Below are 56,886 nucleotides of genomic sequence, written 5' to 3'. Positions count from 1 at the left end.
GACCCGGCTGGGTCGCGGCCCCGAGGGGGTGGGTGGCCGTCGCGGCCCGAGGGTCACTCGGTGGCGATGGCGTTCAGCACGTTCATCCGGCCGGCGCGGAAGGCCGGCAGCAGGGCGGCCAGCAGGCCGACCACCGCGGAGCCGATGAAGACACCGATGATGGTGCCCCACGGGATCTCGAACGACTCCATGCCCTCCATGGCCAGCAGCTGCTGGCCGGCCGCGCCCCAGGCGAGGCCGAGGCCCAGGCCGAGTAGCGCCCCGAAGAGGGCGATGACCACGGATTCCAGGCGAATCATCCGGCGCAGCTGGCGGCGGGAGAGACCGATGGCCCGCATCAGGCCGATCTCCCTGGTGCGTTCCACCACCGAGAGCGCCAGGGTGTTCACCACACCCAGCACGGCCACGATGATCGCCAGCGCCAGCAGGCCGTAGACCATGTTGAGCAGCATGCCGACCTGGCTCTCGATCAGGTCCTTGAACTCGGCCTGGTCGCGGACCTCCATCTGGGGGTACGGCTCGACGGCCGCGTCCAGGGCGGCGCGGGCGGCGTCCTGCTGGCCGTCGACGGCGCTGATGTAGAGGGTCACCGGGAGCGGGACCTGGTCGGCGTGGTCGAACAGCGTCTGCTCGCCGAAGTGCCAGCCGCCGAGCATGTCGCTGTCGGCGATGATCGCCGCCACCGTCAGCGTGGTCTCGCCGCCGCCGTCGAAGGCGACCAGCAGCTCGTCGCCGAAGGCGATGCCCTCATCCTCGGCGTGCGACTCGCTCACCGCGATGGCACCGGGGGCGAGGGCCGACGAGAGGTCGCCCTCCAGGGTCTCCATGGTCACATCGCGGTCATAGGTCTCGGAGACCGCGGCGACGGTGTCGAGCTCAAGGACGTCGCCGGACGGCAGCGTCACATCGAGGTCGACCATGCGGAACTCGCTGATGTGGTCGAGGCCGGGCACATCCTCGATGGCGGCCGTCACCTCGGGCACGATCTCGCTGAACATGCTGGTGGTGACGACGTAGTCGGAGCCGAGTGACGAGTCGATCTGGTCGCGAGCCGAGGCGACCATGGATGAGCCGATCACCGACAGGCCGGCGACCAGCGCGAGGCCGATCATCAGCGCGGAGGCGGTGGCGCCAGTGCGGCGCGGGTTGCGCAGCGCGTTGCGTTCGGCGAGCCGGCCGACCGAGCCGAAGCCGCGCAGCAGCACGGCGCTGATGCCCCGCACCACCAGGCCGACCAGGGACGGACCGACGATGACCAGGCCGATCAGGCTGAAGAGCACGCCCAGCGCCAGGAAGCCGGCGCCGGCGGATGCCTCGTTCGCCGTGGCGGTGAGCGCGAGGAAGCCGAGGCCGGCCACCGTCAGCACGCCGCCCAGCAGGGCCCGCACCCGGCCGGCGCGGGCGTCGCCCGGCAGGCCGGCGTCGCGGAGCGCGGCCATCGGGCTGATCCTGGACGCCCTGCGCGCCGGTATGTAGGCGGCGATCAGGGTGACCGCGATACCCAGGATCACACCGATGATCGGCACCGAGGCGTCGATGGTGAGATCGTCCGTGCTCAGCTTCATGCCGACCGCGCTCATGATCGACATCAGCCCGACGGCCAGCCCGATGCCGACGCCGAAGCCGATCAGCGAGGCGACCGTGCCGAGCAGCAGGGCTTCGATCAGCACGGATCGGTTGACCTGCCGGCGGCTGGTGCCGATGGCCCGCATCAGGCCGATCTCGCGGGTGCGCTGGGCGACCAGCATCGAGAAGGTGTTGACGATCAGGAAGATCCCGACGAGCAGCGCGATGCCGGCGAAGCCGAGCAGCACGTACTCGAAGATCGACAGCGCCTCGCCGATCGCGTCCTTGTTGTCCTCGACGTACTCCTCGGCGGTCTGGATCTTGTAGCCGTCCTCGCCGATCAGCGCGGCGACGCTCGCCTTCAGCTGCTCGTCGGTGACGGTGCCGTCGGAGTCGACGTAGATGTTGGTCAGATCCGCGTCGCCGTCGAGCAGGTACTCGCGGGCGCTCTCCGTGTCCAGGTAGAGCAGCGCGGCACCCGGGTTGGTGGTGTCGAACTTGGCGATGCCGCTGATGGTCAGCGGAAAGTCGCCGAAGGCGCTGAGCAGCCGCAGCGAGTCACCGACGGCGAGGTCCGCCGAGTCGGCGGTGTCGGCGTCGACCATGACCTGGCCGCCCTCGGGCGGCGCACCCTCGGTGACGGTCATCATCCGCTCGTCGATCACGCTCCAGTTGGACGTGATCGTCGGCGCGCCCGAGGTCGGGCTGATGCTCTCGTTGTCCTGGTCGATGGCCATGGCCGACAGCGAGACGATCGAGCCGTTGACGTGCTCCACGCCCGGCAGGTCGGCCAGCTGCTCCTGGAGCTCGCCGGGGATGGTGTCCGGCTTGCCGGTGCCCATGCCCGGGGCGGAGAACTCGTCGGCGTCCTCGTGGCTGACGGCCACGTTGGAGGCGCTGACGTCGAAGAGCTTGGTGAACGTGTTGTTCATGGTGGCCGTGAAGACCAGCGTTCCGCAGACGAAGGCCACGGAGAGGACGATGGCCATGGCCGAGAGGACCATGCGCCATTTGTGCGCGTAGAAGCTGCGGAGTGAGGTCTTGAGGACGGTCACGAGGTGCGTCCCTGTCCGTCGAAGTTGCGCATGCGGTCGAGGACGCGGTCGGCGGTGGGGTCGCGCATCTCGTCGACGACCTGGCCGTCGGCGAGGAAGATGATGCGGTTGGCGTAGGCGGCGGCGACGGGGTCGTGGGTGACCATGACGATGGTCTGACCGAGGTCGTCGACGGAGCGGCGCAGGAAGTCGAGGACTTCGGCGCCGGCGCGGGAGTCGAGGTTTCCGGTGGGCTCGTCGCCGAAGATGATGTCGGGTCGGGCCGCGAGGGCGCGGGCGACGGCCACGCGCTGCTGCTGTCCGCCGGAGAGCTGGTTGGGACGGTGCTTGAGACGCTCGCCCAGACCGACGGTGGCGACGACACGATCCAGCCACTCGCGATCGGGCTTGCGGCCCGCTATGTCCATCGGGAGCGTGATGTTCTCGATGGCGTTCAGGGTGGGCAGCAGGTTGAACGCCTGGAAGATGAACCCGATGTGGTCCCGCCGCAACTGGGTCAGCTTCTTGTCCTTCAGACCGGTGATCTCACTGTCCCCGACCCAGATCCGGCCGCTGGTCACCGTGTCCAACCCGGCCAGACAGTGCATCAACGTCGACTTACCGGACCCCGAAGGACCCATGATCGCCGTGAACACCCCCCGCTCCACATCCACACTCACCCCGTCCAACGCCGCCACCCGCGTCTCGCCCTCGCCATAGGCTTTGACAACGTTCTCAGCTCGCGCGGCTACGGCCGAGTGCCCCCCGCTGCCCCCGGTCGCCGGATTGACTACAGCCGTCGTCACGTGTTTCTCCTTGCTCTGCGCGGATATCTGTCTGATTCCCGTTCGACTCCCTAGAGACTAGAGTCTGCGGCGACTCCCCCTTATCAGCCCCCGGGATGAACTCTGGGTCAGTGAGAAGTGGCAGGGTTCCCCTAAGGGACCGTCCAAGGGGCGTAGGGGACACGGAGTGCACGGCGCCGGCGCGGCAGACGCCGGCCGCGCGTTCGGCCCGGCGGCGGGGGGTCGAGGGCCGTGCCCGTGGGGGAGAAACGGATCCGACGGTGGTCAGGGTCGCCCACGCTGCATAGGATCGGGCCGCGTAAGATCGACCGACCCAATGGCTCGTCCACGGGAGTGCCCCAGTGAAGCGCCGCACCTCCGCACTAGCGGTTTCCTCCGCAGCCCTGCTCCTCGCCGCCCCGCTGCTCGCCGGCTGCTCCACCGGGTCCCACCCGGGCGCCGCGGCCGTGGTGGGCGACGAACGCATCACCGTCTCCAGCGTGCAGGCCCGCGTCGAGACCGTGCGCGAGGCCCAGCGCGAGCAGCCCAACGGGGACCAACTGCTCGCCTCAAGTGCCGGGTTGACCCGGGACACGGTGGACTTCCTGGTGTACCAGGAGCTGCTGGAGCAGACCGCCGCGTCGCACGGCGTCGAGGTGACCACGGCCCAGGTCCAGCAGGAACGGAACCTGGTCGAGGCATCGTTGGGCAGCGCCGAGGAGTTGGAGCTGAGCGCGATCAACGGCACGGTCGGCCTGCCGCTGACCGGCGAGGAGCAGATCAACGAGGTGCTGCGTCGGCAGTTGCTCTTCCAGGGCCTCGCCACCCGGCTGGGCCTGCCGGCCGGCCCCGAGGGCAACCAGCTGTTGGCCCAGGCCCTGTCGGCGACCGCCGACGAGGTCGGGGTCGAGGTCAACCCGCGCTACGGCACCTGGGACACCGAACAGCTGGTGCTCGCCGACGCCGACACCCCGTGGCTCCGCCAGGACGCCCCGGCCGAGGAGGAAGGGCTGATCCCCCAGCCGCCGGCCTGACGGCCCGGTCCCCCAACGGCGCGGTTAGGGTCGACGGATGACCGTGCGAGACCTCAACGGCGCTTCTGGCCGGATCGTTCTGTTGACCACCAGCCACCGGGTGGCCCCCGGGCTGCTGTCCTGGCCGGCCTGGCAGGTGTTGCACGAGGCCGACTCGGTGGTGTGCGGGGACAGCTCGCACCCCCAGGGCCCCTATCTGCGGGAGGCCGGGGTCGCCGTGTCGGACGGTGTGCCGGGCGCGGCCGAGTTGGTCGCCGCGTGCGCCGGGGGCCGGACGGTGGTCGTGCTGGCCGGCGCCGAGGGCGAGCCCGACCTCACCAACGAGCTGGCCGGAATGGCCGGTTCCGGACGCTTCCGGACCCTGCCCGAGCTTGAGCTGCTGCCCGGCTCCTACGACCTCCCCGGCGCCAGGCTCCTCGATCTGGTGCGGGTGATGGACGAGATCAGGGCCAACTGCCCGTGGGCGGCCATCCAGAGCAACGCGGATCTCGCGCGCTACGGCCTGGAGGAGGTCCACGAGCTGATCGAGGCCGTGGAGACGGGCGATCCCGACGAGATCAGGGAGGAGTTGGGCGACGTCCTGCTCCAGGTGGTCTTCCACGCGAGGATCGCCGCCGACGCCCCCGAGGAGCCCTTCGACATCGACGATGTCGCCGGCACCATCGTCGACAAGCTGATCCGGCGCCATCCGCATGTCTTCGGCGAGGCGCACGCCACGACTCCGGAGGACGTCAAGGCACTGTGGCTGACCGCCAAGGCGACCGAGAAGCAGCGCACCTCGCTGACCGAGGGAATCCCGCTGGGCCAGCCGGGGCTGGCCCTGGCCGCCAAGCTGACCGGCCGGGTCAGGACGGCGGGGCTGGCGGTGCCGCTGCCCGGGGGCGACCCGAACGACGGCCCCGACGGCGCTGATCAGGGGTTCGGCTACCGGCTGTTGGCGCTGGCCGCCGAGGCCGAGGCCGCCGGGGTCGACCCGGAGACGGCGCTGCGCGCCGCCGCCCGCGCCTATCGCGACGCGATCATCGCGGCCGGCGGCTGAGGCAGGCCGGCGGCTGAGGCGCCCGGTCCCGCCCGCTCAGGACGGCGCCAGGCGGTGCGGCAGGGTCCCCGTGAGCAGGGTGGCCAGACCGCTGAGCACATCCCAGCCGAGAAACCAGTCACCGGTGTGGTCAATGCCATACAGCCGCGCCTCGCGGTCGATGGCCAACAGGGCGGTGCCGTTCACTTCCTCGCCCAGCGGGCAGAGCCGGGTGCCCAGTGCGTTCCCCAAGTCGCTCAGGGTGCGCACCCAGTGCACACCGGCGAGCGGGTTGATGGTCACCGCGTGGGGCGCCACGGCGACCCCGGGTCCGGTGGGGTGCAGGGTGATCTCCCCCAGTTCGGCCCACGCCTCGAAGGCGGCGGGGAAGAGCTGATGCGCGTGCCCCTGGGGCGAACGGTGGCCGCTGAGCACATCCGCCCAGCGTTCCGCGCGGGCCGCGTGGGAACGCCCCGGCGTCCAACCGGCGGCGGCCAACGCCTGGTCGACCGTGCCGATCGACCACGGCGCGCCGGCCGTCGGCCCGCCGCCCGGATCGGCGCCGCCGACAACGGCCGGATCCGGGCCCTGCGTCGGCACGTCCAACCGCGCCAGCAGCACGGCGCAGGAGCGGCAGTGCGGGGCGTGCGCGCCGTGCAACGGGTCGCCGTCCTCGCGGATGTGGCGTGTGGTGATGCCCGCGCCCGTCAGCGCCTCTCTGGCCTCGTCGACGTCGCGCGCGCCGACCTCGGTGAGCAGACGGGAGAGCAGGGCGGGCTCCGGGCAACGTCCGATGTGACGTTCCCGCTGGGCGGTGCCGAGTCCGGCGAGGATCTCGGCGACCACCGGGTGTGGCTCGGGCGGCGGCGTGCTGCGGCTGGCGGTGCCGGTCAGCGGCTGAGCCCGGTCCGGAAGGGAGAGCGCGGCGGCGGTGGTCGGCAGGATGCCGTCGCGGCCACGTGGCATCTCGGGAGGTGCCGGTCGAGGGTCGCGATCCTGCTGACCGCCCGACGGCTGGCCGTGGATTTCCGATATCACGAGGACGATCGTGCCACCGACTGGTGGAACCCATAGGCTGTGCCGCAACAGCGAGAGGCAACAGCAGGGGGCTTAACGCCATGACGACAGGTCGGCTCGGGCAACAGGCCGCGCCACCGAACAGGGCCTATGCCGGTCAGGTGGTGCAGTTTCCCGACCCGGTCCGCGCGGGCAGATATCCGCACGGTGTCCGGGTGGACGCACAGGGCTATCCCGACTTCTCGCGCTACGCCAGAGCGGCGGCCGAGATCGCCGAGCCGCCGGCCGGCTTCGGCGTGGACGAACTGCGGCTGACGGACTACGTGTCGGCCAACGCGGCGCTGCACGCCTCGGGTCATCCGCTCTGGGCCGAGCTGCCGGCCGTCGCCACCCCGCACGGCTGGACCTGGCACCACGTGGCCAACTCGCGGCGGCTCGAACTGGTCCCGGTCGAGGTCAAGGCGCTGCTGCGGCACCACGGCGGGCTCGCCACCACCGCGGTCGACCAGCACAAGCGCGGCACCCGGCCGTTGACCGATCCGCGCCCGGCGCACTTCAAGCTGCCGAGCGGGCTGGCCGTCCCGGAGGAGCGGCTGCGCGCCGCCGAGGAGAAGCTGGGCAACCAGCTGCCGCCCGCCTACCGGGCGTTCCTCAAGGCCGCCGGCGGCTGCGCCCCCGTGGGGGTCGCGCTGGACGCCGAGTTGGGCCTGCTGGTCGACCAGCCGTTCTTCACCCTGCGTGAGGAGGCGGCGGTCAACGACCTCGTCTACATCAACAAGTGCCTGCGCGACCATCTCACCAAGGACTACCTGGCGGTGGGGTTCGCGCAGGGCGGCATCGTGGCGGTGCGGGTGCGCGGCGAGGGCACGGGCTCCGTCTGGCTCTGCCCGGTGGACGACGCGCGGGACCGGGACGGCCTCGCCGTCACCGAACGTGTCGCCGAGCTGCTGCTGCCCTGCGGCGAGGACTTCGACGACTTCCTTCGCCGGCTGGCCGGCTCCCCGCCGGAGCTGGAGACCGTGGCGGATCTGATGGTGGACGGCGGCTTCGCCACCGTCGTCCCGGTTGAGGAGTGAGCGCGTTGGTCACGTTCGCGCAGGCACAGGAGCGCGCCGAGCGCTGGGTGAACGGCGCCGGCGCGCCGGCGCGCACGGCGCGGGTGCGGGAGTTCGCCCTGGGCTTCGTGGCCTGGGCCGAGGAGGCGTCCGGCGTCGAGGCCGGCGGCGGCCGGCTGGTCATCGCCAGGGACAGCGGTGAGGCCACCTACTGGCCGGCGCTGGAGGTGGCCGAGATCATCCGGCGGTACGAGGAGGAGTACGGCGGTTCGACGGATCCCGTGCCCGCTCCCGAGCCGCCGAGGTCCGTCGATCTGGAGGCCACCTCCTTCCTGCTGACCCCGCCCGAGTGGCTCCAGGCAGCGGCCGACAAGGCCGGTATCCCGGACAACAGGCCGGGCGCCGCCGCGCCGTCCCCGCCGCCGCCCGCCTCCGAGCCGTTCTCCATGGGGAAGCCTGCGGCCGAGCGGCCGGCGGCGCCCGATCCGTTCGCCCCGTTCAAGCCGCCGGCCCCGGCCGCCGCTTCCGCCGCTCCGACGCCGCCGGCCCCCGAGGCCCCCGCGCCGAGCGACAACCCGTGGGCCGCCGCCGATGTGACGCCGGGTGGCGACGACAAGTCCCCCAACAAGCCCGACAAGCCCGAGCAGCCGGCCCAGCGGGACGCGGCGCCGGCGAGCGCCTCCCCCTGGGCGGGCACGGACACCTCGGGCAGCGCCGAGGAGGCGGAGGCGATGGCCCCGCCCGCCACCGTGTTCTCCGCCCCGCTGACCAACGCGGACGGACAGCGGCTGGCCCCGGGGCCGACCACGTCCGAGGCCAGGACCACCGTGCTGCCGCAGGGCAGCGCGCTGCCCCAGACGGCGGTCCAGCCCCCGCCGGGCGATCTCCAGCCGCCCGGCCTCAGGAACGCGCCGCCCGGCGCACCCGTCGGCCCGCCGCCGGCGCCGCCGAACGTCCCGGGCACGCCCCCGCCGCCGGGGGCGGCGCGGATCGCCGCTGAGGACACCCACAAGACGCAGATCGGCGGGCCAGGCAGCCGCCCGGCCGGCGGCCCCGGGATGCCGGTGCCGCCCCCGCCGTCGGCGCCCGGCGCGCCGCGCGGCGCCCGCCCGCAGGCGGACGAGCAGACCGCGGGCGAGGAGGTCGCCTACGTCCCCACCCAGATGGTGGACCCGGACGTGGTGGCCTCGCTGCGCTCGCAGTCCCCCGGTGGCACGCCGCCGCCCCCGGGGCCCGCCGGCGCGCCCCAGGGCCCGCCACCGCCGCCTGGCCCCGCGGCCCAGCCGGGCCCGCCCGGCGGCCCGGGACTCGGCGCCTCGCTCGGCGGCCCGGGCCCGGGGCCAGGCCCCCAGGGCCCGGCGCCGCTGCCCGGGCAGGGGCCCCTGCCCGGCTCCACCCCGCCGCCGCCCTCCTACGGCTACCCGCAGGAGGCACAGCCGGCCGTCGGCTCCGGCTATATGGCGGTGCTGCGCTACCGCGGCCCCGACGGCTCCGAGCAGCAGCTCATCCGCCGCTCGGCGCCCGGCATGCCGCACCCCGAGTGGCAGATCCTGCACGAGCTGCTCGCCATGCAGGTACCGGCACAGCAGGTGATCGAACTGCACACCGAGTTGCAGTCCTGCGAGCTGCCGGGCGGCTACTGCGCCCGGATGATCCGGGAGACCTGGCCCCAGGTGCGGATCACCAACACCGCCGCCTACGGCACGGACTTCGCCTCCCGCCAGGCGGGCGTGCGTCATCTGGTGGAGCACCAGGACGAGTTGCAGCAGTTCGCCGACGGCCCCCCGCGTTCCGCCCCGGTGCGCGCCCCGCTGCCGCAGCAGCCGCCGGCGCCGGCCGTGGGCCTCGACGTGATCGGGCAGGAGCTGGCCGAGGCGTTCGGGCCGCATCTGGTGTTCCGTTACGAGCCGAGGTTCGCCTCCCGGCAGGGGGTGCCGGAGGTGGTGGCGCAGACCCTCGCCTGGAGCGGCGTCCCGATGGAGATCCCGCCGTTCTTCTGGGCCAGGGCCCAGCCGGGGATGCCGATCCCCACGCTGGCCGAGGTGGCGATGGAGCACGGTGTCCAGCCGGCGCCCGACGCCGGTTCCTATCTGGTGGTGGGCAGCGACTTCGGACGGCAGCTCTGTGTGCAGTACGGCACCGCGCATATCGTGGCCGTGCCGCTTGAGGCCGGTCCCGGCGGGCAGGGCGCGCCGCCGCAGTTCGTCAACGCCTCGCTGCCCCAGTTCGCGCGGTCCATGGCGCTGCTCGGCCGGATGTGGCGGCTGCGCTACGGCCTCACGTCCGAGCAGGCCGGCCGCTGGACGACGGACTTCCAGGCCCAGCTCGCCTCGCTCGACCCGATGGCCGTGTCCGATCCGGAGAGCTGGTGGTCGGTTCTGCTGGAACAGATGTGGGACGGTCTGCTGTAGTTCGGATGTCCCCGCCGCTGATGGGGGATCATCTTGGCTATGACGGGTTTCCGCACGGCACGGGGGCGGGGCTACTCGCCGCAGCAGGTGGACCGCGTTCTGGCGGCGTTGGGCCGGGAGCGCGACGAGGCGTGGCGCAGGTTGGCCGAGGTGGGGCTGCGCGCCGACCGGCTGGGTGAGCGGGCCGCCGCGCTGCGCGCCGAGGTCGCCGCGCTGCCCGAGCCGGACTTCTCCACGCTGGGTGAGCGCGCCGAACTGCTGCTGGCCGAGGTGGTCGCCGAGGCCACCGGCGTGCGCGAGTCGGCCGAGGCGGACGCGGAGGCGCTGCTGCGCGGCGCCGAGGAGTTCAGCCGCGCGCTGCGGGAGCGGGCGGCCCGCGAGGCCGCCCAGGTGCGGGTGACCGCGGAGGCCGAGGCCAGGCGGGCGCTGGACGAGGCGGACGCCGAGGGCCGGGGCCTGCTGGAGCGGGAGCGCGCCCGCGCGGCCCGGGTGCGCGCCACGGCGGACGCCGCGCTGGCCGATGTCGCCAGGCACGCGGAGGCACTGCTGGCCGAGCAGCGGTCCAAGGCGCGGGCCAGCGGCCGGCTGGCCGAGGAGCGGATGGCCGCCAGGAGCGCCTCCGTCGAGGCGCGGGTGCGGCAGCTGACGGAGCGGGCCGACGCGGTCTGGGAGCAGGCCAGGCGGGAGTTGGCCGAGGCCGAGGGCGCGGTCCGCGCGCGCAACGAGGCGGCGGAGGCGCGCCGCGCCGAGCTGCTGGCCGACGCCGAGGCGCGGCGGCTGCGGATCGAGCAGGACGCGGAGCGGATGCTGCGCCTCCAGGAGGAGCGGGCCGACCAGGTGCGGGCGTATATGACGCACCTGCGCACCACGCTGGCCGCGCTGACCGGGCGCGCCCCGCGCCGGCCGGCCGTGCGCCCGCTGGGCGAGCCCGCCGAGGAGGCCGGCGCAGGCTGGGAGGGCGCGGAAGGCGGGGAGCCCCGCCGGGGCTGACGCGAGGGCCGGGCGGCGGCACGTGGGTATCCTGCGGATCATCCCCCCGTACCGCAGACCTAAGGACGCGATCCTCGTGAGTTCCAACCGTCCGGCAGCCATCATCGTTCTCGCAGCGGGCGAGGGGACCCGCATGAAGTCGGCGACGCCCAAGGTGCTGCACGAGCTGTGCGGCCGTTCCATGGTCGGCCATGTGGTCACGGCGGCCGGGGAGTTGGCGCCCGAGCGGCTGGTGGTCGTGGTCGGCCACGGCCGGGAGCAGGTGACGGACCACCTGGCGCGGCTGGACGCCAAGGTGCAGACCGCCGTCCAGCACGAGCGGCGCGGCACGGCGCACGCGGTGCGCACCGCGCTGCACGCCCTGGCCGCCGAGGGCGGGGCGCCCACCGGAACGGTGCTGGTCACCTGCGGCGACACCCCGTTGCAGACGTCGGCGACGCTGGGCGCGCTGGCCGAGCGGCACACCACCGAGGGCAACGCGGTGACGGTGCTCACCATGGAGCTGCCGGACGCCACCGGCTACGGCCGGGTGGTGCGGGAGCCGGACGGCTCGGTGGCCGAGATCGTGGAGCACAAGGACGCGTCCACCGACACCCTGGCGATCCGCGAGGTCAGCTCCGGCGTCTTCGCCTTCGACGGGGAGTTGCTGGCCGAGGCCCTCACGAAGGTCGGCACCGACAACAGCCAGGGCGAGGAGTACCTGCCCGACGTGCTGCGCATCCTGCGCGCCGAGGGGCACCGCGTCGGCGCCGAGCTGGCGGCCGACCCCAGGGAGCTGGTCGGCATCAACAACCGGGTCCAACTGGCGCAGGCGCGCCGGCTGTTGAACGACCGCCTGGTCGAGCGCGCGATGCTGGCCGGGGCGACGGTCGTGGACCCGGCGAGCACCTGGATCGACGCGACCGTCACCTTCGAGCCGGACGCGCTGGTGCAGCCGGGCTGCCAACTGCTGGGCGCCACCCATGTGGCGGCCTTCGCCGAGGTGGGCCCGGGAACGCAGCTGAAGGACTGCACGGTGGGCGAGGGCGCGCTGGTGGTCCACACGGTCGCCGACACGGCGGTGATCGGCACGGGCGCCAAAGTCGGCCCCTACTCCTATCTGCGCCCCGGCACCCTGCTGGGCACCGACAGCAAGGTCGGTGGCTTTGTCGAGGTGAAGAACTCCACCCTCGGCACCGGCACCAAAGTCCCGCACCTCTCCTATGTCGGCGACGCCACCATCGGTGAGCACACCAACATCGGCGCGTCCAGCGTGGTGGTGAACTACGACGGTGAGGCCAAACACCGCACCACCATCGGTTCGCACTGCCGAACGGGAGCGGACAATACGTTTGTGGCCCCGGTCACGGTCGGGGACGGGAGTTACACCGCCGCGGGTTCCGTGATCACGCTCGACGTTCCCCCGGGGTCACTCGGGGTAGCCCGTGGCAAGCAGCGAAATGTGGCGGGCTGGGTCGCGCGAAGGCGGCCGGGATCGGCCGCCGCCGAGGCCGCCGAGGCGGCTCTAGCTGCGGCGGAGCGCGATCAAGATAACGCCTGACGGGTTCGCGCCGGCCGGTCCACGGCGTACCGTAGGAGGGCCCCTTTGGGGTGAACGAGCGCCGAACCGCGGATTCCAAGGAGACGTACTGTGACCGGGATCAAGACGACCGGTGAGAAGAAACTCATGCTCTTCTCCGGCCGCGCCCACCCCGAGCTGGCGAAGGAGGTCGCCGCCGAATTGGGCGTGGGACTGGTCCCGACCAAGGCTCAGGACTTTGCCAACGGCGAGATCTATGTGCGTTTCCAGGAGTCCGTGCGGGGTGCCGACTGTTTTCTGATGCAGAGTCACACCGCGCCGATCAATAAATGGATCATGGAACAACTGATCATGCTCGACGCGCTGAAGAGGGCCTCGGCGCGGAGTATCTCGGTGATCATTCCGTTCTATGGATATGCCAGGCAGGACAAGAAGCACCGTGGTAGGGAGCCGATCTCCGCGCGGCTGATGGCGGACCTGCTGAAGACGGCGGGCGCCGACCGGATCATCACCATGGACCTGCACGCGGACCAGGTCCAGGGCTACTTCGACGGTCCGGTCGACCACCTCTTCGCGCTGCCGGTGCTCACCAACTACATCGGCAGCAGGGTGGACCGCGAGAAGCTGACGGTGGTCTCCCCCGACGCCGGCCGGGTGCGCGTCGCGGACCGCTGGGCGGACCGGCTGGCCGCCCCGCTGGCCATCGTCCACAAGCGCCGGGACCCGGACGTCGCCAACCAGGTCACCGTCCACGAGGTGGTCGGCAACGTGAAGGACCGGGTCTGCGTCCTGGTCGACGACATGATCGACACCGGCGGCACGATCTGCGCGGCTGCCGACGCGCTGTTCGCCAACGGGGCCTCGGACGTCATCGTGGCCGCGACCCACGGCGTCCTCTCCGGGCCGGCGACGGACCGGCTGAAGAACTCCCGGGTGAGCGAGGTCATCTTCACCAACTCCCTGCCCACGCCGGGCGAGGTCGCCCTCGACAAGATCACGGTCCTGTCCATGGCCCCCACCATCGCCCGCGCGGTCCGCGAGGTCTTCGAGGACGGCTCGGTCACCAGCCTCTTCGAGGGCGACGCGTAGCCCGAGCCCGGGCTGGCCCAAGCGACAAGCCCCGCCCCGAGACGGGCCCAGGGGTTCCACCCCCACCGGGGGCAAAGCCCCCGGTGGGGGTGGAACCCCTGGGAAGACGCCCGGCCACACGGCCACCCGCCCGTCCGGCGTGCGGCCCCCCACTCGCCGGGCAGCGGCGCTTTCGGCCCGGGGCCCGGGCCCGGAGCGCTCCCGGGCGAAGCCCGCCGCCAGGGCACTTTCCCCCACGCCGCCCACACCGGTCCGGCGCGGCGGGCCCCGGCCGTCGGGGCGTGGTGAGGGCCCGGTTGAGCCGCGAGGCGATCCGCTGGGTACACTCGGGGCGTTGCTCGGCGAGGGAGGCCCCCGGGGCCCATCCGTTATCGACGCGCTCTTTGTGCAGGCCCGCCCAGGGCCGAGTGACCATCTATGTTTTCGGTCACACCACGAGGAGCGCAGCCATGGCTGATGTGAAGATCACCGCCGAGCCGAGGGCCGAGTTCGGGAAGGGCGCCTCGCGCCGTATCCGCGCCGCCGGCAAGGTTCCCGCCGTCGTCTACGGGCACGGTGGCGACCCGGTGCATGTGACGCTGCCGGGGCACGAGCTGATGATGGCGCTCAAGAACTCCAACGTCCTGATCACCCTCGACATCGAGGGTCGCGAGGAGCTGGTGATCCCCAAGGCCGTGCAGCGCGAGGCGATCCGCGGCTTCCTGGTCCACACCGACCTGCTGGTCGTGAAGCGCGGCGAGAAGGTCAACGTCGAGATCCGGATCATCACCGAGGGCGAACTGGCCCCCGGCGGTGGCCTGTTGGAGCACGTGGTCAACACCCTGTCGGTCGAGGCCGAGGCCACCAACATCCCGGAGTCGGTCACCGTCTCCGTGGACGGCCTCACGGTGGGTGACTCCCTGCTGGCCAAGGACGTCACGCTGCCGGCCGGCACCACGCTGGCCGGGTCTCCCGACGACGTCATCGTCCAGGTGCTCCAGCCGCAGGCCGAGGAGCCGTCCGCCGACTCCGGCGCTGAGGGCGAAGGGGAAGCCAGCTGAAGCTCGGCGACCGTGGCCGGGCCCGGACGGGCCCGGCCGGTGGAAGGAACTGACGCATGAACGACGCCGGTGCCACGACGGCGCCCGACGGGCCGTGGCTGATCGTCGGTCTCGGCAACCCGGGTCCCGGCTACGCCGCGAACCGGCACAACGTCGGCTTCATGGTGGTGGATCTGCTGGCCGAACGGTTGGGCGGCGCCTTCAAGGCGCACCGGTCCCGGGCGATGGCGCTGGAGGGGCGGCTGGGCCCGCCCGGCGCCGGCGGGCCCCGGGTGGTGCTGGCCAAACCCATGTCGTTCATGAACGTGTCCGGCGGCCCGACCGGCGCGCTCTGCGCGTTCTACCGGGTGCCGCCGTCCCGACTCGTCGTCGTGCACGACGAGTTGGACATCGGCTACGGGGTGCTGCGGCTGAAGCGCGGCGGCGGGGACAACGGCCACAACGGGCTGAAGTCGATCACCTCGACGCTGGGCAAGGACTACTTCCGGGTCCGCTTCGGCGTCGGGCGTCCCCCCGGCCGGATGGACGTCGCGGCCTATGTCCTGCGGGACTTCGCCTCGGTGGAGCGGAAGGAGCTCGACTTCCACGTGGACCGGGCCGCCGACGCCGCCGAGGCGCTGGTCACTGAGGGCCTGGAGCGGGCGCAGAGCGAGTACAACGGCTGATCGCCCCTCGGGCTTGACCCAGCGCGCGGCTTTGGCCAAGGATCAGCGCCATGCCAGCGACCCAGGCCAGCCGCCGCAGCGTTGCCCGCCGGGCCAGTGAGAGCGCGTTCGGCGCGCTGCTGCTGGGCCGCCTCGTGGTGATGGGGCTGCTGGCCGTGCTGCTGCTGGTGGCCGGCGGCTGGGCCGCCTGGGACACCGGGCGCCATGTACTGCTCTCCGACGCCGAACGGGGCGAGGTCACCCTGCTCACCTGCGACCGGGAGCAGTGCGTCGGGCCGTTCCAACCCAGCGGCGAGCTGGTGGTGTTGGAGCAGCGCCTGGCGCGGGCCGAGGGCGAGACGCTGGACGTGGCGCTGATCCCCGGCAGCGACGAGGTGGTCCGCTCGGGCCCCGCCGGCGTCCTCTACGCGTTTCTGCCGCTGAGCGGCGCGCTGCTGCTCGCGGCCGTGGCGGTGGGCGGCGGGCTGCGGCTCTACCGCGCCGCCTGGGCGATGGCGGGCACCGCGCTCGCCGCCCTGCTGGCCACGTTCCTGCTCTGGATCTGACACCGGATCTGCCCCCAGAGTCGTCGCCCCCCGCCGCACCTGGTGCGGCGGGGGGCACGTCGGTTCAGCCGGTGTTGCGCAGACCGGCGGCCACTCCGTTGACGGTGAGCAGCAGGGCGCGGGAGAGCAGCTGGTCGGGCTCCTCGCCGCGCTTGGCGGCGGCACGCTGCCGGTCGAGCAGGGTGACCTGGAGGTAGGAGATCGGGTCCAGATAGGCGTCCCTGATGTGCAGCGTGCGCTGGAGGGCCGGGTCGGCGTCCAGCAGCTCCTGTTCGCCGGTGATCCGCAGCACCTCGGCGACCGTCCGCTCGTGCTCGGCCTGGATGGTGTCGAAGACGTGCCGCAGCTCGTCGGGGACCAGCGTCTCCACATAGTGCCTGGCGATCCGCAGATCCGTCTTGGCCAGCGTCATCTCGACGTTGGAGAGGAAGTTGCGGAAGAAGTGCCAGTGCCCGAAGGCCTCGGCGAGCACCTCGTCGAGGCCGGCCTCGCGGGCCGCCCTCAGGCCCGAGCCGACGCCGAACCAGCCGGGGACGATCTGCCGGGACTGCGTCCAGCCGAAGACCCACGGGATGGCGCGGAGCCCGTCGAGTCCCGCACCGCTGTCGGGGCGGCGCGAGGGGCGCGAGCCCAGATGCAGCTCGGCGAGCTGGTCGACGGGGGTGGCGGCGAAGAAGTAGGCCGGCAGGTCGGGATCCTCGACCAGGTCCCGGTAGGCGCCGTGCGCGGCCTCGGAGACGGTGTCCATCGCCGCGTCCCAGCGGGCCAGCGCCTCGCTGGACTGCCTCGGGGCGGTGTGCAGCGCCGACGCCTGGAGGGTGGCCGAGACGGTCAGCTCCAGGTTCTCCCTGGCGAGGGAGGGGACCAGGTACTTGTCCGAGATGACCTCGCCCTGCTCGGTGACCTTGATCTCGCCCTCAAGCGTGCCCCAGGGCTGCGCGAGGATCGCGTCGTGGGTGGGTCCGCCGCCCCGGCCGACCGTGCCGCCCCGGCCGTGGAAGAGCCGCAGCCGCACGCCGTGCCGGTGCGCCACGTCGCGCAGCCGGCGCTGGGCGCGGTGGATCTCCCACTGCGAGGTGGTGATGCCGCCGAACTTCGACGAGTCGCTGTAGCCGAGCATGACCTCCTGCACGTCGTCCCTGAGCGAGACGAGGCGCCGGTAGGAGGGGTCGGAGAGCATCGCGTCCAACAGCTCGTCGGCGATGCGCAGTTCGTCGGTGGTCTCCAGCAGCGGGACGATGCCGATCCTGGCCCAGCCGGCGTGCAGGTCGAGCAGGCCTGCCTCCCTGGCCAGCACGGCGGCGGCGAAGACGTCGTCGGCGCCCTGGCACATGGAGATGATGTAGGACTCGATCACCTCGGGGCCGAAGGCGTCCAGCGCCTTGCGCACCGTCTCGAAGACGCCCAGCGTCCGGGAGCCCGCGGCGTCCAGCGGGGCCGGCGTCGGGGCCAGCGGACGGCGCGAGCGCAGCTCCCTGGCCAGCAGCTTGGCGCGGTACTCGCGCGGCATGTCGGCGTACCGCCAGGACTCCTCGCCCAGCCGGTCGAAGAGCTGGCCGAGCGCGTGGTGGTGGGCGTCCGCGTGTTCGCGGACGTCCATGGTGGCCAGCTGGAGGCCGAAGGCCGCGATGGTGCGCATCAGCCGCTCAAGCCGGCCGCCCGCGATCAGCTCGCCCCGGTGGGTGCGCAGCGAGTCCCTGACCACGGCCAGGTCGGCGAGCAGGCCGCCGGTGCCCAGGTAGTCACGGCCTTCGGCGTGCGGGTTGCCCGCCGCCAGCCGCTCCCTGGTGTTGAGGAGCTTCTGCCGGATGCAGGTGACCTTGAGCCGGTAGGGCTCCTCGGCGTTGAGCCGCTTGTAGCGCGGGGTGATCTCGGGCAGCAGCTCGAGATCGCGCCGCAGCGACTCCAACAGCTCCTCGCTGGCGCCGGAGTTGCGGATGGAGTTGGAGAGCGCGCTGCGCAGCTCGTCGATGTGCTCCAGGGCGCTGGAGATGCCGTGCTCGTGCTGGAGCAGCAGGACGTCCCAGGTGACGTCGGGGGTGACGTTGGGGTTGCCGTCGCGGTCGCCGCCGATCCAGGTGCCGAAGGTCAGCGGGCGGGCGTCGGACGGCAGTTCGGCGCCGGCCCGCTCCAGCTCGGCCGAGAGGTCCTCCAGCAGGTCGCCGACGGCGCCGGCGTGCAGCTCGTCCAGGTAGTAGACGGCGTTCCTGGCCTCGTCGGTCGGCTCGGGCCTGGTGACCCGCAGTTCGTCGGTCTGCCAGATGAGGTCGATGTTCTCCGCGAGCCGCAGGTCGGTGCGGCGCCGGTCGCCGCCGTCCTCCGCCTCGGGGCGGTCCAACAGCTCCGCGATCCGACGCAGCTTGGTGAGCACCGAACGGCGGGCCGCCTCCGTGGGGTGCGCGGTGAAGACGGGGCGCACGCCCAGCGCGGCGACCGTCTCCCGCAGGTGCGCGGGGTCGGCGTCCTTGAGCATGTCGGCGGTGCGGGTGAGCGCGCCGCCCTCGGCCGCGCGGCGCTGCCGCAGCTCGCGGCCACGGTGCACCTGTTCGGTGACATTGGCCAGATGGAAGTAGATGGAGAAGGCACGGACCAGCTTGGCCGCCGTGGTCAGATCGGTGGAACCGAGCAGCTCGGCGGCGGCCTCCCCGTCGCTCCTGGTGAGCGCGCGGACCCGCTCGACCAGTTCCAGCAGCTCCGGGCTGTCCTGCCGGACCAGGGTCTCCCCCAACAGGTCGCCCAGTCGGCGGATATCGGCGCGGAGCGCGCTACTACTTTCCGGGGCCCCCTTGGCGTCCGGGATATCGGCGGCGCCAGCTGGCTGGGGCTGGCGGCTCTTGCTGTCGGGACTGCTCACGGGTGCGGCTCCTCGCAGCTGACTCTTCTGGCAGGTCGTTTGGGCACGTAGCGGACCGCGCTGTCCGACCGTCCCATGGTAGTGAGCCGCCCTTACGGGTTCTTCACCTCTCGGTGGCTTCCCCGGCACGTGCCTTGTCGCACTCGGTGAACAGCGATACTTACGTAGCCGTAGGTTACGGTCCCGTAGGTAGCGCGAGCTCTCCGGCCGACAGGGCCGTCGTGGCCCCCACCGGTAGTGGGCCGTCGCACCAGGAGGCGCGTGCCGGCCGGCGGCGCCCCCGTCCCCCCTTCCCAAACCTCCCCGAGGAAAACGCTCATGACCAGCACCCCCGATCGGGTTCCCCCGCCCCGAGCCGAATCCGCGCGGCAGCCCGCGCCGCCGCCCGCCACCCGGAGCGGTGAACAGCGCCGCACGGTCGAACAGTTCGCCCTGGCCCTCTTCATCGTGGTGCCCTTCCTGGCGGTGCTGGCCGCCGTGCCGCTCGCCTGGGGCTGGGGGGTGAGCTGGCTGGACCTGGGGCTGCTGGTGGCCTTCTACTTCCTCACCTGCCACGGCATCACGGTCGGCTTCCACCGGCACTTCACGCATGGGGCGTTCAAGGCGGGCCGGCGGACGCGGATCGCCCTGGCCGTCGCGGGCTCGATGGCCGTGGAGGGGCCGCTGGTGCGGTGGGTCGCCGATCACCGCAAGCACCACCAGCACTCGGACGCCGAGGGCGACCCGCACTCCCCCTGGCGCTACGGCGAGACCGTGCCCGCCCTGCTCAAGGGCCTGTGGTGGGCCCATATGGGCTGGATGTTCGACAGCGAGCGGACCTGCCCCCGGAAGTACGCCCCCGATCTGGTCGACGATCCGGACCTGCGCCGGGTCTCCCGACACTTCGCTTGGTGGACGACGGTGTCGCTGGCGACGCCCGCGCTGATCGGCGGCCTCGCCACCTGGTCGTGGCAGGGCGCGTTGACGGCCTTCTTCTGGGGCTCGTTGGTGCGCGTCGCACTGCTGCACCATGTGACCTGGTCGATCAACTCCCTCTGTCACGCCCTCGGCAAGCGCCCCTTCAGGTCCCGCGACCGCTCGGGCAACGTCTGGTGGCTGGCCGTGCTGTCCTGCGGCGAGTCCTGGCACAACCTGCACCATGCCGACCCCACCTGCGCGCGGCACGGCGTCGACCGCTGGCAGGTGGACTCCAGCGCGCGGCTGATCCGGCTGCTGGAGCTGGCCGGCTGGGCCTGGGACGTGCGCTGGCCGAGGGACTCCCGGCTCAGGGCGCGGCGGGTCGCGCCGAAGGGCGCCGGCGCCGCCTCGGGAAACCGGCGGGAAGGCGCACCGGCCGAGACGGCATGATGGGGGCGTGGCGACCGAAAACAGCACCAGCGACAGCGGCAAAGACCGGCCGGCCCGCGCCAATCGGCGGACCCGCAGACGGATGACCGGCACCGAACGTCGAGAGCAGCTGCTGGACATCGGACGCACCCTCTTCGCCGAGCGTGGGTTCGAGGGCACCTCGGTGGAGGAGATCGCCGCCAAGGCGGGGGTCTCCAAGCCGGTGGTCTACGAGCACTTCGGCGGCAAGGAGGGCCTCTACGCGGTGGTCGTCGACCGCGAGATGAGCCGGCTGCTGTCCATGGTGAACGGGGCGCTGACCGCCGGGCACCCCCGCGAGCTGCTGGAGCAGGCGGCGTTCGCGCTGCTGGACTACATCGAGCGATACACCGACGGCTTCCACATCCTGGTGCGGGACTCCCCGGTGGCCCAGTCCACCGGGACCTTCGCCTCGCTGATCGGTGACATCGCCACCCAGGTCGAGGACATCCTCGGCCTGGAGTTCAAGAGCCGGGGCTATGACGCGAAGTTGGCGCCGATGTACGCCCACGCGCTGGTGGGGATGGTGGCGCTGACCGGGCAGTGGTGGCTCAACGTCCGCAAGCCGAAGAAGGCCGAGGTGGCGGCGCATCTGGTGAACCTGGCCTGGCACGGGCTCCAGGGGCTTGAGCACGACCCGAAGCTGGTGGGCCGTCGCCGGGTGTGACCCGGAGACGGCCCTCGGCCCTCCGACCGGAGCTGACTGATCCGGTCGGAGGGCCGAGGAAGGGGTGTGGCGTCTGACGGATACGGCGTGCCGGCCGGCGCCACGGGAGGCGGGGTGCCTCAGTCGTTGATGCCGTTCCACGACAGGATCGGGATGTCCGACAGCACGTGCGACAGCGGGTCGTCGCCGTCCACCTGGGTGGAGTTCTCCGCACAGGTCTGGTCGTTGCTGCTGGTGAGCACGTCCTGAACGGTGATCGGGATGAGGCCGACGACGGAACCGACGTTGAGCTTGTTGATGTCGGCGATCGGCAGGCAGACGTCGTTCAGGGAGCTGTTGATCAGCGCCATGTTGGGGCTCATGTAGCCGCCGGTGGTGGTGTTGCCAACCCGGTCCGAGGCACCGTTGCCGTTGATCGTGGTGAGTTCGGAGTCGTCGGCGGCCATGGCGGGGGTGGCGGCGATGCCGGCCATGCCGACAGCGGAGGCCGCGACCGCGACCGTGGCAAGCGACTTCTTGATCACAAGCTTGTCCTTCCGAGTTCTGGGATGCCCTGTTTCCGGAGCGCCCTGAACAACGCTTCTCAGTGGATTCAGTTGCCTCCGTTCACCCGAATCGCGCAATCTGAGGCCCATTGGGGGCTTGTCAGCGCACTTCGGGGGGCGCGCGACGGCTCACCCGCCCCCCACCCCGCGCCACCGTGCGAGACGGCGGGCGCCCCGCGGCCGGCCCCGGAGTCACCGGGCCCTCCTGGCGACGGCGAAGATCCGGCGGAACGGGAAGACGGTGCCGTGGGCGTCCGCCGGGTAGGCGGCGCGCAGCTCGGCCGCGTACTCGGCGACGAAGGCGTCCCTGGCCGCCGGATCGTCCTCCAGGGCGGTGAGCGCGGGGCGCAGGCCCGTGCCGCTGACCCAGTCGAGGACCGGATCCTCGCCGGCCAGCCGGTGGAGGTAGGTGGTCTCCCAGACGTCGACCTCCGGGCAGAGCGGGGCCAGCGCGGCGAGGTAGCCCTCGGGGGTGAGCACGGGGTCGGCCGCGCGGAGCACGCCGGCCAACCGGGCGCGCCAGCGCGGGCGTTCGGCGACCTCCCGCATCAGCCGGTGGCTGGGGGCCGCGAAGTTCCCCGGCACCTGGAAGGCCAGCACCCCGCCGGGGGCCAGCCCGGCCACCCACTCGGGGAACCGGAGGTGGTGGTCGGGCACCCACTGGAGGGCGGCGTTGGCGATCAGCAGCTCCCAGGGCTCGGCCGGCCGCCAGCTCGCCAGGTCGGCCTCGACGAACCGCACGGACCGCCCCGCCGTGGCCTCCGCCGCGGCGAGCATCTCGGGGGAGTTGTCGAAGCCGGTGATCCGGGCGTCGGGCCAGCGCTCCAGGAGCGAGACGGTGGGCCCGCCGGGCCCGCAGCCCAGATCGGCGATCCTCGGCCGGCTCGGCAACTCCGGTACGCGCGCGACGAGTTCGGTCAGGGGACGGGAACGGTGGCGACCGTGCCGCTGGTACTGGGCCGGATCCCACCTGAGGTGCTGTGCGGATGCCATACGCCGGATCCTGCCCCCGTTCTCTCTTGACGTCAAGAAGCTTGATGACGTGAGACTTCACGTCGACAGAACAACTAGACTGGCCTCATGGAGGACGAGGTGGATCGGCTGGTCGCGGCCTGGCGGCGGGAGAGGCCCGATCTCGACGTGGAGCCGCTCGAAGTGCTCAGCCGGGTGAGCAGGCTGGCCCGCCACCTGGACCGGGCCAGGCGGTTGGCGTTCGCCGAACACCGCCTGGAGCCGTGGGAGTTCGACGTGCTCACCGCGCTGCGCCGAGCCGGCGACCCCTATCAGCTCTCCCCGGGGCAGTTGCTCACCCAGACCCTGGTCACCTCGGGCACCATGACCAACCGCATCGACCGGCTGGCCAAGAAGGGGCTGGTGGAACGGCTCCCCGACCCGAGCGACCGGCGCGGGGTCCTGGTCCGGCTCACCCCGGCGGGCCGCGATCACGCGGACAGCGCCCTGGCCGGGCTGCTGGAGCAGGAACGGGCGATCCTGGCCGATCTCACCCCCGCCCAGCGCCGCGACCTCGCCGCGCTGCTCCGCGCGCTCACCGCGCCCTTCGACAACTTCTAGGGCGCGCCGTCCGCCGGGGGGATGCCGGCGCGCCGGGCGAGGGCCACGGCGGCCAGCGTCGAGTGCACGTTCAGCTTGCCCAGGACGTTCTGCATATGGGTGCGCACCGTGTGCGGGGAGAGATAGAGCCGCTCGGCGACGGCCTTACGGCCGAGACCGGCGAGCATGCAACGCAGCACCTCCAACTCGCGCGGCGTCAGGGACTCGACCAGCCGTTGACGCTCGCCCCGGTGCGCCCGGTCGGCCTGGAGTTCGCGCAGCACGCCGGTGAGCAGCCCCGGCGGCAGGTGTGTCTCGTCGCGCAGCACACCCCTGATCACCTGGAGCAGCCGGGCCAGCGAGCTGTCCTTGGCCACCCAGCCGCGCGCCTCCCCGCTCAGCGCCCTGGCGGCCATGGCCGGATCGTCGCATGCCGCGAGCATGACAGTTCTGAGCTCGGGGAAGCGCTCGCGCGTCAGGTCGAGCAGGGCGGTGGCCTCGGTCGGGCCATCGGCCGTCGGCTCGACGGCGCCCGGGAGCTCCACATCGAGCAACAGCACCTGGAAGGGGGGCTGTCGGCCCTGCCTGACCTGCTCCAGCAGCTGGTGGGCCGCGAGCACGCTGCCGACGGCCATGGCCTCGACATCCGCCTCCGCCGCGAGGGCGGTGGCCAGCGACTCTGCGAAGATCCGGTGCTCGTCCACCACCAGCACCCGAATACGGTCCACCGAAAGCCCCTGGGGTCGCGTCGAAGCGGCGGGCCAGGCGGGCGCGGCGCCCTGTCCTCGCGTGTCCTGACCACACGGCCGCCGCCGAGGGTCTGTTGCCGGACAGGGCGCCGCGCCCACCGTCTCGCCCCCTGATCGGCACCGGCCCCCACCGGTGCTGGGATCAGCCTACGGCTGGCGCTCCCCGGTGGAAGGGGTTTCGCCGAAGTGCGGATATCGGTGCGGTCACGCCGGCAGGCGACGGGCCCCGGCGGAGGGAATCGCCTCGAAGATCCGGGGTTCCTTGAGACCTCTGGCCGCGAACGCGTCGAGCACGGCGCGGCTGACCGCGGCGACCGACTCCTCGGGGACGAGCGCGACGGCCGAGCCGCCGAACCCGCCGCCCGTCATCCGGGACCCGAGGGCGCCCGCCGCGTCGGCTGTCTCCACCGCCAGATCCAACTCGGGGCAGGAGACCTCGAAGTCGTCGCGCAGCGAGGCGTGCCCCTCGGTCAGCAGCGGGCCGATCTCCCGGGCCCGGCCCGCGTCGAGCAGCCCGACGACCCGCTCGACCCGGCGGTCCTCCGTGACCACATGGCGCACCCGGCGCCGCACCACCTCGTCGTCCAGCCGGGCGAGCGCCGCGTCCAGCTCGGCGAAGGGCACATCGCGCAGGAACGGGACGCCGAGCTTCGCCGCCCCCGCCTCGCACTCCGCGCGGCGGTCCGCGTAACCGCCGTCCGCGTGGGCGTGCTTGACCTGGGTGTCGACGACCAGCAGCCGAAGGCCCTCGGCGGCCATGTCGAACGGCACCTGCCGGCGGCCGAGATCCCTGGTGTCCAGAAAGAGCACATGGCCCTCGGCACAGGCGGCGGACGCCATCTGGTCCAGGATGCCGCAGGGCATGCCGACGAAGTCGTTCTCCGCGAGCTGGCCGATCCTGGCCAGCTCGGCCACGTCCAGGCCGAGGCCGTTCAGCTCGCTGAGGGCGAGCGCGGTGACGACCTCAAGCGCCGCCGAGGAGGAGAGCCCGGCGCCGGTGGGAACGTCGGAGGCGAAGCGGATGTCGGCGCCGGCCAGCCGGTGGCCCGCGCGCTCCAGCGCCCAGGCCACGCCCGCCGGGTAGCCCGCCCAGCCGGGCACGGAGCCCGGCGTCAGGGCGTCCAGGCTCAGCTCGACGACGGCGTGGCCGACGTCCCGCGAACGCAGCCGCAGCACCCGGTCGTCGCGCCTGGTGACCGTGGCGACGGTGGCGTGCGGAAGCGCGAAGGGCAGCACGAAGCCCTCGTTGTAGTCGGTGTGCTCCCCGATGAGGTTCACCCGTCCAGGGGCGCTCCAGGCGCCGTCGGGCTCGACCCCGAACACCTGCTGATGGCTGCTCACGCGCTCGGCTCCTCTCGCTGGGCGAAGGCCCAGGCGTCGGCGATGATGTCCGCCAGGTCCTGGCGGCCAGGACGCCAGCCCAGGCGGGTCCTGGCGCGCTCGGCCGAGGCCACCAGCACGGCCGGGTCGCCGGCGCGGCGGTCGGCCACGGTCTCGGGGATGGGGTGCCCGGTGACCTCGCGGGCGGTCTCGATCACCTGGCGCACGGAGAACCCGTTGCCGTTGCCCAGGTTGCAGATCAGGTGCTCGCCCGGGGAGACGGCGGTCAGCGCCAGCAGATGCGCCTCGGCCAGGTCGTCGACATGGATGTAGTCGCGGACACAGGTGCCGTCGGGGGTCGGGTAGTCGGTGCCGTAGACGGAGATCGACTCCCGGCGGCCCTGGGCGACCTGGAGCACGATGGGGATCAGATGGCTCTCCGGATCGTGCCGCTCGCCCTGGGCGCCGAGGGCGCCGGCCACGTTGAAGTAGCGCAGCGAGACGGCGGCCAGGCCGTGGGCGGCGCACTCCCCGGTGATCATCTGGTCGACGGCGAGCTTGGTGGCGCCGTAGGGGTTGGTGGGCGCGGTGGTGGCCTCCTCCGTGATGGGCGTCGAGGTCGGCTCGCCGTAGACGGCCGCGGTGGAGGAGAAGACCAGGGTGCGCACCCCGGCGTCGCGCATCGCGGCGAGCAGCTCGATGGTGCCGGCGACGTTGTTGCGCCAGTACTTCTCCGGGTCCACGACGGACTCGCCGACCTGGGAGCAGGCCGCGAAGTGCAGCACCCCGTCGTAGGAGTCGTCCAGCCAGCGCGCGACGTCCCGCACCCGGCCCTCGACGAACTCGGCGCCCTCGGGGACGCCGGCCCGGAAGCCGGTGGACAGGTCGTCCAGCACCGTCACCCGGTGTCCGGCGGCCAGCAGCCGGGCGGCGACCACGCCGCCGACATAGCCGGCTCCACCCGTGACCAGATACCTCATGCGCTTGCCACCTCTCGCAGCCGGTCGGCGGCGGCCTCCGGCAGAACGTCACTGACGAAGGCCCCCATGCCGGACTCCGATCCGGCCAGGAACTTCAACTTGTCCGCACTCCTGCGGATGGTGAACAACTCCAGGTGGAGCGCGTAATCCTCGCGGTCAGGTACGTCGAAGGGAGCCTGGTGCCAGCCGGAGATGTAGGGGGTGGGGCCGGCGTCGGGGCCGAAGATCCGGTCGAAGCGGCGCAGCAGCTCCAGATAGACGGCGGGGAACTCGGCGCGCTCGGCCTCGTTCAGCCCGCGCAGGTCGGGCAGCCTGCGGTTCGGGTAGAGGTGCACCTCGTAGGGCCAGCGGGCCGCGTAGGGCACGAAGGCCGTCCAGTGCCCGCTCTCCAGCACGATCCGGCGGCCCTCGGACCGCTCGGCGGCGAGCAGCTCGTCGAAGAGGTTGCCGCCGGTGCGCCGCTTGTGCTCGGCGACGGAGCGCAGCGCCCGCTCGGTGAAGGGGGTGACGAACGGGTAGCCGTAGATCTGGCCGTGCGGGTGCGCGAGGGTGACGCCGATCTCGGCGCCGCGGTTCTCGAAGCAGTACACCTGGCGGACGCCCGGATGCCGGGACAGCTCGTCGGTCCTGTCCGTCCAGGCGGCGAGCACCAGGGCGGCCTGCTCCTCCGTGAGGTCGGCGAAGGAGGCGTTGTGGTCGGAGGTGAAGCAGACCACCTCGCAGCGGCCGACGTCGCCGCCGAAGGAGGGGAAGCGGTTCTCGAAGACGGCGACCTGGTAGGAGTCGGCCGGTATCTCGCTCAGCCGGTCGCCGCTGGTGGGGCAGAGCGGGCACTGGTCGGCCGGCGGGTGGTAGATGCGGGACTGTCGGTGGGCGGCGTAGCCGACGTGCTCGTCGAGCAGGGCGTGATGCCGCACCTCGGAGCTGGAGGTGGTCTTCGGCAGCGGTCTGCGGTCGACCGCCGCCTCGTCGGAGCGGTCGGTGGTGTCCACCGCGTCGTAGTAGAGGAGCTCGCGGCCGTCGGCCAGTCTGGTCGACGTCTTCGTCATCCCGGTGTTCGCCCCGGTCCCTTGCAGCATCCGGCTTTGCCTCGCCATCCCATGCAGTCCAGCGCACTGTTCAACAGAATCAAACATAAGAATGCAGGGAAGAACACCCGCGCGTCAATGCGCGGGCCTGAAGGGGCGGGGGCAGGGGGTGGGGCGCGGCGTCAGATGGGCCGCTGACGGAGGTGTTCCAGATGTTCCAGCAGCCCCGTGCGGACGGCGAGGGCGGCGGCCTCCAGCCGGGAGGCCGTGCCCAGCTTGGTCAGCAGCCGCTGGACATGGGTGCGGGCGGTGCTGGGCGCCACGCCGAGGCCGGTGGCTATCCGCCGGGTGTCCTCACCCTCGACGATCCGGGCCAGCACGTCGGCCTCGCGCTCGGTGAGCAGGCCGGCCAGCCTGGCGCCCTCCGCGTGCGCTCCGTCACGCGGGTGCAGGAGCTCGGCGAACGCCTCCCGCAGCAGCTGGGGAGCGACGGCCGCCTCGCCGGCCCTGGCCTTGGCCATCGCCCGCTCCACGCCCTCGATCCGCTCGTCATGGCGGACATAGCCACGGGCACCGGCCGCGAAGGCCGCCGCGACGCCGACCGGCCTGGGCACCGGGCCGAGCACCACCACGGCGCAGCGCGGGAACTCGTGGTGGATACGGGCCACCTGGGCGAGCGCGCCGGGCGCCTCCGGCGTCACACAGCCGAAGAGACAGACCTCCGGCTGCTTGCCGGCCACCAGCTCGACGGCCCGCGCCGAGGGCGCGGCGGCGCCCAACACCCGATGCCCGCGCACCCGCAGCGCCGAGGCCAACGCCTCAGCGACCAACCGCCGGTCGTCGACGACCACGACCCGGAGCGTCATCGTCGCGCCTTCCCCTCCTCGGACATCCATCGGATCCTTCGGACCTCTCGGACATCCCTGACACCGGTGGGGGGACCGAACCCCGGCCCCCCCCCGCCAGGGGATCACCGATAGGCGAGCATCGAAGGCGGCGATTCCTCGCTCTCGTAGGTCACATGGTCCACCAGGAGCAGGGTGTTGTCCTTCCACATCGGCAAGCTGTCGTGCGGGAACACGCCGCCGCCCATCATGGCGTACTCCTTCTCCCGCGCGACCCGGTCGAGCGCCATCAGCGGGCTCAGCGCCTCCGTCGCCGGGTCGAGCACCGTCACCATGCCCTCCAACTCGTAGTCGGCCGGCTGGTAGGCCAGGATCTTGCCGTCCTCGGCGGCGAACGGGCGTATGGAGCCGCCGTTGATCGCGCTCACCTCGTACTCGGCGGCCCCGGTGGTGAGGTTGAACGCGGTCAGCGCGCCGTCGCCCCGCACGGCCTGCGTGCCCAGGTAGAGATAGCCGTCGGAGACCACGCCCAGGCCGCAGGAGGTGAACATCTGGTTCTCGCAGGGCGCGACATAGCGGTCGATGTCGTAGTCCAGGACATGCTCGATCTCGGTGCGGCCCTCGTTGACCACCACGATCTGCTCGGTGCTTTCGCCGAACGCCTCGCCCGTCCTCACCACCACGGTCAGCGGGTCGAGCGAGAGGACGGAGCGGATCTCCATCTGCTCGCCGTCCAACTCGGCGAAGTCCCACTCCCAGTCCGGGTTGCCCGCCTCGTCGGTGGCCCGGAGGGTGCCGCCGTCCTCGGCGAGCCAACCGCACTCCAGCAGCGAGACGAACTGGGTCTCGACCACCATGTAGGAGGTCTCGGCGCAGTTGCCCTCGGAGACCCAGAGCTGTTCGCCGGTGGAGATCTGGTACCCGCCGCCGCCGATGCCCCAGCTCACCGCGACCGTGTCGCCGAGGATCGCCGGGAAGTCGTACTTGTCCGGGGTGATCGAGTTGTTGATCGGAATGCTGGTGACCTCCTGGCCGGCCGAGATGTCGACCACCGAGATCACCTCGCAGTCCCGGCCCTGGAGGATCGCGATGCGGTTGTCGTCCACGTTGGCCGAGGCGTTGCAGTCACCGCCGGACAGCTCGAACGGCAGCGACCAGTTCTCCTGGCCGGTGGCGATGTCGTAGGAGATCAGCTCGTCGCCGAGGACCCGGACCAGGGCGTCGTCGATGAACCAGACGGCCTTGGAGCGCACCAGGATGTCGTCGGCGCTGACTTCGAGCGGCGCGACCTCCCAGGCCAGCGAGGCCGAGATCGGCTCGCTCGGCAGCGAACCGCCACCGGCGCCCTCGTCGTCGTCTCCCTCACCGGGGCCGGCGGTGTCCTCCTCCTCGGGAGGCGTCTCGTCCCCGCCGGCGTCGCGGTTCTCCGCGTTGTCGTTCTTGTCGTCGCCCGACAGCGCCCAGAAGGCGCCACCGATGCCCAACAGCCCCACCAGGACCAGGCCCACGACGAGCAGCAGCTTGCCCCGCCCCGCCCCGCCGGCGCCACCGGGGCCGGGCGGGGGCGTCCCCTGCCCCCCGAAGCCCCCGGGGCCGCCGAACGTCCCCTGCGGACCGCCGACGCCAGGGGCGCCGTACGGTCCTGGCGGCGTGGCCGCGCTGAACCCGCCGCCGAGGGTGGGCTGTTGTGAGGGGGCCCCGCCCTGCGTCTGGCCCTGCGGGAAGCCGTAGCCGGCCTGGGGCGGCGTCTGCGGGAAGCCATAGCCCGCCTGGGGCGGCGTCTGCGGATAGCCGTAGCCGGCCGGCGGGGCCTGCGGATAGCCGTAGCCCGGCTGCCCTGGCTGCCCCTGGGGCGGCACCGCCGGCACCGACGGCGGCGTGCCGGGCTCGGCCCCGACGGGCCCGCCCGGCGTGCCCATGGCGGGCGTGGGCGAGGGCGGCGGGCTGGCCGGCGTCGGCGGACCGAAGCCGCCGGCCGCGGGAGCCGGCGGCGTCCCGTGCGCCGGCTCCTCCTCCGGCGAGCCCGGCTGGCCGCCGGGTGGCTGGTGCGGTGGCGGTGGCGTGGACATCGTTCCCCCTGGGCCGGACTACTCAGTGACGGTTCGGGCGGTCTGGCCCGAGATACGCGCGTTTTCGGTCGGCGCGCGCAGTTCCTCTTTCTATCACCGGACTCTGACAGCGCCGAGAACGGTTGCGTACCAACGACAGCCGTGACCGGCCCGCAACCAACACCCCCCGGAGCGCGGGTCGGCGTCAGGCGTCCTCGGCCAACTCCAGCCAGCGCGTCTCCAGGTCGTCGCGCTCCCGCGCCAGCTCCCGCAGCCGCTCGTCGAGTTGGGCGACGCGTGGGAAGTCCGTGGCGTGCTCGGCCATCTCGCCGTGCAGGGCGCGCTCCCGGTCGCCGAGCTTGTCGAGTTGGCGCTCGATCCGCTGGAACTCCTTCTGGGCGGCGCGGGAGAGCCGCGCCGGCTTGGCCTCGGCGGGCGCGGCCGGCGCCGTCGCCGCGTTGGCCACGGCCTCCGACTCCCGCCGCGCGGCGCGCCGTTCGAGGTACTCGTCGACGCCGCGCGGCAGCATCCGCAGGGTGCGGTCCCCGAGCAGCGCGAACACCCGGTCCGTGGTGCGCTCCAGGAAGAACCGGTCGTGGCTGATCACCACGAGCGATCCCGGCCAGCCGTCGAGCACGTCCTCCAGCTGGGTCAGCGTCTCGATGTCCAGGTCGTTGGTCGGCTCGTCGAGGAAGAGGACGTTGGGCTCGTCCATCAGCAGCCGCAGGATCTGGAGGCGCCGGCGTTCGCCGCCGGAGAGGTCGCCGACCGGCGTCCACTGGCGTTCCTTGCCGAAGCCGAACCGCTCGCAGAGCTGGGAGGCGGTCATCTCCCGTCCCTTGCCCAGGTCGACGCGCGAGCGCACGCTCTCGACCGCCTGCAACACCCGCCAGTCGGGGTCGATCTCGGCGACCTCCTGGGAGAGGTAGGCGAGCCGGACCGTCTTGCCCACGGTGATCCGGCCGGCGGTCAGCAGCGGCGAACCGGCCGAGTCGGGGGCCCTGGCCGTTTCGGCCAACGCGCGGAGCAGGGACGTCTTGCCCGCGCCGTTCACCCCGACCAGGCCGACCCGGTCGCCAGGACCCAGCTGCCAGGTGAGCCGCTCCAACAGGGTGCGTCCGCCGTCCGCCGTGGCGCCGACCCGGACCGTGACGTCCTCCAGATCGAAGACGGTCTTGCCGAGTCGGGCGCTGGCGAAGCCCATCAGCTCGGCGCTGTCCCTGGGCGGCGGCACATCCTCGATCAGCTCGTTGGCCGCCTCGACGCGGAACCTGGGCTTGCTGGTGCGCGCCGGGGCGCCGCGCCGCAGCCAGGCCAGCTCCTTGCGCACGAGGTTCTGCCGCTTGGTCTCCTCCGTGGCCGCGATCCGCTCCCGTTCGGCCCGGGAGAAGACGTAGTCGCTGTAGCCGCCCTCGTAGCCGAAGACCGTGCCGCGCTGCACGTCCCACATCCGGGTGCAGACCTGGTCGAGGAACCAGCGGTCGTGGGTGACCACCACCAGCGCGGACCTGCGGACCCGCAGATGGCCGGCGAGCCAGGCGATGCCCTCGACGTCGAGGTGGTTGGTCGGCTCGTCGAGCACGATCAGGTCCTGCTCCGCGATCAGCAGCCTGGCCAGCGCGATCCGGCGCCGCTCACCGCCGGAGAGCGGCCCGATCACCGTGTCGAGCCCGTCGGCGAAGCCCGGCAGGTCGAGACCGCCGAAGAGCCCCGTCAGGACGTCACGGACCCGGGCCTCGCCGGCCCACTCGTGGTCGGCGAGATCGCCGATCACCTCCTGACGGACGGTGGCCGCCGGGTCGAGCGAGTCGTGCTGGGTGAGCACCCCGAGCCGCAGGCCACCGGCGTGGGTGACCCGGCCGCCGTCCGGCGGCTCCTGCCGGGCGAGGACCCGCACCAGCGTCGTCTTGCCGTCGCCGTTGCGGCCCACCACGCCGATCCGGTCGCCCTCGTTGACGCCGAGCGAGACCCCGTCGAGCAGCGCGCGGGTGCCGTAGACCTTGCTGATGGACTCGACGTTGACCAGGTTTCGGCCAGCGGAGGACGGCGACGCCGACCTGGTGGTTCCGGACGCTTCAGGCATGGGAGTCGATGGTAGTCGCCCCGGGCACTGGCCCCGTCGTCGCGCGGGCGGTGCGGCAGTGCGCCGAGCCCGCCAGGGCGTCGGCGACGGCGGCGGCGGCCTCGGCGTCGGCGGCCAGGAAGGCGCAGCTGGGCCCCGAACCGGAGACCAGGCCGGCGAGCGCGCCGGCGGCGACGCCGGCCTTCAGCGTCTCGGCCAGGGCGGGGCGCAGCGAGAGCGCCGCCGGCTGGAGGTCGTTGGCCAGTGTGGGCGCCAGCGCCAGCGGGTCGCCGGCCGCCAGCGCCTTCAACAGCGCCGGGTCGGGCAGCGGCGCTGGCACCTCGGCGTCGGCGCGCAGCCGGTCGCACTCCTGGTAGACGGCCGGCGTCGAGAGGCCGCCGTCGGCCAGCGCGAACACCCAGTGGAAGGTGCCGCTGACCGGCAGCCGGGTCAGCCGCTCGCCCCTGCCCTCGCCCAGGGCCGCCCCGCCGATCAGGCTGAACGGCACATCCGAGCCCAACTCGGCGCAGATCGCGAGCAGTTCCTCGTGCGGGGTGCGGGTGCCCCAGAGCTGGTCGCAGGCCAGCAGGGCGCCGGCCGCGTCCGCGCTGCCGCCGGCCATGCCGCCGGCCACCGGGATGTCCTTGACGATGTCGAGACGCACCGCCGGATCCCGGCCGTGGTGCCGGGCCAGCAGCAGGGCGGCGCGCACCGCGAGGTTCTCCTCGCCCGTGGGCACCAGCTCGCTGCCAGGGCCCGTGCAGCCGACGCTCAGCTCCCCGGCCTCGGTGGCGGTGACCTCGTCGTACAGGGCCACCGCGAGAAAGACGTTGGCCAGGTCGTGGAAGCCGTCGGCCCGCGGCGGGCCCACGGCCAACTGCACGTTGACCTTGGCCGGAACGCGGACGGTGCGGGATGCTGCGGTCATGGTCGTCTGGGTCCCTCGTAGTCCCTCACAGGGACTGATCAACGGCTCACGCCGAACGGACGGGCGGACAAACGTACGGTCGGACCGGCGGGCGGGCAACCGGTCAGGGGCGCGGGGGGCGGTGCTCGGCGAGCCGGGCGAAGTCGGCGACCGTCAGCTGCTCGCCGCGCGCCGTGGGCGGCACGTCGGCCGCCCGGCACGCCGCCTCGGCCGCCGCAGGGGAGCCGGCCCAGCCGGCGAGCGCGGCGCGCAGCGTCTTGCGGCGCTGCGCGAAGGCCGCGTCCACCACGGCGAAGACCTCGGCGCGGTCGGCCGTGGTGGCCGGCGGCTCCCGGCGGGTGAACGCGACCAGGCCCGAGTCCACGTTGGGCGCCGGCCAGAACACCGTGCGGCCGATCGCCCCGGCCCGCCTGGCGTCGGCGTACCAGGCGGCCTTGACCGAGGGCACCCCGTACACCCGGGACCCCGGCGGCGCTGTCAGCCGGTCGGCGACCTCGGACTGCACCATGACCAGGCCGCGCCGCAGGCTGGGGAAGGCGGCCAGCAGATGCAGCAGCACCGGAACGGCCACGTTGTAGGGCAGGTTGGCGACCAGCGCGTCCGGCGGCGGGCCCGGCAGCTCGGTGACCCGTAGCGCGTCGGCATGCACCAGCGCGAACCGGTCGGCGCGCGCCGGGAGGCGCGCGGCGACGGTGGCGGGGAGCGCCCCGGCGAGCGTGTCGTCGATCTCGATCGCGACCACCCGGTCGGCGCCGGCCAGCAGCGCCAACGTCAACGAGCCGAGCCCGGGGCCGACCTCAAGGACGGTGTCGCTCTCGCCCACCCCGGCGGCGCGCACGATCCGCCGCACGGTGTTGGCGTCGATCACGAAGTTCTGGCCGCGCTGCTTGCTGGGGCGCACCCCCAGCGCGGCGGCCAGCTCCCGCACCTCGGCCGGGCCGAGCAGCGCCTCGGCGCTCATCCGAAGGCCCGCTCGGTGTTGGCGGCCAGCCGCCGGGCGAGGTCGGCCTCGCCCAGGCCCTTGACCTCGGCCATGGCGCGCACCGTGACCGGGATCAGATACGGCGCGTTGGGGCGGCCACGGAACGGCGCCGGGGTGAGAAAGGGCGCGTCCGTCTCCACCAGCAGCAGCTCGGGCGGCGCCGCCGCCAGGGCCGCGCGCAGCGGGTGCGCGCTGGCGAAGGTGACATTGCCGGCGAAGGACATGAAGTACCCCTCGGCGGCGCAGATCGCGGCCATCTCGGCGTCGCCCGAGTAGCAGTGGAAGACGGTGCGCCTGGGGGCGCCGTCCTCCTTGAGGATGCGCAGCACATCGGCGTGCGCCTCCCGGTCGTGGATCACCAGCGCCTTGTCCAGCTCCTTGGCCAGCGCCAGATGGCGCCGGAACGAACGCTGCTGCGCGGCGACGCCATCGGCGCCCGTGCGGTAGTAGTCCAGGCCGGTCTCGCCGATCGCGCGGACCTGCGGCAGCGCCGCCAGCTCGGCGATCTCGGCGAGCGCCGCGTCAAGCGCGGCCGGCCCGCCCTCCGCCTCGATCCTGGGCGCCTCGTTGGGGTGCAGGGCGACGGCGGCCCAGATCGCCTCGGGATGCTCGGCGGCGATCTTGACGGCCCAGCGCGCCCTGGCCACATCGCAGCCGATCTGGACGAGCCGGGTGACCCCGACCGCCGCGGCCTTCGCCAGCGCCTCCTCGACCGTGCCCTCCTGCATGTCCAGATGGGTGTGCGCGTCGGCGACCGGCACGGTCAGTGGCTCGGGAAGCGGCGGCGGCACGGTCTGCTCGGCCTTCGCCTTGGCGGACTTGGGCATGGCCCGATCCTACGGCGCGCCGGAGCCGGGCCCGCGCCGCACGTCGTCCACGGCACCCGCCGGCAGCACCCGCACCCGATGCCCGCCGCAGTTGGGGCAGGACGGATGGATCAACGGGGAGGGCACCGGCCGGCCGTCGACCAGATAACGGATGACGCGCTCGCCCTCGGGGCCGGTGTGCCGCTCCCGCTCGAAACTCTGCTCCCAGCCGTAGCCGCAGCTCAGGCAGGCGAAGGCGAAGGACTCAGAGGTGGTCGCGCGCTCGCTCTCGGCCATGTCGGCCCCCAGGAGACTCGTGGGCACGTGGGAACACGCCGCTCCCCCTCCACGCTAACCCCGGGGCTTGGCCGCCACCACCGCGTCGAAGACCGCCCGCTTGGGCACCTCCGCCTCCCGCGCCACCTCGGCGATGGCCTCCTTGCGGCGCTGCCCCGCCTCCTCCCTGGCCGCCACCCGCCGGGCCAGCTCGGCGGCGTCCGTCACCGGCGCGGCCCGTTCGGCGCCGCCCACCACCACCGTGATCTCGCCCCTGACCCCGGGCTCGGCCCAGCGCGCCAACTCCGCCAGCGGGCCGCGCCTGACCTCCTCGTAGGTCTTGGTCAGCTCGCGGCAGACGGCCGCCGGACGCTCGTCGCCCAGCGCCTGCGCCATGGCGGACAGCGTCGCCGCCAGCCGGTGCGGCGCCTCGAAGAAGACCAGGGTGCGCCGCTCCTCGGCCACCTCCCGCAGCCGCGCCGCGCGCTCCCCCGCCTTGCGCGGCAGGAAGCCCTCGAAACAGAAGCGGTCCACCGGCAGCCCCGAGAGCGCCAGCGCCGTCAGCACCGCCGAGGGGCCTGGCACCGCCGTCACCCGCACCCCGCGCGCCACGGCGGCGACCACCAGCCGGTAGCCGGGGTCGGACACCGAGGGCATCCCGGCGTCCGTGACCAGCAACACCCGGGCGCCACCCGCCAGTTCATCGGCCAGCTCCGGGGTGCGGGCCGCCTCGTTGCCCTCGAAGTAGGAGACCACCCGGCCGCGCACCGCGACATCGAGGCCCTGCGCCAGCCGACGCAGCCGGCGGGTGTCCTCCGCCGCCACGACGTCCGCCGACGCCAACTCCTCGGCCAGCCGGGGCGGCGCGTCAGCCAACGAGCCGATCGGGGTCCCCGCCAGCACGAGAACGCCAGCTCCCGCGCCCTCCGCGACACCTTCAGCCGTGTCCTCAGCCGTCCCAGTCATCACCCCATCCTCACCCATCCGACGGAGGTTCCCGGCCACCGGATGCCAAGATGGCCGTGATGAGCAGCCAGACCCTGACCGACGCTCCCCTGGAGCACCCGCAGCGGCCCGACAGCTGGGCCGCACGGCTGCGCCGCTTCGGCTACCAGCCGTCCCGCGCCCAGGACCTGCGGGAACGGCTGGTGCCCGGATACCCGGAGCCGGGCGCCAGGCTCTGGCAGTACTTCGGCTTCTCGGCGCCCGCCGCCGGCCGGCTGGCCAGGGCCACCGGATGGGGCGGTCCGCTGCTGGTCGCGCTGCTGGCCGGGGTGTTGCGGTTCGTCAATCTGGGTCGGCCGCACGCCGTCATATTCGACGAGACGTACTACGCCAAGGACGCCTGGTCGCTGCTGAAGCACGGCTATGAGACGGACTGGCCGGAGAAGTCCAACGAGCTGATCATCGACGGCACCATCCCGCTGGGCGACACCGCCTCCTACGTGGTGCACCCGCCCGCCGGGAAGTGGATGATCGCGGCCGGCGAGTGGCTCTTCGGCCTCACGCCCTTCGGCTGGCGCTTCATGGTGGCGCTGCTCGGCACCCTCTCCGTGCTGATGCTGTGCCGCATCGGGCGGCGCCTGTTCCGCTCCACCGCCCTTGGCTGCCTCGCCGGGCTGCTGCTGGCGGTCGACGGGCTGCACTTCGTGATGAGCCGCACCGCGCTGCTCGACCTGGTGCTGATGTTCTGGCTGTTGGCCGCCTTCGGCTGCCTGCTGATCGACCGGGACGCGGCCAGGGCGCGGCTGGCCGCCGCGCTGCCCACCGGCGCCGACGGGCTGCTGCGCTCCGACACGACCGTGGGCGAGCGCCTCGGACTCGGCCTGCGCCCCTGGCGGCTGGCGGCCGGCGTCTGCCTCGGCCTGGCGTGCGCCACCAAGTGGAACGGCCTCTATGTGCTGGCCGCCTTCGGCGTCCTGACGGTGCTGTGGGACGCGGGCGCCCGCCGCGCCGCCGGCGCCAGGGCCGCGCACCGCGCGATGCTGCGGCGGGACGCGGCGCCCGCCTTCCTGTCGCTGGTCCCGGTGGCGCTGGCCGTCTATGTGGCGTCCTGGGTCGGCTGGTTCGCCACCTCGGGCGGCTACTACCGGAACTGGCACAACGGGGCCGGCGCCGACAGCTCCTGGTCGTGGGTGCCTGGGCCGCTGCGCGGCCTGTGGCACTACACCTTCCAGGTCTACGACTTCCATGTGGCGCTGACCTCAAGCCACCCCTACGAGTCCAACCCCTTCGGCTGGCTGGTCGCGGCCCGGCCGGTCACCTACTACTACGCCTCCGCCGACCCGGGCGAGCCGTACAGCGCCAGCGACTCGGCGGCGGGGGGCTGCGGCTACGCCAGCGGCTGCGTCCGCGAAGTGCTCGCGCTGGGCACCCCGTTGCTGTGGTGGACCGCGTGCGTGGCGCTGGCCTACGCCGTCTGGCGCTGGCTCTTCCGCCGCGACTGGCGCGCCGGCGCGGTGCTCTGCGCGGTGGCCGCCTGCTATCTGCCGTGGTTCCTCTACCAGGAACGCACCATCTTCTACTTCTACGCCGTGGTGCTGGTGCCGTTCCTCTGCCTGGCGGTGGCCCTCCTCGTCGGCGCCCTGCTCGGCCCCCCCGGCAGCTCCGAACGCCGCCGGGTGATCGGCATCGTCACGGTCGGCGTCCTGGTGCTGCTGATCATCTGGAACTTCATCTATTTCTACCCCCTCTACACCGCCACCGAGATCCCCCGCGACGGCTGGCGCGCGCGGATGTGGTTGCCGAGTTGGATATAGCCAGCCGTCCGGTCAGGGCTACGGCGGGTAGCCGGTAGGCTGCGAGGGGCGGGGTGGCATGCGCGACTCCACGGTGCCGGTGGACCGTCGCGGGGTGGCGGCGGGGTGTTCGCGGCGAGACGAGGGGGCAGGGGCCAATGGATCGGAAGCAGCGGATCGCGGTCGTGGTCGGGGTGTGCGCGGCGGTGGCCACGGTGGTCGGCTTCGGCGCGTACGCGTTCAACGACGACGAGGACGGCGGCGGTTCGGGATCGGCCGCCGAGGGCGAGGACAGCGAGGGCGAGGGGCCGCTCAGCGCCGAGGAGGTGACGGCCACGGCCGGCGCCTTCCTGGACGCGTGGGCCGCCGGGGACACCGCGGCGGCGAGCCGGTTGACGGACGAGCCGGACGCGGCCCGCCTCGGCCTGGCGACGCTGACGGAGAACGACGCGGTGACCGCCCTCGCCACAACGGCCGCCGAGCCGCTCGACGCCTCGGTGCCGTTCGACGTGGCGGCCGAGATCACGCACGAGGAGGAGATCCACGCCTTCGCCTACGAGAGCCTGTTGACCGTGGTCAGGGACGAGGACGGCACTCCGGTGGTCGACTGGGCGCCGGCCGTGCTGCATCCGGCGCTCGCCGAGGGGCAGACGCTCCAGATCGGCCCCGGGGGCGAGTTGCCCCCCATCGAGGTGCTGGCCAACGACGGTGAGGTGTTGACCGCCGACGAGTTCCCCGGTCTGGTGCCGCTGCTCGATGAGCTGCGCGAGCGGTACGCGGAGGCGTCGGGCAGCGACCCGGGCGGCGCGGTGCGGATCACGGACGCCGAGGGCGAGCCGGTCGAGGTGCTGCTGGAGCTGTCGGAGCCGGTCGCCGGGACGGTGCCCACCACTCTGGACCGGACGATCCAGCAGGCCGCCGAGGCCGCGGTCGCCGAGACGGAGCGCGGCTCCGTCGTCGCCGTGCGGCCCAGCACCGGCGAGATCCTCGCGGTGGCCAACGCGCGGTCCGACGGGCCCGACATAGCGCTGGAGGGCAGCTACGCCCCCGGCTCCACGTTCAAGATCGTCACCGCCTCGCTGCTGATGGAGCAGGGCCTGGCCGATCCGGGCGCGGCGCACCCGTGCCCGCAGTACTTCGAGCACGGCGGTTGGGAGTTCCAGAACCTCAACGAGTTCGAGATCGAGAACGGCACGTTCACGGACAGCTTCGCCGCCTCCTGCAACACGGCCTTCATCAGCCAGGCGCCCGAGCTGGCGGACGAGGACCTCGGGGACCACGCGCGGAAGTACTTCGGTCTCGGCCTGGAGTGGCAGGTGGGCGCCACCTCGATGGACGGCCGGATCCCGCCGGAGTCCCAGGCGCAGATGGCCGCCCAGCTGATCGGGCAGGGCGCGGTCCGGATGAACCCGCTGACCATGGCCTCGGTCTCGGCAACGGTGAAGAACGGCTCGTTCCTCCAGCCGTATCTGGTGCCCACCGACTTCGCCGAGCGCCAACTGGTGGGCACGGAAGGCCCGTTGCCGGCGGCGGAGCAGCTGCGTGGGTTGATGCGGCACACCGCGACTGCCGGTACGGCCGCCGAGGCGATGTCGGGTCTTGGCGGCGACATCGGCGCCAAGACCGGCTCGGCCGAGGTGGACGGCCAGGAGAAGCCCAACGCGTGGTTCACCGGCTACCGCGACGATCTGGCGGTGGCGGCCGTGGTTCCCGACTCCGGGCACGGGGGCGAGTTCGCCGGTCCCGTGGTGGCCGACGTGCTGCGCGCCGCCCCCTGAGTCCTCGCGTGTCAGGGCCGGCTCGTACGCTGGTCCCGCGCCTGGGCAGGCGTGGGACCAGAGAGGGAGTCATGCGCGAGATCGCGGTCTTCAGCGGCAGCGCCCATCCGGAGTTGGCCCAGGAGGTCTGCGCGCATCTGGGGGTACCACTCCTACCCAGCAAGGTGGATCGTTTCGCCAATGACTGTCTCCAGGTCCAGCTCGCGGCCAACTGCCGGGAGCGCGACGTCTTCCTGATCCAGCCGCTGGTCAAGCCGGTGCAGGAGAACCTCGTCGAGCTGCTGCTGATGCTGGACGCGGCGCGGGGCGCCTCGGCCGGCCGCACCACCGTGGTGCTGCCGCACTACGCCTACGCCCGCTCGGACAAGAAGGACGCGCCCCGGATCTCCATCGGCGGCCGGCTGATCGCCGATCTGATGGTGACGGCCGGGGCCAGCCGGGTGTTGGCGCTGACGCTGCACTCGCCGCAGGTGCATGGCTTCTTCGCGGTGCCGGTCGACCATCTGCACGCGCTGCGGGAGTTGGCGGCGCACTTCAGGGGCCAGGATCTGAGCAACGCGGTGGTCGTCTCGCCCGATCTGGGCAACGCCAAGGAGGCCGCGGCGTTCGCCAGGCTGCTGGGCGTTCCGGTGGCCGCCGGCGCCAAGCAGCGGTTCAGCGACGACCGGGTCACCATCAGCTCGGTGATCGGCGAGGTCGCCGGCCGGGATGTGATCGTGTTGGACGACGAGATCGCCAAGGGCAGCACGGTGCTGGAACTGCTGGGCAAGCTCAGGGAGTTGAAGGCCCGCACGATCCGGGTGGCGTGCACGCACGGCCTGTTCTCACAGGGCGCCCTCGGCCGGTTGAGCGCGGAGCCCGACGTGCTGGAGATCGTCTGCACCAACACGGTGCCGATACCGGCCGAGGAGCGCACCGAGAAGCTGCGGGTGCTCTCGATCGCCCCGGCACTGGCCGAGGCGATGCGCCGGATCCACAACGGGGAGTCGGTCAGCGCCCTCTTCGACCAGTAGCGCGCCGCTTCGGCCTGGGCGTCAGGGACAGATGCCGGGGACCGTCGTCGGCTGGCTCACGGTCAGGGCGCGGTCGACCTGGTCGGTCCAGTCATAGCTCACACCGCTCGCGCCCACCGTCAGCCCGTTGATGCCGGTGTTGTTCCAGGTGTGCGCGAAGGCACTGCGCGCCGTGAGGTCGGTGCACGCTCCCTGGCCCTCGAAGACCAGCGCCAGGCTGCCCGTCGCCACGTTCATGTCGCCGCCCGCCTTCTCGGGCCACATCAGGAAGCCGACGCCCCAGCCGTTCACATCCGCCGCGTCCTCGCGGCTGACGTTGGGGAACGCGGGGGTGTCACCGGCGTAGTGGACCACCTGGAGAACGGGGCTCACCTCGGTGTCGAACCAGGTGGCCACGGCCTGGTTGCCGGTCATCGGATGGCCGGGCACGCTGCTCCAGTCCCACTCGGCGAACGCCACCCAGCGCTCCTTGCCGTTGACCTGGCCGATGCTGTAGACGGCGGGCGCGGTCACCTGCACCTGGTCCGCCGGCGGGATCTCGGTGGCCGGCCCCGGCTGGTCCACCCGGCTGAGGCAGGCGAACGCGGCCAGCCGCTCGTCGATCTCCGCGTCGTCGTGCCCCTTGGCCCGCAACCCACCGACCAGCGACAGGAGTTGGTCCGCTCCCCGCTCGGTGTCGGCCGCCACCCGCGGTGCACACGCGGCCTCGCCCGTGGCGCGTGGCTCGGCCGCCGCGCTCGGCGCGGACAGCGGCGTGAGCGCCACCGCCGCCAGCAGTGTGGTCGCCAGCAGTGTCAACGGCCCACGTCGCGCCCCTGATGTGCGTCGCACCTGGCCTCCCGACTTGTCGATATGGCTACTTTGCGCAAGGCGTCGCATCCTAGTCGCAAATCGGTGGGGACGAAAGAATCCCCCTCGGATCGGCACGAAGGGGATACACACCGTCACATGGGTGCTCGATGAGGCGAGTTGGCCGGCCGACAGGCCGAGGCCCGGCGCCGGACCCCGTGGGTCCCGACGCCGGGCCTCGTCCTTGAAGACACCCGGTCGCGGCTCGAAAGCCGGGTCGTGCCACGGCCCGTGGGCCGCTTCCAGCTCAGCTGACCCCAGCGGGCTCCCGCTCCCGCGTCACACTGTCGCGCCCTTTGCCATTGGCCTCCAGGTAGCGTTCAAGGGACTCGCCCTCGACATCCACGTTGGGCAGGATGCGATCCAGCCACTTGGGCAGCCACCAGGCACGGTCGCCGATCAGGCCCAGCAGCGCGGGCACGATCGTCATCCGGACCACGAAGGCGTCCAGCAGCACGGCGGTGGCCAGGCCGAAGCCCATCATCTTGATCATGGCCTCGTCGCTGGTGACCGCGAAGCCGGCGAACACGCTGATCATGATGACCGCGGCGGCGGTGACCACCCGGGCGTTCAGCTTGAAACCGCTGATGACCGACTGACGGGCGTCCTCGCCATGCACATACGCCTCGCGCATCCGCGTGACCAGGAAGACCTCGTAGTCCATCGCCAGACCGAAGATCACACCGACCATGAAGATCGGCATCAGGCTCATGATCGGCCCGGTCTCGTGCACGCCGATCAGGTCGGCCGCCCAACCCCACTGGAAGACGGCGACCACGGCGCCGAGCGCCGCGAGCACTGAGAGCAGGAAGCCGAGCGCCGCCTTCAGCGGCACCAGGATGGAGCGGAACACCAGCACCAGCAGCACGAACGCGAGGCCGACCACCAGGGTCAGGTAGGGCACCAGCGCGTCGGACATGACCTTGGAGAAGTCGATGCCGGCCGCCGTGACGCCGGAGACCAGCACCTTCGCCCCGGTGTCGCTCTCCACCTGCGCGGCGACGTCGTCCCTGATGTGCTGCACCAGATCGGACGTCGCGCTGTCCGAGGGGCCGGTGGAGGGGAACGCCAGCACCGTCGCGACGGTTCCGTCCGGGTTGACGTTCGGCGGCGCGGTGGCGACCACGCCGTCAAGGCCCCCGAGCCGGTCGGTCACATCGGCGGCGACCTGCTCGACGTCCGCCCCGCCGGTCGCGTCGATGACCAGCATCAGCGGACCGTTGAAGCCCGGACCGAAGCCCTCGCTCAACATGTCGTAGGACTGCCGCAGGGTGGTGTCCTCGGGCTGGGTGCCGTTGTCCGGCAGGCCCTGCTCGATGCTCGCCACCGGAATGGCCAGGACGCCCAGGCCCACGACGGACGCGGCCAGCACCAGCCCTGGGCGCTTCAGCACGGCCTTGGCCCAGCGGGTGCCGCCGTTGTCCTTGCCCGCCTTGTTCAGCGAGGCCGGAACGCCGGTCTCCGGGTTCTGCGCACGGAGCTTGCGGCCGAAGATCCGCTTGCCCACCATGCCGAGCGCCGCCGGCACCAGGGTCAGCGCGACGAACACCGCGATCACCACGGCCGCGGCGGCGGCGAGACCCATCTTGGTGAGGATCGGGACGTTCGCGACGGCGAGGCCGGCCAGCGCGATGACCACCGTGAGACCGGCGAACACCACGGCGGACCCGGCGGTGCCGACGGCCCGGCCCGCGGCCTCCTCCTGGTTGTGTCCCTCGACCAGCTCCGCTCGATAGCGGGAGGCGATGAACAGGGCGTAGTCGATGCCGACCGCGAGGCCGATCATCATCGCGAGGATGCCGGTGGTCTCGGAGAGGCCGAGCGTACTGCTCAGCGCGGCGATACCGATCATGGCGACGCCGACGCCGACCAGCGCGGTCAGCAGCGGCAGACCAGCGGCGACCAGCGAACCGAAGGTGATGACCAGCACGATGGCGGCCACCACGATGCCGATGATCTCACCGCCGCCCATCTCCATCTCCTCCATGGCGACCTCGCCGCTGGCCTCGACGGCGAGCCCGGCGTCGCGGCCGGTCTCCATCGCGTCGATCAGCTGCTGGCGCATCTCATGGGTGATGTCGCCCCACGCCGCGTCGTAGGACACGGTGAGGTAGGCGGTGGAGGCGTCCTCACTGACGGAGGACGTCTCGAACGGGTCGGTGACGTTCACGACCAGGTCGCCGTCCACGAGCAGCCCGCGGACGTCGTCGATGGTCTCCTGGTGGGCCGGCGTGTCCAGCCGCTCCCCCTCGGGAGCCTGGAAGACGACCTGGGATTCGAGGTTCTCCGCGCCGGCCTGCGGGAACTCCTCCTCCATCAGGTCGAAGGCGTCCTGGGACTCCGTCCCAGGCAGGGCGAATTCGTCGGTGGGGGGCGTACCCGCCGTCGCGGCGGCGCCGCCGACGCCGACGAGGAGCGCCAGCCAGACCAGCGCCACCCACCAGCGGCGTCGGAAGCTCAGGCGCCCGAGTTTGTACAAGAACGTAGCCACGGGGCAGGTTCTCCTGTCCGGGTGTCGTGATTCGAATTAGCAGATGAGTCAGCTCATGTCACGAGACGCGGCACAGGCCATTGGGGATGAGTCCACGAAGCGCTTGTGATGCGAATCACTTTTCGTGCCGCTTTGTGACTTGCCGCTGCTTTCCGTGACCCGAAGCATGGAGCTGTGAGCGACGAACCGAACTCATCTGACGCACCGCCGAACCCGCGACGGGACTCCGCATCCGCGGAACCGGACGGGTACCTGAGATTCCCGCATCTCCACGGTGACCTGTTGTGCTTTGTCGCCGAAGACGATCTGTGGCTGGCGCCCTTGCCCGCCGCAGGCCCAGGCCGCTCGGCGAAGGGCCGGGCCTGGCGACTCACCGTCGATCGTACCCGGTTGGGTCCCCCTCGGTTCTCTCCCGACGGAGGGCACATCGCCTTCACCAGCTGGCGCACCCTGGACCCGGAGATCCACCTCACACCGGTGGACGGCGGGCCCGTGCGGCAGCTGACGCACTGGGCCTCCTACGACACCCGGGTGCGCGGCTGGACCCCGCCCGACGCCGCCGGCGGCAGCCGCGTGCTGGCCATCGGCTCCCACCAACAGCCGTTCTCGCACTTCGCCCGCGCCTACACGGTTCCGACGGCCGGCGGTCCGGGCGACGAGCTGCCCTGGGGGCCGGTCTCCGACATCGCCGTCCACGGCCACGGCGCGGACCGCCGCACCCTGCTGCTGAACGGCGCCGCCTCCCATGACCCGGCCGACTGGAAGCGCTACCGAGGCGGCGGCACGGGCCGCCTCTGGCTCCACGGGGAACGTCTTCTGGCGGATCTTGGCGGCCAGCTGAACAGCCCGATGTTTGTCGGTGACCGCATCGCGTTCCTCTCCGACCACGAGGGGGTGGGCAACGTCTACTCCTGCCGCCCCGACGGCACCCAGCTGTGGCGGCACACCGACCACGACGCGTTCTACGCCCGGCACGCGTCGACCGACGGCCACCGGGTGGTCTACCAGTGCGCCGGCGAGCTGTGGCTGCTGGACGACCTGGGCCCGGGGTCGGTCCCGCGCCGCCTGCCCGTCCGCCTGGGTGGGCCCCGCAACGGACGCCGCCCCTATCAGCTGCACACGGCCACCCATGTGGACTCCCTCACGGTGGACACCACGGGACGGGCCAGCGCGATCTGCGTGCGCGGCGGGCTCTACTGGCTCACCCACCGCGACGGACCGGCCCGCGCGCTGACCGACGCGCCGGGGGTCCGCGTCCGCCTGCCGCAGATGCTGGGCGACACCGGCCGCATCGCGTATGTCACGGACGCGGACGGCGAGGACGCGCTGGAGATCGCCCACCTCCCCCGCGTCAGCGGTGGCCGCGAGCCGCTGCGCCTCGCGACCGGCCCCCTGGGCCGGGTACGCGAACTACTCGCCACCCCCGACGGCACGACCCTGGCTGCCGCCACCCACGACGGCCGCCTCCTCACCATCCGCATCCCGGACGACGCGACGGATGCCTCCGGCGGCGAGACGGAGGCCGGTGCCTCCGGCGGAGGGGCGGACGCCGTCGCCGGCGGAGGGGCGGCGGCGGGTGGGTCCTCCGCCGGCGTGGTGGGAGCCGGCGTCGCCGCCAGGGTGCGGGACAGCCGCGCCGAAGCCCCTGCCGGGGAGGCGACCGAGGCCGACGCCGACGAGGCAGCCGCTGGTCCGGCCGGTCAGGCCGGCGTCGGCGAGGATCCCGCCGAGGGGGCCGATGTGGCGGTTCTCGCAGAGGTCGTCGAAGTGGCCCGGTCGGTGAACGGCCCGGTGCGGGATCTCGCGTTCTCGCCCGATTCGGCGTGGCTGGCCTGGGCGCACCCCGGGATCGGGCGTTCGTTGACGCAGATCCGCATCGCCGAGTTCGCCGCCGACGAGCCGACGGTGCTGGAGGTGACGGACGGGCGGTTCGAGGACGAGGAGCCCGTCTTCACCTCGGACGGTCGGTATCTCGCGTTTCTCTCCTGGCGGGGCTTCGATCCGGTCTACGACGTGCACACCGGTGGGCTGTCGTTCCCGTTGGGGTGTCGTCCGTATCTGGTGCCGCTCTCCTCCGCGACCAGGTCGCCGTTCGCGATCACCCCGGAGGGTCGGCCGGCCGCCGGGGGGCTCGATCCGGACGAGGCCGGCGGCGAGGGCGCGGACGCGGGCAGCGGCGAGGGGCGGGTGACGGTGGAGGCCGAGGGGCTTGGCAGCCGGGTGACGCCGTTCCCGGTGGCGGCCTCCAAGTACTCGTCGCTCCATCCGGTGAGCGGCGGCGGCCTGGTGTGGCTGCGCTGGCCGATCTCCGGTGCCCTGGGGGAGACGTTTCTCAATCCGGACAACACCTCGGGCAAGCCGTCGCTTGAGCACTTCGATCTGGCGAAGGCCAAGCGCAGCGAACTCGTCGAAGGGGTCGACTGGTTCGCGCCCAGCGGCGACGGTTCGCGGCTGGTGGTCAGCGAGGACAACGACCTGTCGGTGGTCTCCGCGACCGACAGCACCGACAGCGACGCCGCGGTCCGCGTCGATCTGCGGCGGATCGTGCATGTCGCCGACCCGGCGGCCGAGTGGCGGCAGTCGTTCGAGGAGGCGGGCCGGCTGGTCAGGGACTACTTCTGGGATCCGGGGATGTGCGGTATCGACTGGCAGGCGGTGCTGGCCCTGTACCGTCCGCTGGTCGACCGGGTGGCGAGCCCCGACGAGTTCGCCGATCTGCTGACCGAGACGATGGGCGAGTTGGGCACCTCGCACGCGTATGTCAGTGCCGGCAGGTTCAATGAGGGACCGTGGCACTACCAGCGGCCCCAGGGGTTGCTGGGCGCCAACTTCGCCCGGACGAAGGACGGCGCGGGCTGGCAGTTGGCGCGGGTGCTGCCCGGGGACTCGTCGGATCCCAAGGCCCATTCGCCGCTGGCGGGTTCGGGGGTGCGGGAGGGCGCGGTGCTGACGCATGTCGGGGGTCGGCCGGTGGATCCGGCCCTCGGGCCGTGGCCGTTGCTCGCCGGCACCGGCGGCACCAGCGTGGAGTTGACGTTCGCCGACGAGTCGGGCCGGCAGCGGCGGGTCGCGGTGATGCCGCTGATCGACGACCGGCAGTTGCGCTATCAGGACTGGGTGGCGCGCCGTCGGGAGCTGGTGCGGGAGTTGAGCGGCGGGCGGTGCGGCTATGTGCACATCCCGGACATGGGCGGCTCGGGTTGGGCGCAGTTCAACCGCGATCTGCGGCGGGAGTTCGACCGCGAGGCGTTGATCGTGGATGTGCGGGGCAACGCCGGCGGGAACATCAGCGAGTTGGTGGTGGAGAAGCTCAGCCGCACCATCCTCGGTTGGGATCTGACGCGGAACGCCCAGCCCGTCTCGTACACGTCGAACGCGCCGCGCGGTCCCGTGGTCGCGGTGGCGGACGAGGCCACGTCGTCGGACGGCGACATGATCACGGCCGCGTTCCGGCTGCTGGGTCTGGGCCCTGTGGTGGGTTCCCGGACGTGGGGCGGGGTGGTCGGCATCACGGGGGAGCACAAGCTGGGGGACGGCACGGAGATCACGGTGCCGATGAACGCTGCCTGGTTCGACGCCTACGGCTGGGACGTGGAGAACCACGGCGTCGCTCCGGACATCGAGGCGCTGCGCACCCCGCTGGACTGGGCGGAGGGACGGTCCGTCGTCCTGGACACGGCGGTGCGGGTCGCGCTGGATCTGCTGGAGCGCCATCCGGCGGCCAGCCCGCCCGGCTACCAGCGCATCCCGGATCGCGCGCGCCCCCCGCTGCCGCCGCGCACCGTGGCCCCGGGTTCGGCCCTGGAATGCGAGGACGGCGAGTCCGTGTGACGCTGGACGGGGACGGCGGTTTATCCCGTTTGCCCCAGATTGCCGCCAAACCGGCTTTCTTCTATGTCGAGTCAATGTCGAGGAGTGGCATCACATGGGCATCTCGGACCAGTTCAAGGACAAGGCCCACGAACTCCAGGAGCGCGCCAAGGACGCCATGGGCAACAAGGACGAGACCAAGGACCGCGAGGACAAGCAGCAGCGGACCGACGACAAGAAGGAGGGCGGCGGCATGATGGACAAGGGCAAGGACGCGGCCCAGAAGGCGGCCGACCGCGCCAAGCAGCGCGGTCAGGACCGCTGAGCGGGCTCCTCACCCCGCGCCGCACGCGACGCGCCCCGGCCGGCCCATCGGCCCCGGGACGCGTCGCGCGCCTGTTCAGGAACGGCGCTCGGCGGCGGCCCGGCCGCCGGGCCCGATCAGCCCCACATGCTCCGGGGGCGGGCCCAGCGCGCGCAGGCGGCGCTGCGCCAGTCGACCGCCCAGCAGACCCGGCAGGACGGGGCGCATCGGCACCAGGCCACGGATCCAGCGCTGTGCGTAGACGTGCGGGGCGCGGCGTTCGACACCGGCCGCGAGGCGTGCGACGGCCGGGCCGATGGGGGTGGTGCGGTTGGCCGGCCAGGGCAGTCGGAGTCGGGCCTCGCGGAGCCCCTCGTGCTCGTCGGTGGCGCGCACCATGTGGGTGTCGGTCCAGCTGAGATAGGCCACGCCGACCGCCACCCCGTCGGGGGCCACCTCGGCCCTCAGACAGTGCGCGAACGTCTCCACACCGGTTTTGGACGCGCAGTAGGCCGTCATGAGGGGGGAGGGCGCCAGGGCGGCGACCGAGGCGATCTGTAGGTAGTAGCCGCCGCCGGCGCGCAGCGCGGGGAGGAACGCGCGGCAGGTGGTGACGGAGCCGAGGAGGTTGACCTCGATCACCCGCAGCCAGACGGCCTCGTCCGCGTCGGCGAAGGGCCCCCCGGAGGCGACCCCGGCGTTGGCGACGACGGCGTCCACCGCCCCGAACCTCTCCGCCACCTCGGCGGCGACCCGGCGCATCGCGTCGGCGTCGGTGACGTCCGCCGTCCACGCGGCGGCCTCGCCGGGCAACCCGGCGCGGACGCGGTCGAGTTCGTCCGGTTCCAGGCCGACCAGCGCGAGTCGGGCGCCGCGCGAGGAGAGGACGTTCGCCAGCTCGGCGCCGATGCCCCTGGCCGCGCCGGTGACCACCACGACCTGGCCGGCGATCGGGCGGCGGCGCCCCGTTCTCCCTCGGGCTGTCACAGCTGCTCCTTCGCGAGTCTGGCCGCCGTCGCGACGACGGTGTCGGTGGCCTCGATCGGGGTCATATGGCCGACGCCCGGAAGCCGGACGAAGCCATCGGGCCGGGTGAGGCGGCCATGGATGCGGTGGGCGTGCACGGGTGGTGTGAGCCGGTCCGCCTCACCCTGCAACAGGGCGACGGGGATGTCGAGCTGGCCGACGCGGTCGGCGAGGTCGAGGCCGGCGAGGACGGTGCCCCACTCGCCGCGCGCGCGACGCGGGCAGGCCCTGACCATCCGGGCGACCGCGTCGCACTGGGCGCGGGTCGCGCCCTGGCCCATCGTGATGTGGTGGATCAGCCGCCGGAAGAGCGGGGCGAGGGGGCCATAGCCGAGGGTGGTGCGCAGAAAGGCCCGTTGACCCCCGCTGCACCAGCGGCCCGGGCGCAGCGGCAGCACGGTCGACTCGTCGGCGAGGCGGTCCATGCCGGTGCTGCACAGCAGCGCGGCGGCGGCGTGGGCGCGCAGTAGGGGGCGGTCGGCGGCGGCGACGATGGTCATGGCGCCCATGGAGTGGCCGACGAGCACGGCTCGCCGCCCTTCTTCCAGGGTGGCGGCGAGCACCGCGCAGAGGTCGTCCGCGAGCGCCTCGGGCGAGCAACTCCCGGGCGTCGCCGGGGTGTCGCCATGCCCACGCTGGTCGTAGACGACCACCCGGTGGCCGGCGGCGACCAGGGGTCGGAGCACCGGATACCAGAAGGCGGCGCGGCAGGCCCAGCCGTGGACCAGCACCACGGTCGGGCCGTCGTCGGGACCGTGGATCTCGGTGTGCGGCCTGGCGCCGCCGGTGGAGGTGACGGTCAGCACGCGGACGTCGGGCCGGCCGGCGGGCCCCCGGGAGGTCTCAGCCATGGCGCAGCACCTCGTACTCGTCGAGTCGGACGGACCGGGTGACCCGGCGGAACTCCGCCGTGGTGCCGGGCCAGACGGTGGTGTTGCGGCCGGCGGCGTCCAGATACCAGCTGTCGCAGCCGCCGGTGTTCCACACCGAACGGGCGAGCCGGCGCCGCAGGCCCTCGTTCCAGGAGTCGACGGCCTCGGGGCGCGGCACCAGCGCGGCCCGTCCGGCGACGCCGCCGTCGAGGCTGCGGAGCTTGGCGAGGTAGTCGGCGATATAGGCGAGTTGGGCCTCGATGATCAGGATCATCGAGCTGTTGCCGAGCCCCGTGTTGGGGCCGATCACGGTGAGGAAGTTGGGGAATCCGGCGGCGGTGGTGCCGCGCAGCGCGGCCATCCCCCCGCTCCACTCCTCGGCGAGGGTGGTGCCGGCGACGCCGGTGACCCGGTGGGCCATCGGCAGGTCGGTGACCTTGAAGCCGGTGCCGAAGATGATCGCGTCGGCCTCGACGGCACGCCCGTCGCTCGCCACCAGGGCGCTGCCGCGCACCTCGCGCAACCCCGCGTCGACGACTCGGACATGGGGTCTGGTCAGCGCCGGATACCAGTCGTTGGAGAGCAGGATGCGCTTGCAGCCGATGCGGTAGTCGGGGGTCAGCCGGCGGCGCAGCTCGGGGTCGGCGATGGAACGGCGCAGGTGGAGCCGGGCCAGCCCTTCGGCGGCGCGCATCCACTCCGGGTGCTTGGCGAAGGCGCCCACCACCAACTCGCGGCTGCCCCAGATGAGTTGCCGGCGAGCGGCGGCGGTGATCGGCAGCCGGTCGTGCAGCCGACGTTCGACGGCGGCGATCCGCCGGTCCGCCCGGGGCAGCACCCAGGGCGGGGTCCGCTGGAAGACGGTCACCTCGTTGACGATCCGCTCGATCCGCGGCACGAACTGGATGGCGGAGGCGCCCGTGCCGACGACGGCGACCCGTTTGCCGCGCAGCGGGTAGTCGTGGTCCCAGCGCGCCGAGTGGAAGACCCGGCCGGGGAACGCGTCGAGCCCGGGCACCTCGGGCAACCGGGGGTCGGAGAGCGGCCCGGTGGCGGAGACGATGACATCGGCCTGGTAGGAGCCGGCGTTGGTGTCGATCGCCCAGCGCAGTTCGGCGTTGTCCCAACGTGCCCCGCGCACTTCGGTGTTCAGCCGCAGATGGGGGCGGAGCCGGTGGCTGTCGGCGATCCGTTCCAGGTAGTCGCGGATGTGCGGCTGACCGGAGAAGCTGCGCGGCCAGCCGGGGTTGGGGGCGAAGGAGAAGGAGTAGAGGTGGGAGGGCACATCGCAGGCGCATCCCGGATAGGTGTTGTCCCGCCAGGTGCCGCCGACGGCGCCGGCGCGTTCCAGGACCACGAAGTCGGTGATGCCCATGCGGCGCAGCGTCACCGCCGCGCCGAGACCGCCGAAGCCCGCCCCGATCACCGCGACGCGTACGCGCATCTCCGTCCGCCTCCCGTCGGCCGACGCCAATGTGCCAGCAATCACTGGCACATTGGGAGCGTAGGCCAGAGCGGTACTGGCCGGTAGGGGGCGTGCACCTCCTAAACTGCCTCGGGTGGACGGAAGCCAGGCTCAGCGGGAGGAGCCCACCAGGGAGTACCGGGCGGCGGAGTTGGCCGCCGCCGCCGGCATCACCCCGCGCACCCTGCGCTTCTACCGGGAGCGCCGGCTGCTGCCGCCGCCCCGCCGCGAGGGGCGGATCACCTGGTTCGACGAGCGGCATCTGGAGCGGCTGCGCACCATCGCCGGGCTGCTGGCCCGCGGCCACACCCTGGGCGGGATCGCCGAGCTGCTGGCCGCCTTCGCCTCCGGCCAGGACGCCGAGCGGACGGCCGAACTCCTGGGCCTGACCGCGTCGTTGCCCTGGGCGGAGGAGGAGCCGGTGCGGCTGACCGCGCGCGAGCTGGCCGATCACTACCGGGGCGAGACGGATCCGGAGAACCTGCGGCTGGCGATGGAGATCGGCTATCTGCGGCCGGCCGGCGAGACGGTGATCCATGTCAGCCGCGATCTGCTCGATGCCTCGTCCGCGCTGGTGCGGGAGGGCATCCCGTTGACCACGCTGCTCGACGCCGGCCGTCAACTCCGCGCCCACGCGGACGCGTTGGCCTCGGTGTTCACCGAGGTGCTGCGGCAGCGGGTACTTCCCGAGGTGCTGGCCCCCGAGGGCGGCGAGCGGGCGGAGCCCGCCTCGGCGGAGGACATCGAGCGGCTGACGGAGGCGTTGGGACGGCTCCGCCCGCTGGCCAAGAAGGCGGTCTACGCGGAGGTCTCTCTGGCCCTCGACCGCCGGCTCCGCACGGCCCTTGACGCCGGGACGGCCCAGGACACGCCGGACTGACCTCAGTCGGTCGGCGGTTCGGACATGGACATCAGCCCGCGCATGCCCTGCCGCAGCACCATCTCGTCGACCTCGCCCCGCTCCCCGAAGAGCGCCCGCTGCAACAGGAAGCCCTGGGCGCTGGCGACCAGATAGCGGGCCACGTGCTCCGGCTCCAGATCCGCCCGCATCCGCCCCTGCCGCTGGTAGACGGAGACGATCCTGGTCCAGTAGCCGAGCAGCGCGTTGAACCCCTCAGTGAGGATGGCGTGCAGGTCGGGGTTGCGCAGGGTCTCCGCCCACACCTGGATGACCAGCGAGGGCGAGGCGGTCAGCCGCTGGCCGGCCCGGTGCAGCCCGCGCAGCACCAGCACATCGGGCGGCGGCGGATCGTCGGACGCGGCCGACTCCTGGAAGCTCTCCCGAACGGCGCTCAGCACCTCCTGGGCGAGGGCGACGATCATCGCGTCCTTGCTCGGGAAGTACCGGTAGACCGCGCCGGCCGAGAGGCCGGTCTCCCGGAGGATGTCCTGCATCGAGCTGCCGTGGAAGCCGTCGCGGGAGAAGCAGCGCGCGGCACCCTCCAGGATCTGTCGACGCCGGGCGGCCAGGTGTTCCGGTGATACGCGCGCCATGCCAGCACCTTAAAGCGAACGTTCGTTCTTGACAACCGGCCGAGTCGGGCGCACCGTGAGACGCGGAGAAAACGAACGATCCTTCTCCTTACGCTTTCCCTCTCCTCCCGTCCCCTCTCCTCCCGTCCCCTCTTCTTGCCGTTCCTCTTGCCGTTCTTCTTGCCGTTCTTCTTGTCGATTCCAGCCCTCGTTCGGGGCACCCGCCCCGCCGGGGCGTAGCCATCCCTTCTGGAGGCCGTCGTGAGCACGCCCGGACAGCCCACTTCCTCGACGCCCGGCCCCGGGGCCGGGGAGCCGCCGAAGCCGTCAGGACCGCCGCTGCCACCGGCGCGGGCACTGGTCGCCGTGATCGCGGCCGTTCCGCTGCTCATCGGCCTCGTCCTCTGGGCCTTCGCCTGGCCAACGGCCAGGAGCGCCCCCCACGAACTCCCCGTCGGCGTCGCCGGGGCAGGGGCGGTGACGGAACGGGTGGCGGAAGGGCTCGCGGCCCGGGGCGACGCGTTCGACGTGCGCCGTTACGCGGACGCGGCCGACGCGCGGCGGGCCATCGAGGAGCGCGAGATCTACGGCGCCTTCCTCGTCGACGACGGCGGCGCCCCCGAGGTGCTGACCGCGACCGCCGGCAGCGGCACCGTCGCCCAACTGCTGGTGGAGGCGGCGCGACAGCAGGCGCCCGACGGGGTCCAGGTCACCGTCACGGATGTGGTGCCGGCGCCCGAGGCCGACCCGAGGGGCGCGGCCTTCGGGGCCAGCCTGCTGCCGCTGGTGATGGCCGGCCTCGCCACCGGGGTGTTGATCACGGTCACCGGGCTGCGCGGCGGTCGGGCGCTCGTCGGGCTGCTCGGCGCCTCGGCGCTGGCGGGGATCACCGCGGCCCTGCTGGCACACAGCTGGCTCGGGGTGCTGGTCGGCGACTGGTGGGCGGTGGCCGGGACGCTCGGCCTGCTGGTGCTGGCCGGCGGGGCGACGGTCGCCGGCGCGGCGGCGCTGCTGGGCCGCGGCGGGATCGGCGTGGGCGCGCTGCTGCTGCTGTTGCTGGGCAACCCCTGGTCGGGGGCGACCTCGGCGCCTGAGATGCTGCCCGCGCCGGCCGGCGTGCTGGGCCAGTGGCTGCCGACGGGCGCCGGCTCCAGCCTGCTGCGCTCGGTCGCCTTCTTCGACGGCAACGGGGGCGGCTTCCCGCTCGCGGTGCTGCTCGGCTGGGTGCTGCTCGGGGCGGCGGGCGTGCTGGTCGGCGGCCGGCTCCGCGCCGCGCGTTCCCGGGAGGCCCCGGCCCGCTGAGCCGGAGCTACAGCGGCTTGCTGTAGCAGCGGCTGTTGGGCTCGTGGCGGTAGACGCCGAAGTGCTGCTCGCGCGGCAGCATCAGATAGCCGCTGGAGGCATAGAGGTTCATCGCCTCCGGCTGGGCGATGCCGGTCTCCAGGACCATCCTGACGCGGCCCGCCTCCCGCGCGTCCTGCTCCAGGCGGCCGAGGATCAGCCGGGCCAGGCCGAGCCCTCTCGCCTCCGGCACCACATACATCCGCTTGATCTCGGCGTCCCCGTCGAGATACCCCTCGCCCCCCGCCCGCTGGGCACGCCAGGCGCCGGTCGCGACGGGGCGGCCCAACGGATCGTAGGCGAGGAGATACACCCCGTGCGGCGGATCGAACATCTCGGGTGCCAACGGGGTGACATCGCCGTCGCCGCCATAGCGCTCCGCGTACTCCGCCTGCACCGCGTCATTGAGCTTGCGGGCATCGGGATGATCAAAGCGCGTCACGACCAGGTCCATGCTGGTCATCGTACGAAATGTGGAGACAGCTCGGTATGCGGCCTCCGGCCACGCGTAGGCTTCTCGGCCATGTCGATCTTCTATGGCTGGCGTGCGCCGTTTCACAGCGTGGAGGCCGAGGCCCTGCACGCGGAGGGGTTCGGGCACGAGCCGGGCGACGAGGACTGGTGGGGCCGGCTCAACGCCCACAGCCTGGGGTGGGTCTGCGCCAGGCGGGAGCGGGACGCGGCGCTGGTCGGCCTGGTCAACGTCGCCTGGGACGGCGCGGCGCACGCGTTCCTGCTGGACACGGTGGTGGCCGAGGCGGAGCGCTCGCACGGCGTGGGCCAACTGCTGGTGCGGCACGCCGTCGACGGGGCCAGGGCCGCCGGCTGCGACTGGCTGCATGTGGACTACGAACCCCACCTCGCGGACTTCTACGCCCGCACCCCGGGGCTGCGCCCCACCCCGGCCGGACTGGTCCGGCTGCGCTGAACGCCTCCCCGGCCACGGGGCCGGGGAGGCGTTCGCCTACAGGCCGTTGGCCCGGGTGACCTCGGCGTACCAGTGCCCCGAGTCCTTGAGGATCCGGCGCTGCGTCTCGAAGTCGACATGGACCAGGCCGAACCGCTTGCTGTAGCCCAGCGCCCACTCGAAGTTGTCCAGCAGGCTCCAGACGAAGTAGCCGCGCAGGTCGACCCCCTCCGTCAGCGCCCGGTGGGCAGCCGCGAAGTGCCGCTCCAGATACGAGCGCCTGGGCTCGTCACGCACCCGCCCGTCCGGCGTGACCTCGTCGTCGAACGCCGCGCCGTTCTCCGTGACATAGAGCGGCGGCGCGTCGTACTCGCGCCACACCCTGGTCAGGGTCTCGTGGAGCCCGTCGGGGTCGATCTCCCAGCCCATCGCCGTCTGTGGCAGGCCGCGCTTGACGAACTCGACGTCCTCGGAGCCGACCCAGGTGGACGGCGCGCCCGTCGCCGTGCCGGCCCGCACCACATGCCGGGAGTAGTAGTTGACCCCGAGGAAGTCCAACGGGGTGCTGATGACCGCGAGATCGCCTTCGTGGACGTGGTCGGTGCCGACCACGGACGACAGGTCCTTGACGAGATCGTCCGGGTAGGCGCCGCGCAGCAGCGGATCGAGGAAGACGCGGTTCATCAGGCCGTCGATCCGGCGGGCCGCGTCCCGGTCGGCGGCGCTGTCCGTCGCCGGATCGACCGGGTAGAGGTTGACCGTGATCCCCACCTCCTCCGCGCCCTGTTCGCGCAGCGCGCGGGCCGCGAGCCCGTGGCCGAGCAGCAGATGGTGGGCGGCGCGCACGGCGGCAGGCCCCTCGGTGCGGCCCGGGGCGTGCACGCCGTTGGCGTAGCCGAGGAACGCGGAGCACCAGGGCTCGTTGAGCGTGGTCCAGTTGGTGACCCGGTCGCCGAGCCGCTGCTGGACGGCCGCCGCGTACTCGGCGAACCGCTCGGCCGTGTCACGCTCCGGCCAACCGCCGGCGTCCTCAAGGGCCTGCGGCAGATCCCAGTGGTAGAGGGTGACCCAGGGCTGGACGCCACGTTCCAGCAGGCTGTCCACCAGCCGGCTGTAGAAGTCCACGCCGGCGCCGTTGAGTTGCCCCCGGCCCTCCGGCTGGATCCGTGGCCAGGCCAGGGAGAAGCGGTAGTGGCTGATCCCGAGGTCGGCCATCAGCGAGATGTCCTCGGGGTAACGGTGGTAGTGGTCGTCGGCGACATCGCCCGTGTCGCCACCGAGGACCTTGCCCGGGGTGTGCGAGAAGGTGTCCCAGATCGAGGGGCCGCGGCCGTCCTCGGCGACCGCGCCCTCCACCTGGTAACTGGCGGTCGCGGTGCCCCAGACGAAACCCTCGGGGAACCGCACCTCGGAGAGGTCACGGGGCGCGGCAACGGTGGCGGAAGTGGTGGTCGAGGACGTCGAGGACGCGGATGACTGCTGGTCAGAGGTCATGACGATGATGGTTCCGAATCGTTCTGAGTTGCTCTGCTCTTGCTCGGGTCTGGCTCTGGTCTGGCTCAGGTCTGGCTTGCATCTGGCTCAGGTCTCGCTCAGGTCCTGCTCGGTCTTGCTCGGATGGCCGTGCGCGTCGCGTTCGCGGCTGTGCTCGGCTTCGTGCTGGCTTCCGTGCTCGGTTTCGTGCTCGGTTTCGTTCAGGAGTGGTCCGGGTTGTTCTACGCCGTTTCCGGCGCCCTGAACCACTCCCTGTGCTCTGAATCACTTCTGAGCGGTTCTGTGCCGTTCAGTTCTGCCAGTGATCGGCCGGTGCGGCCAGCCCGTCGAGAGTGGGCCACAGTTCGTCCGGTATGGACCACTGATGCAATTCGAGCGTTTCGGTCACCCGCTCCGGACGGGTGACCCCGATGACGGTGGAGGCGATCCGGGGATCGCGGGTGGAGAAGCGTATGGCGGCGGCCGGCAGCGGCACCCCGTGGCGGTCGCAGGCCGCGACGATCTCCCCGACCCGCTCCAGCACCACCGGGTCGGCCGCCGCGTAGGCGTAG

General features: G+C 72.6%; 48 protein-coding genes (1 of these 48 cut by a window edge). 21 read left to right on the top strand and 27 right to left on the bottom strand.

Going from position 1 to position 56,886, the window contains the following annotated elements; all coding sequences use genetic code 11:
- Positions 1 to 53: 53 nt before the first annotated feature.
- Both K4G22_RS18660 and K4G22_RS18655 read right to left on the bottom strand, forming a co-directional pair.
- Positions 54 to 2,621 carry an ABC transporter permease gene (locus tag K4G22_RS18660; RefSeq protein ID WP_228081425.1) on the bottom strand — a complete coding sequence of 856 codons (2,568 nt, stop codon included), beginning with the start codon at positions 2,619 to 2,621 and terminating at the stop codon, positions 54 to 56.
- Positions 2,618 to 3,406, bottom strand: a complete 789-nt coding sequence (locus K4G22_RS18655) for an ABC transporter ATP-binding protein (RefSeq protein ID WP_228081424.1) — start codon at positions 3,404 to 3,406, stop codon at positions 2,618 to 2,620. The genes K4G22_RS18660 and K4G22_RS18655 overlap by 4 nt, the downstream gene beginning before the upstream one ends.
- A gap of 341 nt (positions 3,407 to 3,747) precedes the next feature.
- Between K4G22_RS18655 and K4G22_RS18650 the strand changes: the two genes are divergently transcribed.
- Both K4G22_RS18650 and K4G22_RS18645 read left to right on the top strand, forming a co-directional pair.
- Entirely contained in the window at positions 3,748 to 4,419 is a 672-nt protein-coding gene (locus tag K4G22_RS18650) for a SurA N-terminal domain-containing protein (RefSeq protein WP_228081423.1), read from the top strand.
- 37 nt (positions 4,420 to 4,456) lie between these two features.
- Entirely contained in the window at positions 4,457 to 5,458 is a 1,002-nt protein-coding gene (locus tag K4G22_RS18645) for a nucleoside triphosphate pyrophosphohydrolase (RefSeq protein ID WP_228081422.1), read from the top strand.
- A gap of 36 nt (positions 5,459 to 5,494) precedes the next feature.
- Here the strand turns inward: K4G22_RS18645 and K4G22_RS18640 are convergent, their stop codons facing one another.
- Complete coding sequence (locus K4G22_RS18640; protein ID WP_228081421.1) at positions 5,495 to 6,403, bottom strand: SUKH-3 domain-containing protein; 909 nt, start codon at positions 6,401 to 6,403, stop codon at positions 5,495 to 5,497.
- A gap of 152 nt (positions 6,404 to 6,555) precedes the next feature.
- Here K4G22_RS18640 and K4G22_RS18635 point away from each other — a divergent pair, with 152 nt between their 5' ends.
- The 8 genes from K4G22_RS18635 to K4G22_RS18600 all read left to right on the top strand — a co-directional run bounded on the left by K4G22_RS18635 (position 6,556) and on the right by K4G22_RS18600 (position 15,768).
- Positions 6,556 to 7,530, top strand: coding sequence for an SMI1/KNR4 family protein (locus K4G22_RS18635; protein WP_228081420.1), 975 nt, complete (start codon positions 6,556 to 6,558; stop codon positions 7,528 to 7,530).
- Entirely contained in the window at positions 7,527 to 9,920 is a 2,394-nt protein-coding gene (locus tag K4G22_RS18630; protein WP_228081419.1) for an SUKH-4 family immunity protein, read from the top strand. Before K4G22_RS18635 ends, K4G22_RS18630 begins: the two co-directional genes overlap by 4 nt.
- Before the next feature lie 39 nt (positions 9,921 to 9,959).
- The gene (locus tag K4G22_RS18625; protein WP_228081418.1) at positions 9,960 to 10,910 is read left to right on the top strand and encodes a cellulose-binding protein; all 951 of its coding nucleotides are present in this window, start codon (positions 9,960 to 9,962) and stop codon (positions 10,908 to 10,910) included.
- A 76-nt stretch (positions 10,911 to 10,986) separates the two neighbouring features.
- The gene (glmU, locus tag K4G22_RS18620; RefSeq protein WP_228081417.1) at positions 10,987 to 12,450 is read left to right on the top strand and encodes a bifunctional UDP-N-acetylglucosamine diphosphorylase/glucosamine-1-phosphate N-acetyltransferase GlmU; all 1,464 of its coding nucleotides are present in this window, start codon (positions 10,987 to 10,989) and stop codon (positions 12,448 to 12,450) included.
- A gap of 90 nt (positions 12,451 to 12,540) precedes the next feature.
- Positions 12,541 to 13,518, top strand: a complete 978-nt coding sequence (locus tag K4G22_RS18615; protein ID WP_228081416.1) for a ribose-phosphate diphosphokinase — start codon at positions 12,541 to 12,543, stop codon at positions 13,516 to 13,518.
- Between the two features lie 449 nt (positions 13,519 to 13,967).
- Entirely contained in the window at positions 13,968 to 14,558 is a 591-nt protein-coding gene (locus K4G22_RS18610) for a 50S ribosomal protein L25/general stress protein Ctc (RefSeq protein ID WP_228081415.1), read from the top strand.
- A gap of 56 nt (positions 14,559 to 14,614) precedes the next feature.
- Complete coding sequence (gene pth / locus K4G22_RS18605) at positions 14,615 to 15,223, top strand: aminoacyl-tRNA hydrolase (RefSeq protein ID WP_228081414.1); 609 nt, start codon at positions 14,615 to 14,617, stop codon at positions 15,221 to 15,223.
- 50 nt (positions 15,224 to 15,273) lie between these two features.
- Positions 15,274 to 15,768, top strand: coding sequence for a hypothetical protein (locus tag K4G22_RS18600; RefSeq protein WP_228081413.1), 495 nt, complete (start codon positions 15,274 to 15,276; stop codon positions 15,766 to 15,768).
- 64 nt (positions 15,769 to 15,832) lie between these two features.
- On the opposite strand, the gene ppc is transcribed toward K4G22_RS18600, so the two are convergent.
- On the bottom strand, positions 15,833 to 18,568 hold the full coding sequence (ppc, locus tag K4G22_RS18595; RefSeq protein WP_228084146.1) for a phosphoenolpyruvate carboxylase: 2,736 nt from the start codon (positions 18,566 to 18,568) through the stop codon (positions 15,833 to 15,835).
- A 372-nt stretch (positions 18,569 to 18,940) separates the two neighbouring features.
- On the opposite strand from ppc, the gene K4G22_RS18590 reads away from it, so the two are divergent.
- Together K4G22_RS18590 and K4G22_RS18585 are read left to right on the top strand one after the other, a co-directional pair.
- Positions 18,941 to 19,969: an acyl-CoA desaturase gene (locus K4G22_RS18590; RefSeq protein WP_228081412.1), complete on the top strand. Its 1,029-nt coding sequence runs from the start codon at positions 18,941 to 18,943 to the stop codon at positions 19,967 to 19,969.
- 7 nt (positions 19,970 to 19,976) lie between these two features.
- Positions 19,977 to 20,654, top strand: coding sequence for a TetR/AcrR family transcriptional regulator (locus tag K4G22_RS18585; protein ID WP_228081411.1), 678 nt, complete (start codon positions 19,977 to 19,979; stop codon positions 20,652 to 20,654).
- 119 nt (positions 20,655 to 20,773) lie between these two features.
- Here K4G22_RS18585 and K4G22_RS18580 read toward each other — a convergent pair whose 3' ends face one another.
- Entirely contained in the window at positions 20,774 to 21,178 is a 405-nt protein-coding gene (locus K4G22_RS18580) for a rodlin (protein ID WP_228081410.1), read from the bottom strand.
- 213 nt (positions 21,179 to 21,391) lie between these two features.
- Entirely contained in the window at positions 21,392 to 22,192 is an 801-nt protein-coding gene (locus K4G22_RS18575; RefSeq protein ID WP_228081409.1) for a trans-aconitate 2-methyltransferase, read from the bottom strand.
- Between the two features lie 87 nt (positions 22,193 to 22,279).
- Between K4G22_RS18575 and K4G22_RS18570 the strand changes: the two genes are divergently transcribed.
- Complete coding sequence (locus K4G22_RS18570; RefSeq protein WP_228081408.1) at positions 22,280 to 22,771, top strand: MarR family winged helix-turn-helix transcriptional regulator; 492 nt, start codon at positions 22,280 to 22,282, stop codon at positions 22,769 to 22,771.
- Here the strand turns inward: K4G22_RS18570 and K4G22_RS18565 are convergent.
- From K4G22_RS18565 to rsmI, 12 genes are all read right to left on the bottom strand, one after another.
- Positions 22,768 to 23,478 (bottom strand): LuxR C-terminal-related transcriptional regulator, encoded by a 711-nt coding sequence (locus K4G22_RS18565; RefSeq protein ID WP_228081407.1) that lies wholly within the window; start codon positions 23,476 to 23,478, stop codon positions 22,768 to 22,770. The two genes, K4G22_RS18570 and K4G22_RS18565, sit on opposite strands and share 4 nt — an antisense overlap.
- A 225-nt stretch (positions 23,479 to 23,703) precedes the next feature.
- Positions 23,704 to 24,840 (bottom strand): galactokinase, encoded by a 1,137-nt coding sequence (gene galK, locus K4G22_RS18560; protein WP_228081406.1) that lies wholly within the window; start codon positions 24,838 to 24,840, stop codon positions 23,704 to 23,706.
- A complete protein-coding gene (galE, locus tag K4G22_RS18555; RefSeq protein WP_228081405.1) occupies positions 24,837 to 25,799 on the bottom strand; it encodes a UDP-glucose 4-epimerase GalE in 963 nt (320 codons plus the stop codon). Before galE ends, galK begins: the two co-directional genes overlap by 4 nt.
- On the bottom strand, positions 25,796 to 26,848 hold the full coding sequence (gene galT, locus K4G22_RS18550) for a galactose-1-phosphate uridylyltransferase (protein ID WP_228084145.1): 1,053 nt from the start codon (positions 26,846 to 26,848) through the stop codon (positions 25,796 to 25,798). Before galT ends, galE begins: the two co-directional genes overlap by 4 nt.
- A gap of 161 nt (positions 26,849 to 27,009) precedes the next feature.
- The gene (locus K4G22_RS18545) at positions 27,010 to 27,693 is read right to left on the bottom strand and encodes a helix-turn-helix transcriptional regulator (RefSeq protein ID WP_228081404.1); all 684 of its coding nucleotides are present in this window, start codon (positions 27,691 to 27,693) and stop codon (positions 27,010 to 27,012) included.
- Between the two features lie 104 nt (positions 27,694 to 27,797).
- Entirely contained in the window at positions 27,798 to 29,741 is a 1,944-nt protein-coding gene (locus tag K4G22_RS18540) for a hypothetical protein (protein ID WP_228081403.1), read from the bottom strand.
- 184 nt (positions 29,742 to 29,925) lie between these two features.
- Positions 29,926 to 31,803, bottom strand: a complete 1,878-nt coding sequence (locus tag K4G22_RS18535; protein WP_228081402.1) for an ABC-F family ATP-binding cassette domain-containing protein — start codon at positions 31,801 to 31,803, stop codon at positions 29,926 to 29,928.
- A complete protein-coding gene (locus K4G22_RS18530; RefSeq protein ID WP_228081401.1) occupies positions 31,796 to 32,710 on the bottom strand; it encodes a 4-(cytidine 5'-diphospho)-2-C-methyl-D-erythritol kinase in 915 nt (304 codons plus the stop codon). Before K4G22_RS18530 ends, K4G22_RS18535 begins: the two co-directional genes overlap by 8 nt.
- A gap of 103 nt (positions 32,711 to 32,813) precedes the next feature.
- On the bottom strand, positions 32,814 to 33,671 hold the full coding sequence (gene rsmA, locus K4G22_RS18525; protein ID WP_228081400.1) for a 16S rRNA (adenine(1518)-N(6)/adenine(1519)-N(6))-dimethyltransferase RsmA: 858 nt from the start codon (positions 33,669 to 33,671) through the stop codon (positions 32,814 to 32,816).
- Positions 33,668 to 34,519 carry a TatD family hydrolase gene (locus K4G22_RS18520; RefSeq protein ID WP_228081399.1) on the bottom strand — a complete coding sequence of 284 codons (852 nt, stop codon included), beginning with the start codon at positions 34,517 to 34,519 and terminating at the stop codon, positions 33,668 to 33,670. Before K4G22_RS18520 ends, rsmA begins: the two co-directional genes overlap by 4 nt.
- 9 nt (positions 34,520 to 34,528) lie before the next feature.
- Positions 34,529 to 34,822, bottom strand: coding sequence for a hypothetical protein (locus tag K4G22_RS18515; protein WP_228081398.1), 294 nt, complete (start codon positions 34,820 to 34,822; stop codon positions 34,529 to 34,531).
- 27 nt (positions 34,823 to 34,849) lie between these two features.
- Positions 34,850 to 35,740, bottom strand: coding sequence for a 16S rRNA (cytidine(1402)-2'-O)-methyltransferase (gene rsmI / locus K4G22_RS18510; protein ID WP_228081397.1), 891 nt, complete (start codon positions 35,738 to 35,740; stop codon positions 34,850 to 34,852).
- A gap of 59 nt (positions 35,741 to 35,799) precedes the next feature.
- On the opposite strand from rsmI, the gene K4G22_RS18505 reads away from it, so the two are divergent.
- The 3 genes from K4G22_RS18505 to K4G22_RS18495 all read left to right on the top strand — a co-directional run bounded on the left by K4G22_RS18505 (position 35,800) and on the right by K4G22_RS18495 (position 40,303).
- On the top strand, positions 35,800 to 37,533 hold the full coding sequence (locus tag K4G22_RS18505; protein ID WP_425336718.1) for a dolichyl-phosphate-mannose--protein mannosyltransferase: 1,734 nt from the start codon (positions 35,800 to 35,802) through the stop codon (positions 37,531 to 37,533).
- A 137-nt stretch (positions 37,534 to 37,670) separates the two neighbouring features.
- Positions 37,671 to 39,290: a penicillin-binding transpeptidase domain-containing protein gene (locus tag K4G22_RS18500; RefSeq protein ID WP_228081395.1), complete on the top strand. Its 1,620-nt coding sequence runs from the start codon at positions 37,671 to 37,673 to the stop codon at positions 39,288 to 39,290.
- A gap of 71 nt (positions 39,291 to 39,361) precedes the next feature.
- Positions 39,362 to 40,303 (top strand): ribose-phosphate diphosphokinase, encoded by a 942-nt coding sequence (locus tag K4G22_RS18495; protein WP_228081394.1) that lies wholly within the window; start codon positions 39,362 to 39,364, stop codon positions 40,301 to 40,303.
- Between the two features lie 21 nt (positions 40,304 to 40,324).
- Here the strand turns inward: K4G22_RS18495 and K4G22_RS18490 are convergent, their stop codons facing one another.
- Positions 40,325 to 41,134 carry a hypothetical protein gene (locus K4G22_RS18490; RefSeq protein ID WP_228081393.1) on the bottom strand — a complete coding sequence of 270 codons (810 nt, stop codon included), beginning with the start codon at positions 41,132 to 41,134 and terminating at the stop codon, positions 40,325 to 40,327.
- A 265-nt stretch (positions 41,135 to 41,399) separates the two neighbouring features.
- Positions 41,400 to 43,643 (bottom strand): MMPL family transporter, encoded by a 2,244-nt coding sequence (locus K4G22_RS18485; RefSeq protein WP_228081392.1) that lies wholly within the window; start codon positions 43,641 to 43,643, stop codon positions 41,400 to 41,402.
- Between the two features lie 252 nt (positions 43,644 to 43,895).
- On the opposite strand from K4G22_RS18485, the gene K4G22_RS18480 reads away from it, so the two are divergent.
- On the top strand, positions 43,896 to 47,474 hold the full coding sequence (locus tag K4G22_RS18480; protein ID WP_228084144.1) for a S41 family peptidase: 3,579 nt from the start codon (positions 43,896 to 43,898) through the stop codon (positions 47,472 to 47,474).
- Between the two features lie 94 nt (positions 47,475 to 47,568).
- Positions 47,569 to 47,778 carry a hypothetical protein gene (locus K4G22_RS18475; protein ID WP_228081391.1) on the top strand — a complete coding sequence of 70 codons (210 nt, stop codon included), beginning with the start codon at positions 47,569 to 47,571 and terminating at the stop codon, positions 47,776 to 47,778.
- A 75-nt stretch (positions 47,779 to 47,853) separates the two neighbouring features.
- Here K4G22_RS18475 and K4G22_RS18470 read toward each other — a convergent pair whose 3' ends face one another.
- From K4G22_RS18470 to K4G22_RS18460, 3 genes are read right to left on the bottom strand one after another with little or no spacing between them, the layout of a single operon-like run.
- A complete protein-coding gene (locus K4G22_RS18470) occupies positions 47,854 to 48,744 on the bottom strand; it encodes an SDR family oxidoreductase (protein ID WP_228081390.1) in 891 nt (296 codons plus the stop codon).
- Positions 48,741 to 49,634, bottom strand: coding sequence for an alpha/beta fold hydrolase (locus K4G22_RS18465; RefSeq protein ID WP_228081389.1), 894 nt, complete (start codon positions 49,632 to 49,634; stop codon positions 48,741 to 48,743). Before K4G22_RS18465 ends, K4G22_RS18470 begins: the two co-directional genes overlap by 4 nt.
- A complete protein-coding gene (locus K4G22_RS18460; RefSeq protein WP_228081388.1) occupies positions 49,627 to 51,099 on the bottom strand; it encodes a flavin-containing monooxygenase in 1,473 nt (490 codons plus the stop codon). The genes K4G22_RS18465 and K4G22_RS18460 overlap by 8 nt, the downstream gene beginning before the upstream one ends.
- Before the next feature lie 115 nt (positions 51,100 to 51,214).
- Here K4G22_RS18460 and K4G22_RS18455 point away from each other — a divergent pair, with 115 nt between their 5' ends.
- Positions 51,215 to 52,000: a MerR family transcriptional regulator gene (locus tag K4G22_RS18455; protein ID WP_228081387.1), complete on the top strand. Its 786-nt coding sequence runs from the start codon at positions 51,215 to 51,217 to the stop codon at positions 51,998 to 52,000.
- Positions 52,001 to 52,002: 2 nt separating this feature from the next.
- On the opposite strand, the gene K4G22_RS18450 is transcribed toward K4G22_RS18455, so the two are convergent.
- Positions 52,003 to 52,614, bottom strand: a complete 612-nt coding sequence (locus K4G22_RS18450; protein ID WP_228081386.1) for a TetR/AcrR family transcriptional regulator — start codon at positions 52,612 to 52,614, stop codon at positions 52,003 to 52,005.
- A 318-nt stretch (positions 52,615 to 52,932) separates the two neighbouring features.
- On the opposite strand from K4G22_RS18450, the gene K4G22_RS18445 reads away from it, so the two are divergent.
- A complete protein-coding gene (locus K4G22_RS18445; protein WP_228084143.1) occupies positions 52,933 to 53,895 on the top strand; it encodes an ABC transporter permease in 963 nt (320 codons plus the stop codon).
- A 7-nt stretch (positions 53,896 to 53,902) separates the two neighbouring features.
- Here the strand turns inward: K4G22_RS18445 and K4G22_RS18440 are convergent, their stop codons facing one another.
- Positions 53,903 to 54,388, bottom strand: coding sequence for a GNAT family N-acetyltransferase (locus K4G22_RS18440; RefSeq protein ID WP_228084142.1), 486 nt, complete (start codon positions 54,386 to 54,388; stop codon positions 53,903 to 53,905).
- Between the two features lie 69 nt (positions 54,389 to 54,457).
- Here K4G22_RS18440 and K4G22_RS18435 point away from each other — a divergent pair, with 69 nt between their 5' ends.
- Positions 54,458 to 54,862: a GNAT family N-acetyltransferase gene (locus tag K4G22_RS18435; RefSeq protein ID WP_228081385.1), complete on the top strand. Its 405-nt coding sequence runs from the start codon at positions 54,458 to 54,460 to the stop codon at positions 54,860 to 54,862.
- A 36-nt stretch (positions 54,863 to 54,898) separates the two neighbouring features.
- Here K4G22_RS18435 and K4G22_RS18430 read toward each other — a convergent pair whose 3' ends face one another.
- Positions 54,899 to 56,335: a GH1 family beta-glucosidase gene (locus K4G22_RS18430; RefSeq protein WP_228081384.1), complete on the bottom strand. Its 1,437-nt coding sequence runs from the start codon at positions 56,333 to 56,335 to the stop codon at positions 54,899 to 54,901.
- A 289-nt stretch (positions 56,336 to 56,624) separates the two neighbouring features.
- Positions 56,625 to 56,886: the 3' portion of an aldo/keto reductase gene (locus K4G22_RS18425; protein WP_228081383.1), read on the bottom strand. Its footprint extends 695 nt past the window's final position; only the last 262 of its 957 coding nucleotides appear in the window; the start codon falls outside the window, past its right edge; the stop codon is at positions 56,625 to 56,627.

This window comes from Streptomyces profundus (genome assembly GCF_020740535.1).
Taxonomy (GTDB): domain Bacteria; phylum Actinomycetota; class Actinomycetes; order Streptomycetales; family Streptomycetaceae; genus Streptomyces; species Streptomyces profundus.
The sequence above is the reverse complement of the archived record's forward strand: the minus strand, read 5'-3'. Positions and strand labels throughout refer to the sequence as shown.

What these genes read in the sequence shown, in the direction of transcription:
- K4G22_RS18440 (WP_228084142.1), bottom strand. Translation starts at nt 54,388, where the DNA reads ATGGACCTGGTCGTGACGCGCTTTGATCATCCCGATGCCCGCAAGCTC.
- K4G22_RS18520 (WP_228081399.1), bottom strand. Translation starts at nt 34,519, where the DNA reads ATGCCCAAGTCCGCCAAGGCGAAGGCCGAGCAGACCGTGCCGCCGCCG.
- K4G22_RS18645 (WP_228081422.1), top strand. Translation starts at nt 4,457, where the DNA reads ATGACCGTGCGAGACCTCAACGGCGCTTCTGGCCGGATCGTTCTGTTG.
- K4G22_RS18590 (WP_228081412.1), top strand. Translation starts at nt 18,941, where the DNA reads ATGACCAGCACCCCCGATCGGGTTCCCCCGCCCCGAGCCGAATCCGCG.
- K4G22_RS18460 (WP_228081388.1), bottom strand. Translation starts at nt 51,099, where the DNA reads ATGCGCGTACGCGTCGCGGTGATCGGGGCGGGCTTCGGCGGTCTCGGC.
- rsmA (WP_228081400.1), bottom strand. Translation starts at nt 33,671, where the DNA reads ATGAGCGCCGAGGCGCTGCTCGGCCCGGCCGAGGTGCGGGAGCTGGCC.
- K4G22_RS18465 (WP_228081389.1), bottom strand. Translation starts at nt 49,634, where the DNA reads ATGGCTGAGACCTCCCGGGGGCCCGCCGGCCGGCCCGACGTCCGCGTG.
- K4G22_RS18475 (WP_228081391.1), top strand. Translation starts at nt 47,569, where the DNA reads ATGGGCATCTCGGACCAGTTCAAGGACAAGGCCCACGAACTCCAGGAG.
- galE (WP_228081405.1), bottom strand. Translation starts at nt 25,799, where the DNA reads ATGAGGTATCTGGTCACGGGTGGAGCCGGCTATGTCGGCGGCGTGGTC.
- K4G22_RS18495 (WP_228081394.1), top strand. Translation starts at nt 39,362, where the DNA reads ATGCGCGAGATCGCGGTCTTCAGCGGCAGCGCCCATCCGGAGTTGGCC.
- K4G22_RS18500 (WP_228081395.1), top strand. Translation starts at nt 37,671, where the DNA reads ATGGATCGGAAGCAGCGGATCGCGGTCGTGGTCGGGGTGTGCGCGGCG.
- K4G22_RS18430 (WP_228081384.1), bottom strand. Translation starts at nt 56,335, where the DNA reads ATGACCTCTGACCAGCAGTCATCCGCGTCCTCGACGTCCTCGACCACC.
- K4G22_RS18640 (WP_228081421.1), bottom strand. Translation starts at nt 6,403, where the DNA reads ATGCCACGTGGCCGCGACGGCATCCTGCCGACCACCGCCGCCGCGCTC.
- K4G22_RS18635 (WP_228081420.1), top strand. Translation starts at nt 6,556, where the DNA reads ATGACGACAGGTCGGCTCGGGCAACAGGCCGCGCCACCGAACAGGGCC.
- pth (WP_228081414.1), top strand. Translation starts at nt 14,615, where the DNA reads ATGAACGACGCCGGTGCCACGACGGCGCCCGACGGGCCGTGGCTGATC.
- K4G22_RS18575 (WP_228081409.1), bottom strand. Translation starts at nt 22,192, where the DNA reads ATGGCATCCGCACAGCACCTCAGGTGGGATCCGGCCCAGTACCAGCGG.
- K4G22_RS18610 (WP_228081415.1), top strand. Translation starts at nt 13,968, where the DNA reads ATGGCTGATGTGAAGATCACCGCCGAGCCGAGGGCCGAGTTCGGGAAG.
- K4G22_RS18450 (WP_228081386.1), bottom strand. Translation starts at nt 52,614, where the DNA reads ATGGCGCGCGTATCACCGGAACACCTGGCCGCCCGGCGTCGACAGATC.
- K4G22_RS18540 (WP_228081403.1), bottom strand. Translation starts at nt 29,741, where the DNA reads ATGTCCACGCCACCGCCACCGCACCAGCCACCCGGCGGCCAGCCGGGC.
- K4G22_RS18625 (WP_228081418.1), top strand. Translation starts at nt 9,960, where the DNA reads ATGACGGGTTTCCGCACGGCACGGGGGCGGGGCTACTCGCCGCAGCAG.
- K4G22_RS18600 (WP_228081413.1), top strand. Translation starts at nt 15,274, where the DNA reads ATGCCAGCGACCCAGGCCAGCCGCCGCAGCGTTGCCCGCCGGGCCAGT.
- K4G22_RS18570 (WP_228081408.1), top strand. Translation starts at nt 22,280, where the DNA reads ATGGAGGACGAGGTGGATCGGCTGGTCGCGGCCTGGCGGCGGGAGAGG.
- K4G22_RS18545 (WP_228081404.1), bottom strand. Translation starts at nt 27,693, where the DNA reads ATGACGCTCCGGGTCGTGGTCGTCGACGACCGGCGGTTGGTCGCTGAG.
- K4G22_RS18505 (WP_425336718.1), top strand. Translation starts at nt 35,800, where the DNA reads ATGAGCAGCCAGACCCTGACCGACGCTCCCCTGGAGCACCCGCAGCGG.
- K4G22_RS18530 (WP_228081401.1), bottom strand. Translation starts at nt 32,710, where the DNA reads ATGACCGCAGCATCCCGCACCGTCCGCGTTCCGGCCAAGGTCAACGTG.
- rsmI (WP_228081397.1), bottom strand. Translation starts at nt 35,740, where the DNA reads ATGACTGGGACGGCTGAGGACACGGCTGAAGGTGTCGCGGAGGGCGCG.
- K4G22_RS18535 (WP_228081402.1), bottom strand. Translation starts at nt 31,803, where the DNA reads ATGCCTGAAGCGTCCGGAACCACCAGGTCGGCGTCGCCGTCCTCCGCT.
- K4G22_RS18435 (WP_228081385.1), top strand. Translation starts at nt 54,458, where the DNA reads ATGTCGATCTTCTATGGCTGGCGTGCGCCGTTTCACAGCGTGGAGGCC.
- galT (WP_228084145.1), bottom strand. Translation starts at nt 26,848, where the DNA reads ATGACGAAGACGTCGACCAGACTGGCCGACGGCCGCGAGCTCCTCTAC.